This is a genomic window from Arthrobacter castelli DSM 16402 (assembly GCF_000430705.1).
In the GTDB taxonomy this organism is placed as follows: domain Bacteria; phylum Actinomycetota; class Actinomycetes; order Actinomycetales; family Micrococcaceae; genus Arthrobacter_C; species Arthrobacter_C castelli.
The window spans coordinates 1-55,120 of sequence record NZ_AUMN01000008.1 but is presented as its reverse complement, the minus strand read 5'-3'; the positions used below and the strand labels follow the sequence as shown (position 1 = coordinate 55,120).

Annotated in this window: 60 protein-coding genes (1 of these 60 cut by a window edge); 19 read left to right on the top strand and 41 right to left on the bottom strand. The window is 64.5% G+C overall.

Annotation, left to right across the window (positions count from 1 at the left end):
* From H535_RS0110315 to H535_RS0110290, 6 genes are all read right to left on the bottom strand, one after another.
* Positions 1–239: the 5' portion of a bifunctional copper resistance protein CopD/cytochrome c oxidase assembly protein gene (locus H535_RS0110315; protein WP_051298995.1), read on the bottom strand. It extends 1,948 nt beyond the left edge of the window; 239 of the gene's 2,187 nt are visible here — the first part of the coding sequence; the start codon lies at positions 237–239; its stop codon lies beyond the left edge, outside the window.
* 121 nt (positions 240–360) lie between these two features.
* A complete protein-coding gene (locus H535_RS0110310; protein WP_026819487.1) occupies positions 361–639 on the bottom strand; it encodes an HU family DNA-binding protein in 279 nt (92 codons plus the stop codon).
* 285 nt (positions 640–924) lie between these two features.
* Positions 925–1,230, bottom strand: coding sequence for a 30S ribosomal protein S14 (gene rpsN, locus H535_RS0110305; RefSeq protein ID WP_026819486.1), 306 nt, complete (start codon positions 1,228–1,230; stop codon positions 925–927).
* 2 nt (positions 1,231–1,232) lie between these two features.
* Entirely contained in the window at positions 1,233–1,400 is a 168-nt protein-coding gene (rpmG, locus tag H535_RS0110300; RefSeq protein WP_026819485.1) for a 50S ribosomal protein L33, read from the bottom strand.
* Entirely contained in the window at positions 1,400–1,636 is a 237-nt protein-coding gene (gene rpmB / locus H535_RS0110295) for a 50S ribosomal protein L28 (protein ID WP_026819484.1), read from the bottom strand. The genes rpmG and rpmB overlap by 1 nt, the downstream gene beginning before the upstream one ends.
* A gap of 427 nt (positions 1,637–2,063) precedes the next feature.
* Complete coding sequence (locus H535_RS0110290; RefSeq protein WP_026819483.1) at positions 2,064–2,540, bottom strand: MarR family winged helix-turn-helix transcriptional regulator; 477 nt, start codon at positions 2,538–2,540, stop codon at positions 2,064–2,066.
* 133 nt (positions 2,541–2,673) lie between these two features.
* Here H535_RS0110290 and H535_RS0110285 point away from each other — a divergent pair, with 133 nt between their 5' ends.
* The gene (locus H535_RS0110285; protein WP_026819482.1) at positions 2,674–3,309 is read left to right on the top strand and encodes an NADPH-dependent F420 reductase; all 636 of its coding nucleotides are present in this window, start codon (positions 2,674–2,676) and stop codon (positions 3,307–3,309) included.
* Between the two features lie 72 nt (positions 3,310–3,381).
* On the opposite strand, the gene H535_RS0110280 is transcribed toward H535_RS0110285, so the two are convergent.
* From H535_RS0110280 to H535_RS0110250, 7 genes are all read right to left on the bottom strand, one after another.
* Positions 3,382–5,514, bottom strand: a complete 2,133-nt coding sequence (locus H535_RS0110280) for a S9 family peptidase (protein WP_245580261.1) — start codon at positions 5,512–5,514, stop codon at positions 3,382–3,384.
* A gap of 10 nt (positions 5,515–5,524) precedes the next feature.
* Positions 5,525–6,295, bottom strand: coding sequence for an SGNH/GDSL hydrolase family protein (locus H535_RS0110275; protein ID WP_026819480.1), 771 nt, complete (start codon positions 6,293–6,295; stop codon positions 5,525–5,527).
* A 173-nt stretch (positions 6,296–6,468) separates the two neighbouring features.
* The gene (locus H535_RS0110270; protein WP_026819479.1) at positions 6,469–7,557 is read right to left on the bottom strand and encodes a siderophore-interacting protein; all 1,089 of its coding nucleotides are present in this window, start codon (positions 7,555–7,557) and stop codon (positions 6,469–6,471) included.
* A complete protein-coding gene (locus tag H535_RS24710) occupies positions 7,554–8,528 on the bottom strand; it encodes an ABC transporter ATP-binding protein (RefSeq protein ID WP_081416585.1) in 975 nt (324 codons plus the stop codon). Before H535_RS24710 ends, H535_RS0110270 begins: the two co-directional genes overlap by 4 nt.
* 12 nt (positions 8,529–8,540) lie before the next feature.
* Entirely contained in the window at positions 8,541–9,470 is a 930-nt protein-coding gene (locus H535_RS24705; RefSeq protein ID WP_245580263.1) for a FecCD family ABC transporter permease, read from the bottom strand.
* Between the two features lie 126 nt (positions 9,471–9,596).
* Entirely contained in the window at positions 9,597–10,667 is a 1,071-nt protein-coding gene (locus tag H535_RS24700) for a FecCD family ABC transporter permease (RefSeq protein WP_081416604.1), read from the bottom strand.
* 233 nt (positions 10,668–10,900) lie between these two features.
* Positions 10,901–11,962: a glutathione S-transferase family protein gene (locus tag H535_RS0110250; RefSeq protein ID WP_026819478.1), complete on the bottom strand. Its 1,062-nt coding sequence runs from the start codon at positions 11,960–11,962 to the stop codon at positions 10,901–10,903.
* 83 nt (positions 11,963–12,045) lie between these two features.
* Between H535_RS0110250 and H535_RS28385 the strand changes: the two genes are divergently transcribed.
* On the top strand, positions 12,046–12,435 hold the full coding sequence (locus H535_RS28385; RefSeq protein ID WP_081416583.1) for a lipopolysaccharide assembly protein LapA domain-containing protein: 390 nt from the start codon (positions 12,046–12,048) through the stop codon (positions 12,433–12,435).
* 58 nt (positions 12,436–12,493) lie between these two features.
* Here the strand turns inward: H535_RS28385 and H535_RS0110240 are convergent, their stop codons facing one another.
* On the bottom strand, positions 12,494–12,754 hold the full coding sequence (locus tag H535_RS0110240) for a GlsB/YeaQ/YmgE family stress response membrane protein (RefSeq protein ID WP_026819477.1): 261 nt from the start codon (positions 12,752–12,754) through the stop codon (positions 12,494–12,496).
* A 143-nt stretch (positions 12,755–12,897) separates the two neighbouring features.
* On the bottom strand, positions 12,898–13,392 hold the full coding sequence (locus tag H535_RS24690) for a DUF2306 domain-containing protein (RefSeq protein ID WP_035769124.1): 495 nt from the start codon (positions 13,390–13,392) through the stop codon (positions 12,898–12,900).
* Between the two features lie 125 nt (positions 13,393–13,517).
* Between H535_RS24690 and H535_RS24685 the strand changes: the two genes are divergently transcribed.
* Positions 13,518–14,153, top strand: a complete 636-nt coding sequence (locus H535_RS24685) for a MerR family transcriptional regulator (RefSeq protein ID WP_051298993.1) — start codon at positions 13,518–13,520, stop codon at positions 14,151–14,153.
* Here the strand turns inward: H535_RS24685 and H535_RS0110225 are convergent.
* Entirely contained in the window at positions 14,150–14,653 is a 504-nt protein-coding gene (locus H535_RS0110225) for a mycothiol transferase (RefSeq protein WP_026819476.1), read from the bottom strand. The genes H535_RS24685 and H535_RS0110225 overlap by 4 nt on opposite strands.
* 48 nt (positions 14,654–14,701) lie before the next feature.
* The gene (locus H535_RS0110220) at positions 14,702–15,142 is read right to left on the bottom strand and encodes an HhH-GDP family DNA glycosylase (protein ID WP_026819475.1); all 441 of its coding nucleotides are present in this window, start codon (positions 15,140–15,142) and stop codon (positions 14,702–14,704) included.
* Between the two features lie 90 nt (positions 15,143–15,232).
* On the opposite strand from H535_RS0110220, the gene gluQRS reads away from it, so the two are divergent.
* Positions 15,233–16,141: a tRNA glutamyl-Q(34) synthetase GluQRS gene (gene gluQRS, locus H535_RS0110215; protein WP_026819474.1), complete on the top strand. Its 909-nt coding sequence runs from the start codon at positions 15,233–15,235 to the stop codon at positions 16,139–16,141.
* A gap of 13 nt (positions 16,142–16,154) precedes the next feature.
* On the opposite strand, the gene H535_RS0110210 is transcribed toward gluQRS, so the two are convergent.
* Positions 16,155–17,249 carry an iron-siderophore ABC transporter substrate-binding protein gene (locus H535_RS0110210; RefSeq protein WP_026819473.1) on the bottom strand — a complete coding sequence of 365 codons (1,095 nt, stop codon included), beginning with the start codon at positions 17,247–17,249 and terminating at the stop codon, positions 16,155–16,157.
* Between the two features lie 231 nt (positions 17,250–17,480).
* On the opposite strand from H535_RS0110210, the gene H535_RS0110205 reads away from it, so the two are divergent.
* Positions 17,481–17,951, top strand: coding sequence for a peroxiredoxin (locus tag H535_RS0110205; protein WP_211236572.1), 471 nt, complete (start codon positions 17,481–17,483; stop codon positions 17,949–17,951).
* Positions 17,952–18,350: 399 nt separating this feature from the next.
* Here H535_RS0110205 and allB read toward each other — a convergent pair whose 3' ends face one another.
* The 7 genes from allB to H535_RS0110170 form a co-directional block, all read right to left on the bottom strand.
* The gene (gene allB / locus H535_RS0110200; protein ID WP_051298991.1) at positions 18,351–19,736 is read right to left on the bottom strand and encodes an allantoinase AllB; all 1,386 of its coding nucleotides are present in this window, start codon (positions 19,734–19,736) and stop codon (positions 18,351–18,353) included.
* Positions 19,733–20,977: a glycerate kinase gene (locus H535_RS24680; RefSeq protein ID WP_051298990.1), complete on the bottom strand. Its 1,245-nt coding sequence runs from the start codon at positions 20,975–20,977 to the stop codon at positions 19,733–19,735. Before H535_RS24680 ends, allB begins: the two co-directional genes overlap by 4 nt.
* A gap of 7 nt (positions 20,978–20,984) precedes the next feature.
* On the bottom strand, positions 20,985–22,763 hold the full coding sequence (gene gcl, locus H535_RS0110190; RefSeq protein WP_026819470.1) for a glyoxylate carboligase: 1,779 nt from the start codon (positions 22,761–22,763) through the stop codon (positions 20,985–20,987).
* Positions 22,764–22,803: 40 nt separating this feature from the next.
* Positions 22,804–23,703: a 2-hydroxy-3-oxopropionate reductase gene (locus H535_RS0110185; RefSeq protein WP_026819469.1), complete on the bottom strand. Its 900-nt coding sequence runs from the start codon at positions 23,701–23,703 to the stop codon at positions 22,804–22,806.
* 109 nt (positions 23,704–23,812) lie between these two features.
* Entirely contained in the window at positions 23,813–24,610 is a 798-nt protein-coding gene (locus H535_RS0110180; protein ID WP_026819468.1) for a hydroxypyruvate isomerase family protein, read from the bottom strand.
* A gap of 489 nt (positions 24,611–25,099) precedes the next feature.
* Positions 25,100–26,047 (bottom strand): hypothetical protein, encoded by a 948-nt coding sequence (locus tag H535_RS0110175; protein ID WP_026819467.1) that lies wholly within the window; start codon positions 26,045–26,047, stop codon positions 25,100–25,102.
* Positions 26,048–26,368: 321 nt separating this feature from the next.
* The gene (locus H535_RS0110170; RefSeq protein WP_026819466.1) at positions 26,369–26,644 is read right to left on the bottom strand and encodes a hypothetical protein; all 276 of its coding nucleotides are present in this window, start codon (positions 26,642–26,644) and stop codon (positions 26,369–26,371) included.
* Between the two features lie 161 nt (positions 26,645–26,805).
* Here H535_RS0110170 and H535_RS0110165 point away from each other — a divergent pair, with 161 nt between their 5' ends.
* Together H535_RS0110165 and H535_RS0110160 are read left to right on the top strand one after the other, a co-directional pair.
* Positions 26,806–27,783 carry a GlxA family transcriptional regulator gene (locus tag H535_RS0110165; RefSeq protein ID WP_026819465.1) on the top strand — a complete coding sequence of 326 codons (978 nt, stop codon included), beginning with the start codon at positions 26,806–26,808 and terminating at the stop codon, positions 27,781–27,783.
* 196 nt (positions 27,784–27,979) lie between these two features.
* Positions 27,980–28,633, top strand: a complete 654-nt coding sequence (locus H535_RS0110160) for an SDR family oxidoreductase (RefSeq protein ID WP_026819464.1) — start codon at positions 27,980–27,982, stop codon at positions 28,631–28,633.
* A gap of 230 nt (positions 28,634–28,863) precedes the next feature.
* Here H535_RS0110160 and H535_RS0110155 read toward each other — a convergent pair whose 3' ends face one another.
* The 4 genes from H535_RS0110155 to H535_RS0110140 form a co-directional block, all read right to left on the bottom strand.
* Positions 28,864–29,685 carry a bifunctional allantoicase/(S)-ureidoglycine aminohydrolase gene (locus H535_RS0110155; protein WP_026819463.1) on the bottom strand — a complete coding sequence of 274 codons (822 nt, stop codon included), beginning with the start codon at positions 29,683–29,685 and terminating at the stop codon, positions 28,864–28,866.
* Positions 29,686–29,778: 93 nt separating this feature from the next.
* A complete protein-coding gene (locus H535_RS0110150) occupies positions 29,779–31,080 on the bottom strand; it encodes a DUF6986 family protein (protein ID WP_026819462.1) in 1,302 nt (433 codons plus the stop codon).
* Between the two features lie 2 nt (positions 31,081–31,082).
* On the bottom strand, positions 31,083–32,681 hold the full coding sequence (gene aceB, locus H535_RS0110145; protein ID WP_026819461.1) for a malate synthase A: 1,599 nt from the start codon (positions 32,679–32,681) through the stop codon (positions 31,083–31,085).
* A 5-nt stretch (positions 32,682–32,686) separates the two neighbouring features.
* On the bottom strand, positions 32,687–34,078 hold the full coding sequence (locus H535_RS0110140) for an NAD-dependent malic enzyme (RefSeq protein WP_026819460.1): 1,392 nt from the start codon (positions 34,076–34,078) through the stop codon (positions 32,687–32,689).
* Positions 34,079–34,279: 201 nt separating this feature from the next.
* On the opposite strand from H535_RS0110140, the gene H535_RS0110135 reads away from it, so the two are divergent.
* The 6 genes from H535_RS0110135 (at position 34,280) to H535_RS0110110 (ending at position 39,501) form a co-directional block, all read left to right on the top strand.
* Positions 34,280–35,047: an IclR family transcriptional regulator gene (locus tag H535_RS0110135; protein WP_026819459.1), complete on the top strand. Its 768-nt coding sequence runs from the start codon at positions 34,280–34,282 to the stop codon at positions 35,045–35,047.
* A 147-nt stretch (positions 35,048–35,194) separates the two neighbouring features.
* Positions 35,195–35,773 (top strand): TetR/AcrR family transcriptional regulator, encoded by a 579-nt coding sequence (locus tag H535_RS24675; protein ID WP_051298987.1) that lies wholly within the window; start codon positions 35,195–35,197, stop codon positions 35,771–35,773.
* Between the two features lie 9 nt (positions 35,774–35,782).
* Entirely contained in the window at positions 35,783–36,142 is a 360-nt protein-coding gene (locus H535_RS0110125; RefSeq protein ID WP_026819458.1) for a DoxX family protein, read from the top strand.
* Between the two features lie 72 nt (positions 36,143–36,214).
* On the top strand, positions 36,215–36,913 hold the full coding sequence (locus H535_RS0110120) for a TetR/AcrR family transcriptional regulator (RefSeq protein ID WP_245580260.1): 699 nt from the start codon (positions 36,215–36,217) through the stop codon (positions 36,911–36,913).
* A 21-nt stretch (positions 36,914–36,934) separates the two neighbouring features.
* Entirely contained in the window at positions 36,935–37,849 is a 915-nt protein-coding gene (locus tag H535_RS0110115; RefSeq protein WP_026819456.1) for an ABC transporter ATP-binding protein, read from the top strand.
* Positions 37,846–39,501 carry an ABC transporter permease gene (locus tag H535_RS0110110; protein WP_051298985.1) on the top strand — a complete coding sequence of 552 codons (1,656 nt, stop codon included), beginning with the start codon at positions 37,846–37,848 and terminating at the stop codon, positions 39,499–39,501. Before H535_RS0110115 ends, H535_RS0110110 begins: the two co-directional genes overlap by 4 nt.
* Positions 39,502–39,559: 58 nt before the next feature.
* Here the strand turns inward: H535_RS0110110 and H535_RS0110105 are convergent, their stop codons facing one another.
* The 3 genes from H535_RS0110105 to H535_RS0110095 are packed head-to-tail and all read right to left on the bottom strand — an operon-like array spanning position 39,560 to position 41,663.
* Positions 39,560–40,342 carry an ABC transporter permease gene (locus H535_RS0110105; RefSeq protein WP_026819454.1) on the bottom strand — a complete coding sequence of 261 codons (783 nt, stop codon included), beginning with the start codon at positions 40,340–40,342 and terminating at the stop codon, positions 39,560–39,562.
* Positions 40,339–41,073, bottom strand: coding sequence for an ABC transporter ATP-binding protein (locus H535_RS0110100; RefSeq protein ID WP_026819453.1), 735 nt, complete (start codon positions 41,071–41,073; stop codon positions 40,339–40,341). Before H535_RS0110100 ends, H535_RS0110105 begins: the two co-directional genes overlap by 4 nt.
* Positions 41,070–41,663, bottom strand: coding sequence for a TetR family transcriptional regulator (locus H535_RS0110095; RefSeq protein WP_026819452.1), 594 nt, complete (start codon positions 41,661–41,663; stop codon positions 41,070–41,072). The genes H535_RS0110100 and H535_RS0110095 overlap by 4 nt, the downstream gene beginning before the upstream one ends.
* 105 nt (positions 41,664–41,768) lie before the next feature.
* Here H535_RS0110095 and H535_RS0110090 point away from each other — a divergent pair, with 105 nt between their 5' ends.
* Positions 41,769–44,795, top strand: a complete 3,027-nt coding sequence (locus H535_RS0110090; RefSeq protein ID WP_026819451.1) for an alpha-mannosidase — start codon at positions 41,769–41,771, stop codon at positions 44,793–44,795.
* A 243-nt stretch (positions 44,796–45,038) separates the two neighbouring features.
* Here H535_RS0110090 and H535_RS24670 read toward each other — a convergent pair whose 3' ends face one another.
* The 4 genes from H535_RS24670 to uraD form a co-directional block, all read right to left on the bottom strand.
* Positions 45,039–46,607, bottom strand: coding sequence for a nucleobase:cation symporter-2 family protein (locus tag H535_RS24670; protein ID WP_081416582.1), 1,569 nt, complete (start codon positions 46,605–46,607; stop codon positions 45,039–45,041).
* 95 nt (positions 46,608–46,702) lie between these two features.
* Complete coding sequence (gene pucL / locus H535_RS0110080) at positions 46,703–47,629, bottom strand: factor-independent urate hydroxylase (RefSeq protein WP_026819450.1); 927 nt, start codon at positions 47,627–47,629, stop codon at positions 46,703–46,705.
* Positions 47,630–47,639: 10 nt separating this feature from the next.
* Positions 47,640–47,978: a hydroxyisourate hydrolase gene (gene uraH, locus H535_RS0110075; RefSeq protein WP_026819449.1), complete on the bottom strand. Its 339-nt coding sequence runs from the start codon at positions 47,976–47,978 to the stop codon at positions 47,640–47,642.
* A complete protein-coding gene (gene uraD, locus H535_RS0110070) occupies positions 47,975–48,469 on the bottom strand; it encodes a 2-oxo-4-hydroxy-4-carboxy-5-ureidoimidazoline decarboxylase (protein ID WP_026819448.1) in 495 nt (164 codons plus the stop codon). Before uraD ends, uraH begins: the two co-directional genes overlap by 4 nt.
* A gap of 285 nt (positions 48,470–48,754) precedes the next feature.
* Between uraD and H535_RS28985 the strand changes: the two genes are divergently transcribed.
* Complete coding sequence (locus H535_RS28985) at positions 48,755–48,925, top strand: hypothetical protein (RefSeq protein WP_155838647.1); 171 nt, start codon at positions 48,755–48,757, stop codon at positions 48,923–48,925.
* A gap of 93 nt (positions 48,926–49,018) precedes the next feature.
* On the opposite strand, the gene H535_RS0110060 is transcribed toward H535_RS28985, so the two are convergent.
* Both H535_RS0110060 and H535_RS0110055 read right to left on the bottom strand, forming a co-directional pair.
* Positions 49,019–49,270: a DUF4242 domain-containing protein gene (locus H535_RS0110060; protein ID WP_026819447.1), complete on the bottom strand. Its 252-nt coding sequence runs from the start codon at positions 49,268–49,270 to the stop codon at positions 49,019–49,021.
* Between the two features lie 83 nt (positions 49,271–49,353).
* Positions 49,354–51,072, bottom strand: a complete 1,719-nt coding sequence (locus tag H535_RS0110055; protein WP_026819446.1) for an AfsR/SARP family transcriptional regulator — start codon at positions 51,070–51,072, stop codon at positions 49,354–49,356.
* Positions 51,073–51,190: 118 nt separating this feature from the next.
* Here H535_RS0110055 and H535_RS24665 point away from each other — a divergent pair, with 118 nt between their 5' ends.
* From H535_RS24665 to H535_RS29610, 4 genes are read left to right on the top strand one after another with little or no spacing between them, the layout of a single operon-like run.
* On the top strand, positions 51,191–51,739 hold the full coding sequence (locus H535_RS24665; RefSeq protein ID WP_245580258.1) for a DUF805 domain-containing protein: 549 nt from the start codon (positions 51,191–51,193) through the stop codon (positions 51,737–51,739).
* Between the two features lie 39 nt (positions 51,740–51,778).
* Complete coding sequence (locus H535_RS0110045; RefSeq protein WP_026819445.1) at positions 51,779–52,804, top strand: PHP domain-containing protein; 1,026 nt, start codon at positions 51,779–51,781, stop codon at positions 52,802–52,804.
* Positions 52,801–52,947 carry a hypothetical protein gene (locus tag H535_RS29615; protein ID WP_211236571.1) on the top strand — a complete coding sequence of 49 codons (147 nt, stop codon included), beginning with the start codon at positions 52,801–52,803 and terminating at the stop codon, positions 52,945–52,947. Before H535_RS0110045 ends, H535_RS29615 begins: the two co-directional genes overlap by 4 nt.
* Positions 52,937–53,119, top strand: a complete 183-nt coding sequence (locus H535_RS29610; RefSeq protein ID WP_051298982.1) for a hypothetical protein — start codon at positions 52,937–52,939, stop codon at positions 53,117–53,119. Before H535_RS29615 ends, H535_RS29610 begins: the two co-directional genes overlap by 11 nt.
* Here H535_RS29610 and H535_RS24655 read toward each other — a convergent pair.
* From H535_RS24655 to H535_RS0110030, 3 genes are all read right to left on the bottom strand, one after another.
* Positions 53,102–53,299, bottom strand: a complete 198-nt coding sequence (locus H535_RS24655; RefSeq protein ID WP_155838646.1) for a hypothetical protein — start codon at positions 53,297–53,299, stop codon at positions 53,102–53,104. The two genes, H535_RS29610 and H535_RS24655, sit on opposite strands and share 18 nt — an antisense overlap.
* A gap of 115 nt (positions 53,300–53,414) precedes the next feature.
* Positions 53,415–53,540, bottom strand: coding sequence for a hypothetical protein (locus H535_RS30205; RefSeq protein ID WP_281171239.1), 126 nt, complete (start codon positions 53,538–53,540; stop codon positions 53,415–53,417).
* Positions 53,541–53,675: 135 nt separating this feature from the next.
* Positions 53,676–55,120: transketolase-like TK C-terminal-containing protein (locus H535_RS0110030; protein WP_026819444.1), on the bottom strand; the 1,445-nt coding region annotated here is incomplete at its 5' end.

Sequence of the window (55,120 nt, the reverse complement as noted above, 5' to 3'; positions counted from 1 at the left end):
GCCATATTGTGCACGGCATCCGCCAGCGGCAGGCCCCAGCGGACAACTGCGCCGGGATCAGCGGCGATCCGTGCCGCCGCGGCTCCGGAGAAGATCAGGGCAATCGTAGTCGCGAGAATCGCCACGCCCAGGCCGGCCAGCAACCAGGGCGCGCGGACTCCGGCAGGCGCCGCTGCCGCCGTCGTACGCTGTCCATTGTCCGGGCCGGTCTTGCTGGATACTGCTGACACGTTAACTATTCTCTACTTACAGCTCGAAGATCGGCTAATTCTGTGCCGCCTCTCACCGTGACATCCGCTCCTTAAATGCGAAAGGGGCGGCGGCCCTTGGCCACCGCCCCTTTCGAAGAGTCTGTTGCGACTACTTGGCAGCTGCCTTCAGCTTGCTTCCGGCAGTCAGCTTGACGCTGTGGCCGGCGGCAATCTGGATGGTCTCACCGGTCTGCGGGTTGCGGCCCTGGCGTGCGGCACGGTCCGTACGCTCAACAGCGAGCCAGCCCGGGATGGTGATCTTCTCGCCCTTGGAAACCGAGGTGGAGAAAACCTCGAACAGGGCGTCAAGCACGGAATTCACAGCAGTCTGGCTGGTCTCAGCCTTTGCAGCAACTTCGGAAACCAGTTCACTACGGTTCTTAGCCAATTTTTGTCCTCCTGGACTCTAACTATTCAGCTGGCGAGCACAGCACGGATGTGAGTGCCTCTGTTGGAAAAACCTACCAGCTTCAGGGGAAAAGACGCGCAAATTCAGGCATTTTTAGCGATTTTTCAGTCAAATGACGTGGTTTTGGCCGGTTTTTCGGCCGTCGGCAGCTCTCCGGCGGCACTCCGGCGGCACTCCGGCGGCACAACGCGGTGCCACATCGGGTATGAAAAAGGCGGCGACCTGATGGTCGCCGCCTTTTCTGAAGCGGATTTCGCCGCTGGATTACCAGCTGGACTTGGTCACGCCGGGCAGCTGGCCCTTGTGTGCCATATCGCGGAACCGTACGCGCGAGATTCCGAACTTTTGCAAAGTCCCGCGGGGGCGTCCGTCGATTTGGTCGCGGCTGCGCAGCCGGACGGGGGAAGCATCGCGGGGCAGCTTCTGCAGGCCGACGCGGGCCTCTTCACGTGCCTCGTCCGATGCCTTCTCGTCGACCAGCGTCTTCTTCAGCTCGCGGCGCTTCGCGGCGTAGCGGTCAACAACGATCTTGCGCTGCTCATTGCGTGCGATCTTCGACTTCTTCGCCATGCTTAGCGCTCCTCTCTGAATTCGACGTGCTTGCGGATCTTCGGGTCGTACTTCTTCATGACCAGACGGTCAGGGTTGTTACGACGATTCTTCCGGGTCACGTAGGTGAAACCGGTGCCCGCGGTGGACTTGAGCTTGATAATCGGACGAACGTCCTGGACTTTTGCCATTAGAGCTTCACCCCACGGGCCATGATCTCGGCGACCACGGTATCGATGCCACGAGCGTCAATGGTCTTAATCCCCTTGGCGGAGACCTGCAGGGTCACATTGCGGCGCAGGGAGGGAACCCAGTAACGCTTCTTCTGAATATTCGGGTCGAACCGGCGCCTGGTGCGCCGGTGCGAGTGCGAAATGTTGTTTCCAAAGCCCGGCTCGGCTCCGGTCACTTGGCAGTGGGCTGCCATGACTCTCCTCCAGTAGTTGATGTAGCTGATGACACAGTACGCAGTTTCAGCAAAACTTGTTGCGGTTAAGAGCGTCCCGTCACCAGTAATGACACCGCTATTACTACGGACTATCCGTAGGAACCCGGGCAGCAAACTGCCTGCGTTCCACTGGCGCGCCGACGACGGTGAAGATCAGGTGCGTAAGAAGTGGACTCCACCACTACGACAGCCTTCAATTCTAGGTATGTACGGGTTCCTGCGCAACTTCCCGGCTGCCTCGTTGGGTATCAGCAGACGGCGTTGCACAACTTAACGCCTGTCTATTCTAATTCTGCGCACCTAATAAGACCAATTGGCTTCACAGGAGCCTTCACCGGAGCTCACACCCGCCGCATCAGCAGGTCTTGGGACGGTCCCGGCCGACCGTCCGCGGGCGCCATCGGGGTCAGCCGCGCAGCAGCCAATGGTCAGGATCGATCCGGCCGACGATCTTCTTGCCGACCCGTTCCAGGTCACGCACATCCTGCTCTCCCAGGCCGTCAAAGATCATCTCCCTGACCGTCCGTACATGCTCTGGTGCCAGCGCCTGGATGGTGGACATCCCCTCGTCCGTCAGATACGCCGTCGTCACCCTGGCATCATCTTCGCTGGTGCTGCGCTCGATCCAGCCCCGTTCCTGGAGCTTCCTCACCACGTGGGACAGCCGGGACAATGAGGAGCTGGTCCGGGCGGCGAGCTCGCTCATCGGCAACACGCGGTCCGGCGCCTCAGAGAGCATCGCCAGGACGTTGTAGCTGAACAGCGACACCTTGCCGTCGCGCAGCAGCTGGCTGTCCATGGCCGCCGGCACCACTGTTGAGGCGAACACCAGGGCCAGCCAGGCCTGGCGTTCCCGGGGCGTGAGCCATTGGGGTTCAGTCATAACCCGATTATCCCACAAGCACTTGACACTTCAACGCAACACACCTAGATTGATTGTAGCTTCAAGTATATGAAGCCGACGCAGTGACGGATATGTGAAACTGCTCGACCACCTCTTCGGAAAGAAGAAAACAATGACCACCATCAGCATTATTGGAACCGGCAACATGGCACGTGGCATCGGTTCACGTGCAATTGCATCGGGCCAGACCGTACAGTTCCTTGCCCGGGACGGCGCCAAAGCATCAGAACTGGCCGCTGAACTCGGACCAGGTGCGTCCGCCGGCTCCATCGCGGACACACCCGCAGCCGGCGTCGTCGTGCTGGCTCTGCCATTCGACGGCGCGAAAGACTATGTTTCGACCAACGCCGGGGTGCTGTCCGGCAAGGTCCTGGTGGACATCTCCAACCCGGTGAACTTCGAAACATTCGACTCCCTGGTTGTTCCGGCCGACAGCTCCGCAGCCCAAGAGATCGCCGCCCTCGTGCCCGACGCCCAGGTCGTCAAGGCCTTCAACACGACTTTTGCGACGACTCTGGCCGAGGGCAAGGCCGGTGACAAGCCGCTGGACGTCTTCATCGCCGGTGCACAGGAGGCCCGCGCCCAAGTGTCCGGCTTCGTCCGCGATGCGGGACTGCGTCCCCTGGAGGTCGGAGGACTACACCACGCACGCGAGCTGGAAGGGTTCCAGCTGCTGGTGATGGCCCTCCAGGCCAACTCGGCCTACGACAGTTTCAACTGGGCCACCGGTCTCAACATCCTGGACTGACCCGCATTCGGGCCCTGGCGGCGCCCCGGCATGGCCGGCGGCGCCGCCGTTGTGTCCGGACTCGGGCCAGGGTCAGGAACGGTCTTCGAAGCACGCGAGGATGAAGGCAAAGTCCCACGCCCGGTCCTTCCAAACCTCGTACCGGCCGCTGGCTCCTCCGTGTCCGCCCTGCATTTCCGTCTTGAGCACCACCGGCCCGCCGTCGGGGGCAACATCGCGCAGCTTCGCCACCCACTTAGCCGGTTCCACGTAGAGCACCCGGGTGTCGTGCAGGCTGGTCACGGCTGCAATCGCGGGGTACTGAACGTCGCGGACGTTCTCGTATGGAGAGTAGGATGCCATGTACTCATACACCTCAGCGCTCTCAATGGGGTTGCCCCATTCCTCCCATTCGAGGGCGGACAGCGGCAGTTCAGGATCCAGGATGCTGGTCAGCGTGTCCACGAAAGGAACCTGCGCGACGACGCCGCAGTACAGTTGAGGGGCGAGGTTCAGCACCGCCCCCATCAACAGTCCGCCGGCACTGCCGCCCATGGCTGCAAGCCGCCCCTCGGCGGCCCAGCCTTCCTCGAGCAGGAACCGCGAACAGTCCACGAAGTCGGTGAATGAGTTCCGTTTGTTGAGCTTCTTGCCGTCGTCATACCAGGGCCGCCCGAGCTCGCCGCCGCCACGGACGTGGGCGATGGCGAACACCACGCCACGGTCCAGCAGCGACAACCGGGCAATGGAGAACTCCGGGTCCATGGAGACTTCGTAGGAACCGTATCCGTAGATCAGCGCATTATGGGTTCCATCCGGCTCCATCCCCGCCCGGCAGATCACCGATACCGGTATCCGGGTGCCGTCGGCGGCGGTCGCCCACAGGCGGCGCTGCTGGTAGTCGGCGGGGTTGTAGCCGCCCAAGACCGGGGTTTCCTTGCGCAACGCCAGTTCCCCTTCGCCCAGCGGCGACTCATCAGTGCCGGCCAGGCCAAGGTCGTAAATCCTCGGCGGGGTGATAAAGGAACGGTAGGCGACCCTGATCACCGGGGCGTCATATGCGCTGGCCCCGGCCGAGCATGAGTACAGTTCCTCATCGAATTCCGGCGACCACCAGGGGCGTTGATCCACTGTCCCCAAACCGGCCAGCGGCAGGATCTTCACCGTCTCCAGGGTGTCTTCCCGCACCCCCAGCAGCAGGTGGCCGGCCAACGCCGAAACGCCGTCGATCCGCCGGGTGGGCGAATGGGCCACCACTGTCCGCCAATCCTGCGGCGGGGCGCCGGGGGTGAGCAGCGAGACCATGGAATTGACGGCGTCATGATTGTGCACTGCGATGAAGCGGTCCGCACCGTCGAGCTCCACATGTTCGACGTCGTAAAGCACCCGTGCGTCCCGGCTCAGTACCAGCTGCGGCTCGGCGTCGGACACTGACACATCGAGGATGTGGACTTCGCTGTATTCGCTGCAGCTCGATGAGATGAACAGGTATTTCCGGCTGGCGGACGGGTCGACCCCGACCCACATCCCCTGATCTGTGTCGGTGTAGACGGCGGTGTCGTCCGCCACCGGCGCACCCAGCACGTGCTTGCGGATCTCACACGGGCGCCAGGAATCGTCGAGCACCGTGTAGTAGACGGCTGTGGCGTCGAGGTTGAAGTCGGCCGAGTAGAAGACGTCGGGGATTTCGTCGGGCAGCAGTTCGCCGGTGCGCAGGTCCTTCACCCGCATGGTGAAGCGTTCGTCGCCCTTCAGGTCCAGCGAGTAGGCGAGGAAATTGCCGCATTCGGACACGGTGAATGCCCCGATCGAGAAAAACGGCTGCCCCTCAGCCTCGGCATTGCCGTCGAGCAGCAGCTGTTCGCCGTCGAACGCCACGCCCGGCTCGATCACCGGCGGAGTCCACCCGCCGTCGGCCGCCACCCGGTAAAACGCCGCGTGCTGGCCGCCTTCCACCGTGCGGGTGTAGTACCACCAGCGACCTTTCCGGGACGGGACGGACAGATCGGTTTCCTTGGTCCGGGACTTGATCTCGTTGAAGATATCGTCGCGCAGCTGTTCCTGGTCCGCGGTGACGGCGTCGGTGTACTCGTTTTCGGCCTTCAGGTGGCTGATCACCTGCTCCGAGTCCTTGTCGCGGAGCCATTCGTAGTTGTCCACGAATTCGTGGCCGTGATGCGTCCGGGTGATGGGGTCTTTGGGGGCAATGGGTGGTGTTACGGGCATACTGCCCAGCCTACCCATCCCCGACTCGTTGCAATTGCGGATACCGCGCTGTGAGTGCATCGCCGGAAGAGACACCCCGCAACCGGCGGCCCACCCACGGGCCGACGAACCGGCGCACCCAGGCCGCGTCTGCCTTCAGCGCTTCCAGCCGCGCGGCCGGCGCCAGTTCCTGAAGCTGCGGCAGTTCAATGGCATGTTCGGCTTCCAGCTTGTCCAGCACCTTCGCCGCCATGTTGATGTGCCCGGCCGTGGACATATGCAGCCGGTCCGTATCCCACATGCGCGGGTCGTTGTATTCGTCGAACCGCCAGTAGTCGACGACCATCGCTTCGTGTTTATCGGCCACTTCGCGCAGCAGCTCATTGTAAATGGCGGTCCTGCCGCGCATCTTGCTGAAGACCGGCGAAGCGACGGCGTCGAAGCCGGTGAACATGACGACGTCGGCGCCGGTGGCTGCCAGCCGTGCGATGCCGTCGTCGTAGGTCTGCATCAGCTGATCGATATCGATCTGCGGGCGCAGAATGTCGTTCCCGCCGGCGTAAATGGTGACCAGGGTGGGCCGCAGCTCGACGGCGGCGTCGATCTGCTCGTGCATGATCCGGGCCAGCTTGCGGCCGCGGATCGCCAGGTTCGCGTAGCCGGCCTCCGGATCCGCCCGGCAGAGCTGTTCGGCCACCCGGTCGGCCCAGCCGCGCACGCCGTTGGGCAGTCCTGGATCCGGATCACCGACGCCTTCGGTGAAGGAATCGCCCAGGGCCACGTATCGTTTCGCGAATGTCACCACCACAGATTACTAGGCGCGCCAGGGGTTGCAGGTGGCACGCGTCGGCCGGCGGTGTTCGTGCCGGGAGTACAGAACGGGAAATATGGACGGTTCGTACCTGGAAGGCCGCGGATTACTCCCGGCCCGAACGACTCAGGCCGTGCAGTCAGGCCCCCAGTCAGACCGGGCAGTCAGGCACCGCCCTCGGAGCGGCCGCGGCGCCAGTACCCCATGAAGGCCACCCGCCGGCGATCGACACCGAGATCCCGCACCAAATAGCGGCGCAGTTCCTTGACGGTTCCGGCCTCGCCGGCAATCCACGCATAGAAGTTCTCCGATTCGCCCGCGGCCGTGTCCTGCTCCGCCTCACCGCCGGGTTCTCCGGCAAGCGCCGGAGTATCCCAGAGGATCGTGCTATCGATGTCCACGTCTTCGGGTTCTTCGCCCCGGTGGTGCATTCCGGCTGCACTGAGCAGTCCACGTCCGCCACGCACTGCTGCGGATAAGGCTTCCCCGTGCTGCCGGTCGTTGCGGGCGATCCAGGTGATCTCGACGTCGGATGCAGTCGCCACATCCATAAAGTCGGCGGCCGTGGGAACTTCCAGATAGGCATTGCCGGTATAGCCGGGCGGGAGCGCCTCGAGGATGGAGCTGATCGCCGGAACGGCGGTTTCGTCACCGGCAAAGAGCACCCTGCGGCTGCGCGGATGGAGCTCGTCCACATACCCGGCGGCCTGGCCGAGCTCCATGGCGGGCGGTGACCATTCGATGCCTCCATAGGTATCCGCGGATTCGTTCGGGCCGATAATGGTCAATCGGTCGCCCACTTCGGCTCCGGCCGCCCAGTTCGACGCCGGCCCTCCGTGGCCGTCGGCGTCCAGGTGGATGACGAAGTCCACGTCGATTTCGGGGCCGTTGTGTTCGGCCTCCGGGCCGTCCACCCTGGTGTTTCGCACCGAGTAGGTGCGCATGTGTCCACGGACTTCCGGATCCATGGCCAGCCATTGCTGGTACCACCCCTTGGCGAGGGTGTCGAAACGGGGCAGCGGGTTCCCGTTGGAGGGGATCATCAGTTTGATCCTCAGGTCCAGGTTGGAACGGTCCCGCTGGTGGGCCCCTCGCTGATGGACCTCCCGCTGGTGGACTTCCGGGCCACGGCTGAACCGGCTGAGGCAGTCGCCGGCAAACGTGATGCGCCGGAAGACAGGGGTCAGCTCTTCGATGCGGGCGACTTCAACCTCAAAGGCAAGCAGCGGCGGGGCGTCGACGGCGGCGGTCATGAATGTGCTCCTATTGGGTTGGTGCCCTGGCGGCGGGCTCCGGTTTCCGGATGGTCCTGCGTGCCGGTGTCGGCGGGGGAGGATGGGCCGGTCTTTCTTTCCATGTCGGAATCTCCACCCGGAACGGCACCTCCACCCGGACCGGTTTCTCCACCCGGGTCGGCGCCGCCCGGCCGGAGGCGGTGCCGGCCAATCGGAACAATCATTGGTGTGCCGGATACCGGATCCGGCACCACCTTCGAATCCATCCCGAAGACATCCCGCATCAAGTCTTCGTCCACCACTTCGTCGGGTTTGCCGGATGCAGCGATACCGCCATCCTTCAAGGCGATCAGGTGATCCGCGTACCGAGCGGCCAGATTCAGGTCATGCAGCACGATCGCGATCGTAGTGCCGGTGCGGTGGTTCAAGTCGGTCAGCAGGTCCAGCACCTCCACCTGGTGGCTGACGTCCAGGAAGGTGGTGGGCTCGTCGAGCAGCAGGATCCCGGTCTCCTGTGCCAGGGCCATGGCAATCCAGACGCGTTGCCGCTGCCCGCCCGAGAGCTCATCCACCGGCCGGCCGGCCAACTCGAGGGTGTCTGTGTCCGCGAGCGCGGCGGCGACGGCGGCGTCGTCGTCCTTGCTCCATTGCCGGAACCAGCCCTGATGGGGGTACCGGCCGCGACCCACCAGGTCGGAGACCGTGATCCCGTCGGGAGCCAGCGGTGTCTGCGGCAGCAGCCCGAGTTGCGTGGCCACCTGGCGGGTGGGTACCGAATGGATGGACTTGCCGTCGAGCAGCACGTTGCCGGATTTCGGCTTCAGCAGCCGCGCCAGCCCGCGCAGCAGCGTGGACTTTCCGCACGCGTTGGCCCCGACAATCATGGTGACCATGCCGGTCGGGATCGTCACCGTCAGGTCGTCGACCACGGTGCGGTCGTCGTAGCCCAAGGTCAGTTGCTCTGCCTGCAGGGTATGGGTTGAGGTCATTGTCTTCCTTCCTCAGCCGGCCGTACCGTTGCGGTTGGTCGAAACCAGCAGCCACAGCAGGAACGGTGCGCCCATGGCCCCGGTGATCACACCGACGGGCAAGGACACGTTTGGGATCATGTTTGCGGCAACGAAGTCGGCGGCCAGCACAATCAGCGCTCCGACCATCGCAGCTGCAGTCAGGGAGGCCTTGCCGCCCAGAGCCCGGCGGGCGATGGGACCGGACAGGAACGCGATAAAGGCAACCGGCCCGGCGGCCGCCGTCGCCACCGCAGCCAGTGCAACACCGACCAGGATCAGCCCCAGCCGCGACCGTTCGACCGGAACACCCAGGCCGGCGGCGGCGTCGTCGCCCATTTCCAGGCCCCGCAGGTTCCTGGACAGTGCGGTGGCGATCGGCAGCAGCAGCACCAGCGACGCGCCCAGGATACTGACCCGGCTCCAGTTGCTGGAGTTGAGCGACCCGGTCACCCACACCAGGGCTTCCTGCGCGGTCGTGACGTCAGTACGGGTCATCAGGTAGTTCACCACTGCCGTCATGATGGCGGCGAACCCGATACCCACCAGGATCAGCCGGTAACCGGCCACTCCCCCGCGCCGGGACAGCGCATAGATGGCCGCCGCCACCACCAGCGCTCCGACCAGTGCCGCGATGGAAACGGTGGCTCCCGCCGCGCCGAAGACCACAATGGCGAAAACGGCCGACGCGCTGGCTCCGTAGCTGATGCCGATGATATCCGGGCTGGCCAGCGGGTTGCGCAGCATGGTCTGGAAGATGGTGCCGGAGACTCCGAATGCCACGCCGATCAGCACCGCAATCACCGCCCGCGGCAGCTTGTGTTCCATCACGATGAAGGTCGCGCCCGGGATCTCCGCGCCGCCCAGCAGGCGGAAGAAGTCCGGAATGGTTACGGTGAACGAGCCAAGCAGCACACTGACCATGAAGAGCCCGACGACGGCGACGGCCAGCGACGGGATCACGATCCGGGTGCGGCGGGAGTTGCGCTTCCGCGCGCTGCGGATCGCGTCGACGCCGGACGGGCGGTGCTCGCACAGAGTGGCTGTCATTTACAGGGACACCAGCTTGCGGCGGCGGACCAGCCAGATAAAGACCGGCGCTCCGACCAGCGCTGTCATGATGCCGGCAGGGATCTCCGACGGCGGCAGGATCACCCGGCCCACGACGTCGGCCCCGATCACCAGCAGCGGGGCGGCGACGGCCGAGAACGGCAGGATCCAGCGGTAGTCGGGCCCGCAGATGGTCCGCACCATGTGCGGGATCACCAGTCCCACGAAGGCGATCGGCCCGGCCATCGCCGTTGCCCCGCCACACAGGATGACGATGCCGACGGCCGTAATGGCCCGGGTCAGCCCCACCTTCTGCCCCAGGCCGCGGGCCACGTCGTCGCCCAGGGACAACCCGTTGAGGATCCGGCCGGTGAACATGGTGATCACCACGCCCGCGGCCAAAAAAGGAATCACCGGCAGGATCAGGTCCCAGTCGCGGCCGGAGATCGATCCCACCTGCCAGAAGCGGAATTCGTCCAAAGTCTTTTTTGAGGAGACGAGGACGGCGTTCATCAGCGATGCCAGCCCGGCACTCAACGCTGCGCCGGCCAGGGCGAGCTTGACCGGCGTCGCCCCTTCACGACCGAGGCTGGCGATGGCGTAGACGATGATGGCGGCGACGGCGGCGCCGAGGAAGGCGAACCAGATGTAGCCGGTCAGATTGGTCACGCCCAAAAAGTAGATGGCGAATACGACGGCCAAGGCGGCGCCGGAGTTCACGCCCAGAATCCCCGGGTCGGCCAGCGGGTTACGTGCCACGCCCTGCATTGCCGCACCTGCCAGTCCCAACGCGATGCCGACGCAGAGCCCGGTTATCGTGCGGGGGATCCGGGCGCGGACCACTGCATGGTCGCCGTTGGACGGGTCGAAATTGGTCAACGCCTCAATCACGACGTCGATGCTGGTCGCCCGCGCCCCGAAGGCCAGGGAGGCGGCACAGAAGATCAACAGCACGACGACGGCGGCCGCCAGTTTCAGCCCGTTATGGCTTCGTCTGGTGCTGCGGCCGGCGGCCTTCGGTGCGGTCGTGACGGCCGGGCCGGCCGGGCCGGCCGGGCTGACTGGAGACACCGCTTCATCCTGTGCCGCCGGTGATGAGGGGATCGTGAGGGTATCCGCGTGCGGATCGCGCTTTGTATGCGGGGCAATGGCCACGCCACGCACCTCCTCAAGCTCCGTACAATCTGAACTTAAGTAAGGCTAGCCTATGGAACCGGCTAATAGGAAACGTCCACGTTCCCTAATTAACATTACGTCTGCGGCGCGGCAGCCATCCCCGCAGCGGCCCGTCGGGCACCGCCCGGCTACGCCGGATACATCGGATTGTGGCCGGCGGCGACCTTTTCATCCTCGCGGACCGGGCCCGGGGCGGTGCCGTTGCCGAAGGGGCGCCCGCCGAGTTGTTCGCGCCCGTGCTCGCTGAGCCATTCCGACAGGTCCGGGCCCTTCGGCACAATCTGCGTCGGGTTAATGTCCTCGTGAACGATGTAGTAGTGCTGCTTGATCTGCACAAAGTCGATGGTGTCCCCGAATCCGGGCGTCTGGAAAAGATCCCTGGCATAGCCCCACAGCGCCGGCATTTCGGAGAGCTTGGTCCGGTTGCATTTGAAATGCCCGTGGTAGACGGGATCGAACCTGGCCAGAGTGGTGAACAACCGCACGTCAGCCTCGGTGATCGTGTCACCGACCAGATAGCGTTGCTGGCTCAACCGGTCTTCCAGCCAATCCAGGGCCGTGAACAGCCGGTCGTAAGCCTCGTTGTACGCCTGCTGGGACCCGGCGAATCCGCACCGGTAGACACCATTATTGACCTCGGTGAAGACTCGCTTATTGACCTGGTCGATTTCCTCGCGCTTGTCCTCCGGGTAGAGGTCCGGCGCACCATCGCGCTGAAACCCGGTCCATTCACTGGAGAAATCGAGGGTGATCTGCGGAAAATTGTTGGTCACCACCGCGCCGGAGGCAATGTCGACGACGGCGGGCACCGTGATCCCGCGCGGGTAGTCGGGGTCTCGCTTGAAAAATGCCTCCTGCAATCGTTCAATGCCGAGTACAGGATCCTTGCCGCCCGGATCCAGATCGAATGTCCAACTGCGCTTGTCATGGGTCGGGCCGGGCAGCCCGATGGAAATCGCATCCTCCAACCCGAGCAAGCGCCTGACGATAATGGTCCGGTTGGCCCAAGGGCATGCCCGGGCTGCCACCAGCCTGTACCGGCCGGCTTCAACCGGGTAGCCGTCGCGCCCGTCCTTGGTGATCCGGGTTTCGATGTAGTTGGTGTCCCGCTTGAATTCCTGGCCGCCAGTGACATAGGACCCCTTGGTGCTGTTGGGGTCTGTATCGGCTTGCTGCTTCGTCTCGCTCATGTCGGCTCCCGCTTCGAAGATAATAAGGACACTGCCTGTTAGCCTATCGTCCAGAAGCAATTGAGCTGAAGGGAATCAGAGTGATGAGCGAGGAACCAGGAACGCCCGAGGATCCGATCCCAGGACAGAAGCCTGGTCCGACTCCCAGTGGCGGCAAAGAACAGCCCCGCAAGCCAGAGTCCGGCGACCAGGAACGCGCCCGTCACGAGCCGGCCGCAAAGGGATCGCGGACCGGTGCCCTGTGGGCAGCCACAACCGTTTCCATTGTGCTGCTGATTCTGCTGATCATCTTCATTCTGCAAAACCAGGGGCCGGCCAGGATCGTGTTTTTCGGACTCGAAGGTTCCATCCCGCTGGGCATGGCTCTGCTGATCGCAGCCGTCGCCGGCGCCGTCGTCGTTGCCATTGCCGGGGTGGCACGACTGACCCAGGTCCGCATCAAGGAGCGCCGGGCCCGCCGGCAACGCAAGTAGCCTTGCATCATCCCCGGCTCGACGGCTGGTCGCTGGAACCGGCCGCTGCGGTCTCCTCTTAACTGCGGATTTGTTTGCGCCCCGCGATGCTTTCGGCCACCCCGACCAAAGCAACGGCGGCGATAACCGCCACGATGAAGCCGAGCACGTTCAGTTCAAAGATGCTGCCGGTACCCAGCAGGCTGGCAATGCCCCCGCCGATCACCGAACCGGCCAATCCCAGCAGCAGGGTGGCTATCCAGCCGAGGTTCTGCTTGCCTGGCTTAAACAACCGCGCCAGGACGCCAATAATCAGCCCGGCAATTATGAAGCCAATCATGCCGATCGACCCTCCTTCAGTAGCAGTGCAGCCGCCCGCGCCGCGACGGGGCGGGCGCCTGCAACCCAGCATATACTAAGCAGTCTTAGATTAGCCTGGGGCCACGCCTGAGCCTGTCGCAGTGGCCAGGCGGCGAAACAGGGCTATGCCCCATGCACCCGGGGACGCGGCGCCGCCCGGGCGGCCGGCACGGTACGGCGCAGGGTGAAGACGAACGCCATAGCTGTGACCAGGATCAACGCTGCGATGAACACCACCGTTGCGGGTTCGGTTGAGATCAGCTCCGGAATCCGCCGCCCGGGAATCGCAGCGGCGAACCCGAACGCAATCAACGTTCCCGTGTAACTGCCGATCATATTGCCGCGGTGGGCCGGAATGTTGCCCCTGACGGCGCTGAATACCCCCAGTGACACAGTGGTCAACGTAAACAGGGACAGCCCGTGCAGCCAGGTGAAGTGACCCTCATCCCTGATCCAAAAACTCAGCACACAGGTAGTGACAATGGCCGTCACCCAAGTGAAGCCAATGATCTTGTGGATGCGGTCCCGCCTTCGCCGGAAGATGTTGACCGGGCCAAGGACCAGCACGTAGCTGGCGGCTATGACATGTACGGCAATGAGTGGCGTCCAAGGGTCCATAACCAATAGGATAGAATCACTATCCAACGGAGTAAAGCAAGATAGTGGATCCCCGGCCCGCTATCCGACGGGTGGATTCACGACAACCGCGGCAACACAAGCCCAGTGGACGTATCGGAGACTCAGTGCAACTGAAAGAGCTCAGCAGGCAAGCAGGCATCAGCGCAGCCAGCATCAAGTACTACCTGCGGGAAGGACTCCTGCAACCGGGCCGCTCCCGGCATGCGACGCTCGCCGAATACGGCGACGAGCATCTGCTCCGGCTGCGCTTGATCCACTCGCTGCGCGACGTGGTGGGGCTGAGCATCGGCAAGGTCCGTACGCTGATACAGCTGATCCACGATCCCCAACTGGACTTCGCTGAACTGCTGGGCAAGACCCAGTCGCTGGTGCTCGGATACGACTTCGCGGAGACCAAAGAGCATCCGTTGACCGCCGCCGTCGTCCAATCCCGGAGCTGGCCCGATGTCCACACGGACGCCCGGCAGGGACTCAATGCCCAGCTGAGCCAGATGGAATCGCTCGGCCTCGAAATCCGTCCGGATCTGCTCGAAAGTTATGCCGAGGCCGTCGACGCCGTCGCCCGGCAGGATATATCCACCATCACTGACACCGGCAACCGCGACCAGGCCGTCCTCACTGTGGCGGTCGGCGTGCATCAATACAGCACGCTGCTGGTGCGGATGCTGGCCTTGGCCCAGACCTCGGCAAGTATCCAGGCCTACGGCACCGCGGGCAGGTCCGAAGCAGGCCGAAGCTAGCTCAGCAATCCGCGGACGTATGCGGCCTGCGCGGCGTGCTGCACGCAGTCCTGCATCACCGATACCAGCCGGACTCCGAGCGTCGTCGGCGGATCCCACGAGGCGTCGATCACCTCGTCGAGATTTTCGGCGCTCAATTGCTGCACGTAATTGACAGTTGTCCGGTGCACCGCGTTGTAGTACTCCAGCAGCACTTCCGGTGAGTCGACGGTCACCGACGATACTTGGCTGCTGCTGTGCCCGTGCCCGGTATCGCCCGGCTCCAGCGGCAGGTCGAAACGGCCCATCCAACCCTCCGCGGTCCACAGCTGTTCCGTGCCGGCGGCATCGGCAATGTGGTCGTCCTGGACCCGGGTCAAATGCCAGATCAGCCAGGCGATCGAATTGCCCGAACCGTCCGGGCGGACGTGAAGGTCCGCCCGCTCCAGCCCCTTGGCCGCACCATGGACCAGCCCGGGGATCCGCCCGTATGCCTCCAGCAAGACGTCAATGGCGTCCATTACAAATCTCCTTATCCACGGCACTTCATTCCGGCATCGTCTCTCCTGTCAGAGGGTTCCGATGCATCGTTCCGGCAACGCGTCCACATAAATGCCAGCGGTCTTCTCACCGACACCCTTGAGTGCCATCAGCCGTTTCCGCAACTCATCCGAGGAGTCCGCGCCCTTAACCATCTGGTCCACGGAGCTGTAGTCGTCAACCACGCGGGCCATAACCTCGTGCAATTGATCGGCCGCCGCATAGTCATACCGGGCGTACCTGGCCTCGTCAAGCAACTTCCGCAGCGGCTCACGCTCAATATCATCAAACTTTTCCGGTGAGTTGAACCCTTCATCGATCAGGTGCCGATAGGCTTCCGCCGCGATCTCCTGCTGGATCGGGCGGCCGAAGAGGAGACATACCAGAAACCACCGATAAAGCTGCTGCGGCTCTCCCTCTGACAAATCGATCTCCAAGTCCTTCGGACCGATCCGCTTCCTATCCGCCACAATTCCTCCTCCACAACTGCGGTCTTCCCAGTCTTCGCCGAAGCGGGTGACTGGCGCAAGGGTGCGGCGCTCTGCACTACCCTGAGTCAGGTGCCTCCATTATCAGCCGCGGGACGTTTCGCCCCCAGCCCGTCGGGAGACTTGCATGTGGGCAATCTGCGCACAGCCATCCTGGCCTGGTTGTTCGCCCGCAGTACCGGCCGGACGTTCCTGGTCCGCGTGGAAGATCTCGACCGCTCCCGGACAGGATTCGCCGAGCGGCAGCTGGCCGATCTGGCCGCCGTCGGGCTGGAATGGGATGGTAATCCAGTGCTGCAAACAGCGCGGCGGGGTCTCTATCAGGATGCCATTGTCCGGCTCGCCGACGCGGGCCTGGTCTATGAGTGCTTCTGCACGCGCGCCGAAATCGCCGAGGCGCCCAGCGCACCGCATGCTCCCGCCGGGGCCTATCCGGGCACCTGCAGGAATCTCACCGCCAGTGAACGGGAACGACGACGGCGGGACCGGCCGGCCGCGTTGCGGCTGCGTGCCGGGGTTGCCGAGTTCAGCATTACGGATCAGCTGCACGGAGCGGTGACTGGCGCCGTCGACGATTTTGTGCTGCGCCGCAATGACGGCGTACCGGCCTACAACCTCGCCGTGGTGGTCGACGACGCGGCACAGGCCGTCGATCAGGTGGTCCGCGGCGACGACCTGCTCACCTCGGCCCCGCGGCAGGCGTATCTGGCATCGCTGCTGGGCCTGCCCTCGGTCGATTATGCGCACGTGCCACTGGTGTTGAACACCCATCACCGCCGGCTGGCGAAGCGGGATGGTGCCGTGACCCTTGATTCGTTGCGGCTCGCCGGGTGGGACACCGCCAACGTGCGGGACGCGATGCTGCGATCGACCGGCCTGCCGGCGGGGCCGCTGGACCGTGCGCTGGGGGCCTTCAGCCCGGAAGCCCTGTCGACCGAACCGTGGATATTCGATCCGCCGGAGACGACGCCGGGCGGTTGAGCAGGTGCTGGGCCTACTTGGCTTTCTCGGCCGCCTTGGCCGCTTCGCCCAACTGCGGCAGGAACTCGTCGAGCGCCCACGGCAGGCTCAACGGCGAAGCCGCAGAGATAGCGAGAGTCAGCGTATTGTCCGAGTCTGCCACCAAGGCGTCATTCTTGATCGCCGGTATCTGGCCCAGCAGCGGGTCCGCCTTGATCGCCTGCTTGGTCTTCTCACCCGGAACCCAGGTGACAAAGATATCCGACTTCAGTTCATCGGCGCGCTCGGCGGACCATTGCAGGTAGAAGCCGCTCTTCTCCTCGGCCTTCCGGACCACCGGAGCCATCTCCATACCCAGGCTGGTGAGGAACCGAGACCGGTTGTCCTTGGAGGTGTAGATATTCATCCCGGTGCCGCTATTCGGCTCCAGGTTTCCGTAGATGAATGTCTTGCCTTCGATGGCCGGGTACTTCGCGGCCTCTGTCTGGACCAGCTTTTCGGTGTCCTCAACCAGCTGTTCCGCCTGCTCGGGCTTGCCGAGGGCCTTGCCGATCATCGTCGTCGTCTTTTGCCACGGCGTACCGAAGGCAACCTTGGGATAGGCGACCACCGGGGCGATCTTGGACAGCTTCTCGTAGTCTTCCTTGGTCAAGCCGGAGTAGGCGGCCAGAATGACGTCCGGAGTGGTCTTGGCAACGCCTTCGAAATTGATTCCGTCAGCCTCCGAATACATGGCAATCCCGGCGGCTTTCGGACCACTACCCTCACCTTGAGCCGTCTCGGTGACGCCCATTTCGGCCAGCCTGGCGTCGAACCATGGGGTCGACTTGTTCTCGTTACCGCCCCATTCCTGCAGCGGCATCCCAACGGGAACGACGCCGAGCGCAAGGGAGACATCGGCGTTCACCCACGAGACCGTGGCCACACGTTCGGGCTGCTCCTTAATGGTGGTCTTCCCGAACTTGTGCTCGATGGTCACCGGGAAGGCGTCAGGATTGGCCGATGTGCTCTGGGTATCTTCAGCGCCACCTTCGGTGGTTCCGCCGGCCGGGCCTGTGGAACAAGCGGACAGGGACAACAGTGCTACGGCAGCGGTGGCAACGACACCCTGCAAACGGAAACGCGGCAACGGGAGCTCCTCGGTTCGAATACGGGACAAACTTTAGTAAGGGTAGCCTATGTTTACTCCAATTAGGAAACGTTGACGTTCCCTATTTCGCTGGGTATGCCGTGGATGATGCTGCCCGGTGGCGCTGCGCCTTGTAATGTCGGTTGAGGAGCCCGTCATCACCACGTAAAATTTCCATAACGCAATACTCACTTTTCAAGCTACGAAAATGTCAAAGGAAAGAGGCTGACTATGAGCACGCAATTGTCCCCGGGCGACGTCCCTGAATCCTTCAGCCTGCCGGATGCCCACGGCGTGCCGGTGGACCTGGACGAATACCGTGGCCGCAGCGTCGTCGTCTATTTCTACCCCAAGGCCGAGACACCGGGATGCACCACCGAGGCCTGCGACTTCCGCGACAATCTCGCTTCGCTGCAGGGCGCCGGGTACAGCGTTTTGGGCATCTCCCCCGACGACCCGGATTCACTCGAATCCTTCAGCAGCAACCATGGACTGGCATTCCCCCTGCTCTCGGATGAGGATTTTGCCGTCTCCAAGGCGTGGGGCGCCTACGGCGATAAGGAATTCAACGGCCAAACGTTCACCGGAACCATCAGGTCCACGGTGGTGCTGAATTCAGACGGCAAGGTTGAGTTCGCCCAGTACAACGTCAATGCCGAAGGCCACGTCGCGGAACTTAAGTCCGCCCTCGGCGTGAAGTAGGCCCGGCCGGGGCGCCGGCCCCGGACATCCAGGATCCGCCGCCGGAACGGGCGGACCCCCCTCCCGGAACAGGCGGACCCACCTCCCGAAACAGGCGGACCCACCTCCCGAAACAGGCGGACCCACCTCGACAAAATGCTCCGCCTTGGGACAAATTGCCACCGGCGCCGGTGGCCTTAAGTCCCAAGGCGGAGCATTCTTCAGTTCCCCAGGGGCCCGAACTCATTTAGCTGCGTTTCGGGATTCTGCTTCCAGCGCGCCCTGGATGTGAAGTCCTCGATGGAAGCACAATGCCCGTTCGCGCGGATTCAGCGCGGTTCGGAAGGTTCCCGGGGCTCGCAAGTTCCGGAAGGCCCCCGGTGGCCCCCATAGCGGATCCCCAAAGGCAGGGCCCGGCTCCTACGATTCCCGGCGGATCAGTTCTCCCGTCGGCGCCGCGCCATCAACCGCCTGCCCCCGCAGGTATGTGCGCCGCACCAGGCCATTGAGCGACCGTCCCTCGTACGGGCTGATCGCGTTCTTGTGGTGCAGCTTGTTCACATCGACGACGAACGAGTCGTCCGCAGCCACCACCGCGAGGTCCGCGTCCTTGCCCACCGCCAGGCCGCCCTTGCGGGACAGCCGGGCCAGCGCGGCCGGCCGCGCCGACATCCACTCCACCACCTGCTCCAGCGGAATGCCCCGTTCGCGGGCGCCGGACCAGATCAGCGACAACCCCAGCTGCAACGAGGAAACCCCGCCCCAGGCAGTTCCGAAGTCGCCGGTGTCCAGATCCTTCAACTCCACGGTGCAGGGCGAATGGTCCGAGACGATGCAGTCGATGGTTCCGTCCTGCAGCCCCTGCCACAGTTGTTCCCGGTTGTCGCCTTCTCGGATCGGCGGGCAGCACTTGTGCGCAGTGGAACCGACCGGCACCTCTTCGGCGGTCAGCGTCAGGTAATGCGGGCAGGTTTCCACGGTGATTTTGACGCCGTCGCGCTTGGCCTCGGCGATAAGGGGCAACGCGTCCGACGACGACAAATGGAGGATGTGCGCGCGGACACCTGTGCGGCGGGCGCGCTCAATCACTGCGGCGATCGCCAGGTTTTCGGCATCCCGCGGTCGGGAGGCCAGGAACGAGGCGTATTCGTTACTGAAATCCTGCGGCGCGGTTTCGACGGTGTGCGCATCCTCGGCGTGCACGATCATCAGCGAATCGAGGCGAGCCAGTTCGGCCATGTCCGTTTCCATCTCGTCCACCTCCAGCGCCGGGAACTCGTCCACGCCGGAGTGCAGCAGGAAACACTTGAAGCCGAAAACCCCGTCGTCGTGCAGCTCGCGCAGGTCCGCAGTGTTGCCGGGCACAGCCCCGCCCCAGAATCCGATATCGACGAAGGCCTGGTCCCGCGCGGCGTCACGCTTCACCGCGAGCGCTTCGGTGTTCACTGTCGGGGGGATGCTGTTCAACGGCATGTCGATGATGGTGGTCACGCCACCTGCAGCGGCCGCACGGGTTGCGGAGGCGAAGCCCTCCCACTCGGTCCGGCCGGGTTCATTCACGTGGACGTGGGAGTCGACCAGTCCGGGGATCAGCGTTTCGTCGGGAGCGAGCTCAATCACTTCGCCGCCCTGTAAATCCGCGCCAAGGGGTTCCACAGACGTGATGACCCCGTCGCGAATTCCCACTTCAAGGGGGCCCGTCCCCTCGGCGATCATGACCTTCGAGCCACGGATCACCAAGTCGAAATCCTGTGCAGTTCCGGGCGCGTCCGGCGCGCCGGAGGCTGTTGTATTGGTGGTACTCATGCGCTCTGCCCTTCTGTGTTTACTATAAGTCTGCCATCGGAGGAGGCCGGGTGTGACTGTGCGGATGAGACCGCCGACGACAGTTGCCGGTCAGGATACAACGGCGCCAGTTGCCCGGCGGCCAGGGCTGTGCCTACGGTCCTGCCCACCCACTCCAGCAACGGACCCGCCTCAGAGCTGCACCGCTCGATATCCGGTTCAAATTCGGTCAAGGCGTAGGTGCGGCGAAAGCCGGCGGCCTCAAGTTGGTCGCTCTCCAAACCACTCCGGCCACACACTGCGACGACCGGTACCTGCGCGGCGGCCGAGGCCTGTGCCACGCCCAGCGGCGTCTTCCCCATCAGCGACTGCTCATCAAGACTGCCTTCACCGGTGATCGCCAAGGTGGCATCCGCCAGAAGAGAACCGAGTCCGGCCAGCTCGAACACAACGTCGATCCCGGCCCGGCGCTCGGCACCCAGCACTGCCATGGCCGCGTAGCCCACTCCTCCGGCAGCCCCGGCACCCGGAGCATTGAGGTGTCCGACGGCGGCGGGGCCGGCGTTCCGGGCCAGCACCAGAGCGAAACGGGCCAGCGCAGCGTCCAGTTCGGCAACGTCGTCGTCGGTGGCCCCCTTTTGCGGGCCGAAGACCGCCGCCGCGCCCGCTGCGCCAAGCAGCGGGATGTCGACGTCGGAGGCCAGGATGATTTCCACCTCGGCAATCCTGGGATTCAGGCCGGCCAGGTCGATCCGGTGCAGTCCCGCCAGGGCGGCTCCCCCGCCGGGCAGTTCACCGCCGTCGGCGTCGAGCATCCGGGCGCCCAGGCCTGTCAGCAGTCCTGCGCCGCCGTCGGTTCCGGCGCTGCCGCCGACGCCGAGGATGATCCGGCGGCATCCCGCGTCGAGGCAGAAACGGATCAGCTGGCCGGCGCCCAGACTGGTCGCTTCGAGCGGCGCCGGCGCCCCACCGGGCAGTACAGCGAGCCCGGAGGCAGCTGCCATTTCGACGACGGCCTCGGTGCCGCGGATCGCAACCGCGGCCTGGATCGGCTCCCCTGTCGGACCGGCCACCTCCGTGTAGTGGAGGGTGAAACCGGCGCCGACGGCAGCGTCCAAGGTTCCCTCGCCGCCGTCGGCCATTGGTGCCTTCACCACGTCCAGCTCCGGCAGCGCCGTGAGCAGACCCGCCTCCAGGTGGTCTGCCACGTCCGGTGCGGTCAGCGATCCCTTGAACTTGTCCGGTGCAATGACAACCCGCATAGGATTCCTAGACCAGGGCGGAGATTGCCGTCGGAGCGTCGGAGGGCGATTCGGCCAGTTCCTCGAATTCGGTCACCGCATCAATGCCCGCGCCGGACATCGAGACGTTGGTGATCCGCTCCAGGATGACCTCGACGACGACGGGCACCTGGTACTCGGACATCAGGCCGCGGGCCTTCTCGAATGCCGCCTGCAGGTCGCCGGCTTCGCGGACCCGAATCGCCTTGCAGCCCAGTCCTTCGGCGACCTTGACGTGGTCGACGCCGTAGCCCTCCAGCTCCGGGGTGTTGACGTTCTCAAAGTCGAGCGAGACGTGGTAATCCATGTCGAAGCCGCGCTGCGACTGGCGGATCAGTCCCAGGTAGGAGTTGTTGACGACGACGTGGATGTACGGCAGCTGGAACTGCGCCCCGACCGCCAGCTCTTCGATCATGAACTGGAAGTCGTAGTCGCCGGACAGGGCAACCACGGAGGCTTCCGGATCGGCCTGCGCCACGCCCAACGCCGCCGGGGCCGTCCAGCCCAAGGGACCGGCCTGGCCGCAGTTGATCCAGTTGCGCGGGTTGTAGACGTGCAGGAACTGGGCTCCGGCGATCTGCGACAGTCCGATGGTGGACACGTAGCGGGTATCGCGGCCGAAGGCGGTGTTCATTTCCTGATACACGCGCTGCGGCTTGACCGGAACGTTGTCGAAGTTGGTCTTGCGCAGCATGGTGGACTTCCGCTGTGCACACTCGTTGGCCCAGGAGTTCCAGTCCGGCAGCTTGCCGGCCTGCTGGCGCTCGCGTGCCACCTCGACCAGCCCGCGCAGGGCCGCACCGGCGTCGGACACTATGCCGAAGTCCGGCGCGAAGACCCGGCCGATCTGGGTCGGTTCGATGTCGATGTGGATGAACTTGCGGTCCTTGGTGTAAACATCCAGGGCACCGGTGTGGCGGTTCGCCCAGCGGTTGCCGATGCCGATGACGACGTCGGATTCCAGCATGGTGGCGTTGCCGTAGCGGTGCGAGGTCTGCAGCCCGACCATGCCGGCGGCCAGCCGGTGGTCGTCCGGGATAGTGCCCCAGCCCATTAAGGTGGGGACCACCGGGATGTTCAGCAGCTCGGCCAGCTCCACCAGGTCGGCGGACGCGTCGGCGTTGATGATGCCGCCGCCGGCGACAATCAACGGGTGTTTGGCTTCGGTCAGCATGTCCAGGGCCTTGTCCAGCTGCTTGCGCGTGGCCCCGGGCTTGTTGATCTGCAGCGGCTCATAGGAATCCGGATCGAATTCGATCTCGGTCTGCTGCACGTCCAGCGGCAGGTCGATCAGCACCGGCCCGGGGCGGCCGGTCCGCATTTCGTAAAACGCCTTTTGGAATGCGCCGGGGACCTGGGCCGCCTCCAGCACGGTCATCGCCATCTTGGTCACCGGCTTGGCGATTGAGGTAATGTCCACGGCCTGGAAGTCTTCCTTGTGCAGCTTGGCCACCGGTGCCTGGCCGGTGATGCACAGGATCGGAATGGAATCGGCCGACGCCGAGTAGAGGCCGGTGATCATGTCCGTGCCGGCCGGCCCGGAGGTTCCGATGCACACGCCGATATTGCCGGCCGCGGCGCGGGTATATCCCTCGGCCATATGCGAGGCACCCTCAACATGCCGGGCGAGGACGTGACCGATACCTCCGTGGGCACGCATCGCCGAGTAGAAGGGGTTGATGGCGGCGCCGGGCAGCCCGAAGGCCTGGGTGGCACCTTCCTTTTCCAGGATGGCAACAGCTGCGTCAACAGCACGCATTTTTGGCATGGGAATCTCCTATGAAAGTGGTGGCCGGCACGGCGCCGGATTAGTCTTTGTCGGGGCTGTTCTCGTCGCGTCCGGACAGCTGTTCGACCAGCTTGAACAGTCCGGAGTGGTCGAGGCTGCCCTCGCCCTGGTTGACCATGGAACCGACCAGCTGCGCGACGACGGCGCCCAGCGGGATGGTCACTCCGGCTTCGCGGGCGGCGGAGGTGACGATGTTCAGGTCCTTGTGGTGCAGCTGCAGGCGGAATCCGGGATCGAACGAGCGGTCCAGCATCTTCTGGCCCTTCTGGTCCAGCACCTTGGAGCCTGCAAGCCCTCCGCCGAGCACCTTCAATGCCGCTTCGGTGTCGACGCCGTAGGCCTCAAGGAAGACGACAGCTTCGCTGAGAGCCTCGATGTTGGCGGCGACGATCAGCTGGTTGGCGGCCTTGACGGTCTGGCCGGAGCCGGACGGGCCGACGTGCACGACGGTCTTGCCGACGGCGTCGAACACGTCCGATGCGGCCTCGAAGTCGGCCGTCTCGCCGCCGACCATAATGGACAGCGCACCGTCGATGGCGCCTGCTTCGCCGCCGGAGACCGGGGCGTCAAGGGGCTTGAGCCCTGCCTGCGCCGCGTCCTTGGCCAGCTGGCCGGCGACGTCGGGGCGGATGGTGGAAAAGTCGATCCACTGCGCGCCCTGCTTCGCGTTGGCGAAGATGCCGTCGTCGCCGGTGACTACCGCCTCGACATCCGGGCTGTCAGGAACCATGGTGATGACGACGTCGGCCTCCTTCACTGCCTCTGCCACGGTGCTGGCCCCCTTGCCGCCGTCGGCGACGAACTTGTCCACCTTCGCCGGGCTGCGGTTGTAGCCGGTGACCTGGTGGCCTGCCTTGACGAGGTTGACCGCCATTGGCAGTCCCATGATGCCGAGTCCAATAAATGCAACGTTTGCCATGATGTGTCCTTTTCGAAGTGTGGGTGGCTGCCTGAGGCTGCGCTGTGTTTGCGGGGTTGCGCGGTGATCTGGGGTGTAGCTGCGCGGTGGTCGCCGGGAGCGTCCCGCCCTATTTGGCGGCTGCTCCGGTTGCGGCCCAATCGAATGCGGATTCCTGCGGAGCCTTATACTCGAGGCCGACCGGTCCGGTGTAGCCGAGGCTGCGACTGGTTTCGATCCATTCGTGGATCGGCAGGTCACCGCTGCCGGGAGCGCCGCGTCCGGGAGAGTCTGCGATCTGGACGTGGCCGAATTCGGCGGCGTGGTTCTGAATCACCGTTGCGACGTCGTCGCCGTTGACCGCCAGATGGAAGAAGTCTGCCAGCAGGGCGATGTTGGTGATTCCGCGGGCCTTGACCTTCTCGATCACGGCGACGGCTTCGGCGGCCGTCTTCAGCGGGTAGGCGTCGGCGCCGCTGACCGGTTCCACCAGCACGGTGCCGCCGATAGGGGCGACAGCCTCTGCGGCGAGCACCAGGTTGTCGACGGCGAGCGCGTCCTGTTCCTCTGGGCTGGATCCCTCGACCCGGTTCCCGTACAGCGCATTGAACCCCTTGCAACCGAGCCGTTCGCCGATTCCTGCGACGACCTCGAGATTGTCGCGGAATTCCTGGCTGCGGGCGGGCCAGGAGACAAGGCCGCGTTCGCCACCGGGCATATCTCCGGCATTGAAGTTCAACCCCGTCAGCTGCACACCGGCGTCGGTAATCGCCTTCTCGAATTCGGCGATCTCTTCCGCACTGGGCGTTGAAGTGGGGAATGGCCACCAGAACTCGACGGCGTCAAAACCGGCGGCCTTCGCGGCCGCCGGGCGCTCCAGCAACGGCAGCTCGGTGAGGAGGATGGAGCAATTCACGGTGTAGGACATGAGATCTCTTCCTTGTTCGACTTCGCGTTTAGTTCCATATTGTGGAGTTTGTCTTTTGCTTTATGAAAATACTAGGACGAGTGGCGGGATGCGTCAACCCCTCGCGGGGCGACCTGTTCGCCACCTGACCCTCACCAAGGCACGACGCCCGCCCAGCATCGATCCACGCACGGCACCCGCCCAGCACCGGTCCACGCACGGCACCCGCCCAGCATCGGTCCACGCACGGCACCCGGCGTGATCGGCCCGCCATGAGCACAGAATTGGCTGCTCCCTAAAGAATCGCCGCTCCCCTGACCAGAATTTGGCCTCCCCTAAGGAATCGTCCCTAGCAACCGGCGAACCCTTAGGGAACGGCATAGTCCACAGTGGAAGCGCCAACCACCCCGATTCAGCGGGCACCAATCCCACGATTTTTGAGCGGCTTTTGGTGCCCTGCAGCGCGCCGACGTTCCCGAAGGCCCCCGAAGGTCCCCCGCAGCAAAATACTCAGGCGCTCATACCCATGCGATTCTTCAGCAGCGCCCTCATGATCCGCTCCCTCAGTTCAACCTCACGGAACAGGTCGGCCCATTCGATTCGGATAATGGTCCACCCTTCCTCGATCAAAGCCTTCTCACGACGCCGCTCTTGGAACAGCACTTCATTGGTGGGGGCGTAATCGAAGTACTTGCTCCTGCCGTCGAATTCCAGAGCCACCTTGTGCTCGCGCCATGCGAAGTCCAGGCGGTGCGGTCCGTTCCTGGTTTCAACCCGCAGCTGCTGCTCTGGAACAGGAATCCGCATTGCGCGAATCGAATCAAGGGCCAGAGTCTCACCGGGCGATTCGGATAACGAACTGGCGTTCGCCATCACCTGCCGGGCCCTGGCGATTCCCTTGAATCCACGCATCCTACTGAGCACGGAGTCAACGAGTTCGCGATCTGCCCCCATCCAGAACGAGCTCTCTGCAGCAATCAGCGCAGATTGATAGGCGAAGATCCGAGAACAATCCACGACAGTCCGCTCCAGGGAGGTAACGGGCAGACCAGAATTCCAGGTCACCTCAGACGGCGGGACCATTGCCTTATAGCTCCGCACATCCGCGGCATGACTCGTGGGAGACCCAGAGGAAGGCCTGGAAATGTGGATCAGTGGATCCGGCCGCCACAAATACACACCATGCACCCGCGCCGCTGATGTATGACTGTATGCACCGTCCAATACCCCGACCGTTTCCATCGCCCGCAAGTGTGCATGGAGAATTTGAACCGCCCGCGCGTCGTCATCCACCAGCCCCCTCCACCATGGGCCATCCGCGTAGCAGCCCCGCCGCACCCGGATCAGCTGACTGGATGAAACCATCTCCCGGATTCGGAGTTCGGTCAGCCCCCGGTCTTTCAGCTCGAAAGTGAGCCACAGCTTGTTGCGGCCGGGGATCTGCTGATGTGACGACATGCATTCAAGTCTGCCCTGCAGCCCGCCGTCATTGGAATGGACCGCCTCTGTATGTGGATAACCCCAACGGCCTCGACATGAACCCGGCGAAACGGCGCCCCGACGTGTGCACAGAAGTGGTTGCTCCCTGAGGGTTCGCCGCTCCGCTAACCAGAATCAGGCCTCACCTAAGGAATCGTCCGTAGCAACCGGCGAACCCTTAGGGAACGGCATAGTCCATGGGGTCGAGCGTTCGCAGTTCGACGCCGGTTCTCCCTGGCCAGCGCGATTCACGAGTTGACCGGCGAGTTCCGATCACCCAGCGGGGGCATCGTCGCCACGCTAGAAATTATTCAGGCGGGTCTGGAGTGTCCGGCTGGACGCGACCGCCTCCCCGCCTACAGCGCCTGGCCGGCGGGAGACCATGTCCCGGTCAAACGAATCGAGCACCTGATCCACGGGACTCGGGGCAAAGACGACACCCACCCCCTTCCAGAAGGCGCGGGCAATTTCCCGAGGCGAACGGACCATCGGCTTCCGTTTCCCGACAGGGGTGAACATTCTTCCGATGTAGATGAGTGCGGCGACAGCCGCGATGATGACCAGCAGCAGTGACATGGCAATTCCTTGGACGGTTGAAACGATGGGTCGGGATTCCTGGCAGCGGCCGGGCCCGGATGAGCTCCGGCGGCTTCCATGTATCGATCATCGATCCATCGCCCGCGAAGAAACAGTGGCATAAATGACCCTCTACGCTAATTTTCTGCCATACTGGTTGTATGTTGAAATCCGTGGCCGTCGTTGCCCTTCCCGGTCTCTCCCCCTTCGAGTTCGGCATCATCTGCGAGGTGTTCGGCTGGGACCGTTCCGGGCTCGACGTCGGCCTTCCGGAGTTCGATTTCCGCATTTGCACCGCCACCCCGGGCCCGGTGCCCACAGAGATGGGTTTCTCCGTCCAGGTGGACCAGGACATGACCGCGGCAGCGGATGCCGACCTGGTCATCATGGCTCCTCATAACCGCACCCCGCTGCCCGCCGTCGTTATTGACCAGCTGCAGGCCGCGGCAGCACGCGGCGCCCGGTTGGTGTCGGTGTGCACCGGGGCGTTCTCACTGGCGGAAGCGGGCCTGCTCGACGGACGCTGCGCCACCACCCATTGGATGCACTCGCCCGAGTTCGCCGCGACCTACCCCGGGGTCCGGGTCGACGAGAACGTGCTCTACGTCGAGGACGGGAACATCATCACCAGCGCAGGTTCGGCGGCCGGCATCGACGCCTGCCTGCACCTGATCCGTCGGGAGTTCGGTGCCAAGGCTGCCACCGCGATTGCCCGCGGCATGGTGGTTCCTCCGCATCGGGACGGCGGGCAGGCCCAATACATCGACCGCCCAATCCCCGCGCGCGCCGGCGACACCATGGAAGACCTGCTGGTCTGGCTGGCGGTCAACCTGGACCAGGAGTTTTCGGTCAATGAACTTGCGGCCCGCGTGCACATGTCCGACCGCACGTTCGCCAGGCGTTTCCGCGCGGAAACAGGGACGACGCCGGCAGCCTGGGTTAACTCCCAGCGCATCCTCCGGGCCCAGACGCTGTTGGAGGAGACACAGCTGAGCATCGACGAGGTCGCCCGTGAGGCCGGGTTCGGCCAGGCCGTGCTGCTGCGCCACCATTTCAATCGGGCGTTGGGCACCAGCCCCGCAGCTTACCGGCGCACCTTCCGCGGCGCGGCTGCCAACAGCGCAGAGCAGCCGGCATAACGACGACGCCCCTGCCAAGGGCTGCGACCCGGCTAAGTACAGCTAAAGTGCCGGCGACGCCCGCTAAATGTTGGCGACGCCCGCTAAATGCCATGCTCCGCTTTCGCCGCAGTCCCACTCAGCTCTTGGCGGAAGTGTCACGGACGTCGCGCTCCACCTGTCTACGGTGAGAGTGACGACGACGGAAGGAGTCACTATGTCAACGATTGCCATTATCGGAGGGCACGGAAAAGTTGCCATGCATTTGGCCCGGATGCTGTCCGACGGCGGCCACCAGGTCAGTTCGTTGTTCCGCAATCCAGACCATCGCAGCGACGTGGAGTCTACGGGTGCGACGCCGGTTGTCGCCGACGTCGAACACCTCTCGACCGACGAAATCGCCGAGCTCATCGCAGGACACGACGCGGTGGTCTGGTCGGCCGGTGCCGGCGCCAGCGGCGGCACTGCCGCCACGTACGCCGTGGACCGCGATGCCGCAATCCGCTCCATGGACGCAGCGCAGAACGCAGGCGTGCGGCGCTACGTGATGGTGTCCTTCATCGGCTCCAGGAACGACCATGGCATTCCGGAAAGTGAGGCGCTGTTCGATTACGCAGAAGCCAAGGCCGCGGCTGACGACTATTTGCGCGGCACGTACCTGGAATGGACCATTCTCGGCCCCGGCATGCTCACTGAAGACGTCGGCAACGGGCTGATCGAAGCCGCGCCGGAGCCTGCCGACAATAAGATCAGCCGCGAGGATGTTGCCCGCGTTGCAGCCTTCGTGCTGGACAAGCCGGAAACCGCCGGTCGCTTCATCGCGTTCAATAACGGCGATACACCAATCGAGGACGCCATCAGCGTGGCATGACTGCTCCGGACGACGTTTGATGCCTCAGGCGCCCTGAAGGCTGGGGCCCCGGTGACTACGCCGCCCCAAATAACGACGACGGCGGCTGCCGGGCGCTGCCCGCCGGGCAGGATCTGCTGGCAGCGGGGCTCGGCCGCGAAAATGGCGGTGGGCACCACCGTTTTCGCGGCGCGGGACCGTTTTCGCGGCGCGGGACCGTTTTCGCGGCAGCGGGGCTCGGACAAGCCACCTCAGCCCAGCTTCACCTGGCGGTTCACGTCCTTGTACAGCAGGTAGCGGAATTTCGAAGGTCCGCCGGCGTAGCAGGCCTGCGGGCAGAAGGCGCGCAGCCACATGAAGTCGCCTTCCTGCACTTCCACCCAGTCCTGGTTCAGCCGGTACACAGCCTTGCCTTCCAGCACGTAGAGCCCATGCTCCATCACGTGGGTTTCGGCGAACGGGATGGTGCCACCGGGTTCGAAGGTGACGATGTTGACGTGCATGTCGTGCGACAGGTCTGCCGGGTCGGCGAACCGGGTGGTCTTCCAGGCGCCATCGGTGTCCGGCATGGCGACGGGTTCGACATCCTTCTCGTTGGTGACAAACGCGGCGGGCGCATCGATCCCGTCGACGGCTTCATACGCCTTGCGCACCCAGTGGAACCGGGCCGGCTCGTCGCCGTCGTTGGCCACTGTCCACTGCGACGACGGCGGGATGAAGGCATACCCACCCGGCTCCAGCGTGTGCTGCTCACCCCCCAGGGTCAGCGCCAGGGTGCCTTCCATCAGGAACAGCACGCCCTCGGCCTCGGGATTGGATTCGGGACGGGTGCTGCCACCGCCGGGCGAGACCTCCATGATGTACTGCGAGAAGGTTTCGGCGAAGCCGGACAGCGGCCGCGCCAGCACCCACAGCCGCGTCTTATCCCAATGCGGCAAGTTGCTGGTGACAATGTCGCTCATCGTCCCGCGCGGAATCACCGCATAAGACTCGGTGAACATTGCCCGGTCGGTCAACAAATCGGTCTGCGGCGGCAAGCCGCCGTGCGGGGCGTAGTAACGCGTATCAGCCATGGGTTTCCTCTCGAATGATGCGCCCGAAGGCCGGCCCCCTGGCGGACTGGCGCCCGACGGCCAGCCGCCCGAAACTACCGGCTCCGGCGCAGATTAGTGCGCGGCTTTAGGATGGGCCAGCGCGAACAACTCGGCTTCACTGATGCCGACGTCGGAATCCAGCTCGGCGGCCGAGACCGCCCCGCAGAGCAGCCCCCGGTGGGCGAACCTGGCCAGCGCGCGCGCCGTCGCCGGTTCATCCATCACCTCGGAAGCCACCTGGTGCACATAGTTGTGCAGCCGGCGTGCGGCCGCCTCCCACCCCTGCCGGTAGAAGGCATAGGTGGCCAGGAAACGCGTGGGCAGCTGGGCCGGATGCATGTCCCAGCCCTGGTAGTAGCCGCGTTCCAGATGCCGGCGGACCAACCGGGCGTGGAGCTGCCAGGCCTGCTGCTTCTGCTCGTCGGAGCCGGCCGGAATGATGTTGGTGGACCCGTCGGAAAGCCGCACCCCGGTGCCGGCCACGGCGACCTGCATGACCTCCTTGGCGTAGTCCGCGGCCGGATGCTCCATTGACTGGTATTGAGCCGCGATCTGCAGCGCATCGCTGTAGTCATAGGTGCCGTAGTGCAGCGCGGTGATCCGGCCGGCGCCGCGGTGCAACAACTGGGCCACCGGCACCGTGCCGTCCGCGGCCAGGATCAGCTGCGGAGTTTCCATCTGCACCTCGAACCGCAGCCGGCCCTCATCCAGCCCGTGGGCGGATTCGAGCCGGCGGCAGGCAGCGACCATGGCTTCGACCTGCGCCGCGGTGCTGACCTTGGGCAGCGTCAGCACCAGCCCGTCCGGCAAAGAGCCCGCCTCGGCCAGCGTGCTGACGAACAGGTCAAGCGTGCGCAGCCCGCGACGGCGGGTATCCGCCTCGAAACACTTGAACCGGATCCCGACGAAGGGTGGAGCGGTGCCGGCCTGCACCGCCTCGGCGACCAGCCGGCCGGCGCGGACGGCGTCGGCGTCCTCTTCGTCGTCGGGCCGGTGTCCGTAGCCGTCCTCAAAGTCCAGCCGCAGATCCTCAACCGGCTCGGCGCCCAGCTTCGCGGACGCCTTGGACGCGATCCGCGAGGTCAGACGGTCGTCGAACCCGAGGTTACGGCACAGTGCCTCCATGCCCCCGGCCTGTTCGACGGCGGCCAGCGCCTCGGTGCCCCAGGCACCCGGCAGCGACGGTTCGTATTTGTCCGCCGGCACGTACACGGTGTGCACGGGCTGGCGGGAACCGTCGTCGCCGGGGTAGGCACGCGCCAACAGCTCGTCGGTCTCCGCCAGCGCCTCATCGAGCGCGGCATAGTCTTCCGGACGGAATGCCGTGGCAGAAGCAGTGCCGGAGGTGGTGGCGGGATCTGCGGCTGCACTCATGCCTAGTCCACCAGCTTGTAGGCGGGCAGCGTGAGGAAGTCCGTGTAGCCTTCGGACAGGCTGATGTCGCCCACCAGGCGGCTGGCCGGTTCGAAGTACTTCACGTAATTGTCTTCGCCGAACTCGCCGCGCAGCCGCTCGGTCTCCTCGGCCAGGATGGCCCGGACCAGATCCTCGGTGACCCGCTTGCCGCTGTCGGCCAGCTGTACGTTGTTGCGCAGCTGCTGCCACACCTGCGAGCGGGAGATTTCGGCCGTGGCCGCGTCCTCCATCAGGTTGTGGATGGCCACCGCGCCGTTGCCGGAGAGCCAGACCGCGACGTAGTTCACGGCCACGTAGAGGTTGGACCGCAGTCCCGCTTCGGTGACTTCGCCGTCGGTGGCCGCCACATTGAGCAGGTCGGCGGCGGTGACGGTGACGTCGTCGCGCTTGCGGGCCACCTGGTTCGGGGCATCGCCGAGCACCGAGTCGAAGACCTCCTTGCACAGCGGCACCATGTCCGGGTGCGCCACCCAGGAGCCGTCGAACCCGTCGTTGGCCTCGCGGGTCTTGTCGTCGCGGACCTTGGCGAAGGCCCGCTCGGTGGTCTCCGGCTCGCGCCGGTTGGGAATGAACGCGGCCATCCCGCCCATCGCGAAGGCGCCCCGGTCGTGGCAGGTCTTCACCAGCTGCTCGGTGTAGGCACGCATGAACGGCGCGGTCATCGACACACTGGCGCGGTCCGGCAGGATGAACTCGTCCCCGGCGTCGCGGAAGTACTTGATCATGCTGAACAGGTAGTCCCACCGCCCGGCGTTCAGCCCGGAGGCGTGCTCGCGCAGTTCGTAGAGGATTTCGTCCATCTCGAACGCGGCCGGAATCGTCTCGATCAGCACCGTGGCCCGGACCGATCCCTGCGGCACTGACACGTAGTCCTGGGCGAAGACGAACACATCGTTCCATAGCCGCGCCTCAAGGTGGCTTTCCAGTTTCGGCAGGTAGTAGTACGGGCCGCTGCCATGCTCCAGCAGGTACTTCGCGTTGTGGAAGAAGTGCAGCCCGAAGTCCACCAGCGCGCCGATGGCCGGTTCGCCGTCGACCAGGATGTTGTCCTCCGGCAGGTGCCAGCCGCGGGGCCGGGCGACGACGACGGTCAGCGGCACGTCCTCGCGGAGCTTGTACTCCTTGCCTTCCGGCGAGGTGAAGCCCAGGGTGCCCCGGGCGGTGTCATACAGATTGACCTGCGAATCGATGACGTTGTGCCAGTTCGGCGTGCTGGCGTCTTCCAGGTCGGCCAGCCACACCTTGGCTCCGGAGTTGAGGGCGTTGATCGCCATCTTGGCCGGCGACACCGGGCCGGTCATCTCCACCTTGCGGTCCTGCAAATCGGCCGGCGCTTCGGCGACCTTCCAGTCGCCTTCGCGAATGTGGCGGGTCTCGGTCAGGAAGTCCAGCTTGCCGGTCTTGGCCACTTCCTCGCGGCGGGCGGAGCGCGCCGCCAGCCGCTCGTCCCGCGTGCCGCGGAACTTCTGGTGCAACGCTTCGATGAACGCCAGCGCCTCGTCGGTGAGGATTTCTCCGGCCCGCTCGACCGGTGCCTCGGTTTTAAGTTCGATGCTCATCTGGACTACTCCTTGGACTGGCCGGCGGCTTCCGCAACTGCGGAGGCGACGTCGGCCGCTACGTGCGGGTCGAAGACGCTGGGAATGATGTAGCTGGCGTTGAGCTCACCGGGCTCCACCCGCCGGGCGATGGAGTCCGCAGCGGCGGTCAGCATCGGCGTCGTAATGTCGGTGGCGCTGGCATCAAGCAGCCCGCGGAAGAATCCGGGGAAGGCCAGCACATTGTTGATCTGGTTGGGGAAGTCGCTGCGTCCGGTGGCGACGACGGCGGCATGCTGGGCGGCCACCAGCGGATCAACTTCCGGGTCCGGATTGGCCATGGCGAAGACGATGGCGTTGTCGGCCATCGCCTTGATCTGCTCTTCGCCGAGCACATCGGGAGCGCTGACGCCGATGAAGACATCAGCACCGGCCATGGCTTCGTGCAGCGAGCCGCTGAACTCTTGCTGGTTGGTGTGTTCGCCAATCCACTGGCGGTGCGGATCAGAGTGCTGCTGGCCCTTATGGATAGCGCCTTCGCGACCGCAGGCAATGATGTTCGTGGCTCCCTGAGCCTTCAACAGCTGGATGATGGCATGTCCGGCCGCACCGACGCCGGACACGACGATCGCCGTATCCTCGATCTTCTTGTCCACCACGCGCAACGCATTCTCCAGCGCCGCCAGGGTGACGATCGCGGTGCCGTGCTGGTCGTCGTGGAAGACCGGAATATCCAGCTCTTCGCGCAGCCGGTCCTCGATTTCGAAGCAGCGCGGCGCCGCGATGTCTTCAAGGTTCACGCCGCCGTAGACCGGGGCCAGCGCCTTGACGATACTGATGATTTCCTCGGTGTCCTGGGTGTCGAGGCAGACCGGCCAGGCGTCCACGTTGGCGAACTGCTTGAACAGCGCGGCCTTGCCTTCCATCACCGGCAGCGCGGCGGCGGGGCCAATATTGCCAAGTCCCAGCACAGCGGAGCCATCGGTGACGACGGCGATGGTATTGCGCTTGACGGTGAGCCGGCGGGCGTCCTCGGGGTGGTCGGCGATGGCCCGGCAGACGCGCGCGACGCCGGGCGTGTAGGCGCGGGAGAGCTCGTCGCGATTGCGCAGGGCGACCTTGGGCATCACCTCGAGCTTGCCGCCCAGATGCATCAGGAAGGTGCGGTCACTGACCTTGACGACGCTGATCCCATCGAGTGCATCGAGGGCATCGCGCACTTCCTCGCCGTGCTCATCATTGACCGTGTTGCAGGTGACGTCGACGATGATGCTGTCGTGGCGGGATTCGGCCACGTCGAGGGCCGTAATCGCCGCACCGGCCGCACCAACGGCGGCAGCCAGCTCCGTGGTCGCCGTAAAGCTCGACGGCGCCTTCACGCGAAGGGTGATTGAGTGTCCGGGGCTGGGGCTCGCCATAAATCCTCCTCATAAGCGTTCACTGAATGCAGCTACTGCAGTCAGCCGCTGTGCTTCTTTTTCGTATTATGGATATTATTATCTGACTTACGGAAATACAACCCGGAAAGCACTTCTCCATTCCGGATCATGGAACTAGGATAGGGTGTAGATTTCCGCACCACGGATTAAAGTTGTCACAAAGCATAGGGGAAGAGTCACATGGCCGAACGAGTTTCCGGCGGCGTCCAGTCTGTCGAGCGGGTTTTCGAGCTATTGGAACTAATCACGGACGCCGGCGGCGAAGTCACACTCAGTGAGCTGTCCTCCTCCACAGACCTCCCGCTGCCGACTATTCACCGGCTGCTCCGCACGCTCGTCGCCCGGGGATATGCCCGACAGCTTCCGAACCGCCGCTACGCCCTCGGCCCCCGGCTGATCCGACTGGGCGAAGGTGCCAACAAGCAGCTTGGCGCACTGGCGATGCCGCAGCTGCGCGACCTGGTGGATGAACTCGGCGAAACATCCAACATGGCAGTACTCGACGGCGACATGGTCGTCTACATCGCACAGGTTCCCTCACAGCACTCCATGCGGATGTTCACCGAAGTGGGCCGGCGCGCGCACACCCACGACACCGGCGTCGGCAAGGCGATGCTCGCCCAGCTCAGCGACGACGTCGTCCGTGGCATCGTGGGCCGGGTGGGCATGCCGACCCACACCGATAAGAGCATTGGCGACGTCGAAGACCTGATCAGTGAACTGGGGAAGATCCGCGAGCGCGGCTACTCCATCGACGAGCAGGAACAGGAACTGGGCGTGCGCTGCTTCGCCATGGCCGTGCCGGATGCACCCACCCCCACCGCCATCTCCGCCTCCGGTCCGGTCGCCCGCGTCGATGAGTCCTTCGCCGCGCGCGCCGTCCCGGCCCTCACCGATGCCGCCCAGGCGATCTCCAAGGAGCTGAACCGTTCCGTCGCCGGCGAGTGAACGGCCCGATCCGTTCCTGCGGGTCGGACGCATAAAGCTCGACCGGACGTTCGGCTTATTCACTGAATGAAGCCCCTTCAGGCCATTGACCTGCACCGTCCCAGGAACTATGTTGAACATGTTCACTGAACGCGTTCAAGGAGGGTCATGGGCGTACGGGCCGAACAGCGGGACAAACGCCTCCGGGACGTCAGGGAGGCGACGTGGCGCCTTTTCCAAGACCAGGGGTACGAGTCGACAACGGTTCGCCAAATTGCCACGAAGGCGAATGTAGCAACCGGAACGGTGATGAATTTCGGCGGCAAGGAGACGCTGCTCCTGGCACTGTTCGAAACTGCAATCGCCGAGCACATGGAGCCTTCTCCCCGCCAGGACGCCACCGCCGTCGACGCGGTGTGGCACCACTACAAGCCTTACTTCGACTTTTACGCCAGCGTGCCGGAACTGGCGCGCTCCTACGGGCGGATCCTGCTTTCCCCCGCTGCCCGGGGGCACCCGGCGCTCGGCTCCCAGGCGCGGGACTTCAACACCCTGGTTGCCAGGGACATTTCGAACCGGCACCCCCTCGCGCCTGAAAATGACGCCGCACGGATGGCGGAGGCCCTCTTCGGGCTCTACATCCACGCGCTTGTTGCCTGGGTGAGCAGCGCGGCCACTCTTGATGAAGCGACGGCGTCATTCCGCCAGCAGATCGCATGGCAACTCGCCCGCTTCGATAATGCGTAAGGAATAGACATGCCGATCATCCCCGACCCGCTGTGGCCCGTCGTCGTGCTCGCCCTGATCCAAGTCGTCGATGCAGTAATGTGCCTGGGCCCGGTGGCATTCATTCGCGACTGCTTCGACGACGTGAAGTTCCCCCGCAAGTGGTGGTGGATGATGCCGGTCATTAAGTTCGCCGCTGCCGCGGGACTCACGGCGGGTATCTGGATTCCGGGGCTGGGCCTGCTGACCGGATCCGCGCTCATTCTGTACTTCGTCCTGGCGATCGGGATGCACATCCGCGCCCGGGATTTCGGCCGGAACCTGTTCGTCAATGCCAGCGGCATGCTGTTGATCTGCATTGCTGTCACCCTGTTCAGCTTCATTATTTAGGCCCGACGGCGTCAATTCCAGGCTCGGCGCCGCCTATTGCGAAACGCTGAACACGTGTTTAGCATATTAAACATGCGTTCAGGATCAATGAAACCAGGCAGCGATAACCGCGGGGATCTAAGCACCCGTGCCCGGGTGCGGGATACCGCCATCGACCTGTTTGGCCGGCATGGATTCCGCACCAGTGTGCGGGCAATCGCCGAAGCTGCCGGGGTAAGCCCCGGGCTGATCCTGCACCACTTCGATTCCAAGGAAGGGCTTCGGCAGTCCTGTGACGAGCATGTGCTGGGAAAAATCCGCGAGCAAAAGGAGCACGGCGTCACCCGGGGGTCCGTCCACCAGATGCTGTCGGCCATGGCCGCCGTCGAGGAGTCTGCGCCTTTGGTTGGTTACGCCCTGCGCAGCTTGCAGTCCGGGGGCAAGCTGGCCAAGTCATTCATCGACCACTTTGTGACAGACGCGGAGGAATGGATCACCGACGGCGTGGCCGCGGGAACCATCATTCCGTCACGGGACGAGAAAGCCCGCGCGCGTTTCCTGACAATCCAGGGTTTTGGCGCCCTCATGCTCGACGCTGCGCTGAACCCGCCGGACGACCCCTCGGATTTCGCCGCAGTCCTGCACGGCTACATTCAGCGGAACGGGCTGCCGACGGCCGAAGTCTACACAGAGGGGCTGATGAAGGACAGGGCAATGCTGGACGCCTACCTGATGTACGTGACAGATCCGCCGGGAGACGACCAAGCCTCCGGACAACCCGCAAAACCCTGAATCGTGGAAAAGGTGTTTCCCATGTCTGCTGTTATTGACGTGCGCAACCTGAGCAAGTCGTTCGGATCCGTGCGTGCCCTTGATGATCTGGACCTGAGGCTGGAACCAGGCGAGGTCCACGGTTTCCTTGGCCCCAATGGTGCAGGGAAATCGACAACAATTCGTGTGCTGCTGGGACTGCTGCACGCCGACGCCGGCGCCGTCAGGGTGTTCGGCCAGGATCCGTGGACCAAGGCCGTCGGCCTGCACCGCCGTCTGGCTTATGTGCCCGGGGACGTGAATTTGTGGCCCAAGATCACCGGCGGGGAAGCGATCGATTACTTCGCCAGCCTGCGCGGCGGCGTCGACAAGGCCCGCAAGCAGAACCTGCTGGAGCGTTTCGACCTGGACCCGACCAAGAAGACCCGCTCATATTCGAAGGGCAACCGGCAGAAAGTGGCCTTGATCGCGGCCCTGGCCAGCGACGTCGAACTGCTGGTCCTCGATGAGCCGACGTCGGGACTGGATCCGCTGATGGAGCTGGTCTTCCAGGACTGCATCGGCGAGGCCAAGCGGGCGGGGCGTACTGTTCTGCTGTCCAGCCACATCCTGGCCGAGGTCGAAACGCTGTGCGACAAGGTGACAATCATCCGCCAGGGCCACGCGGTCCAAAGCGGCACCCTCGCCGAGTTGCGCCACCTGCGCCGCACGTCCATCACGGTAGTGTGCGACGGCGACGCCACCTCGGTGGAGCGCCTGTCCGGCGTCCACGATGTGCGGCGTGACGACGGCCGGGTGATGTTCACCGTCGACGACGATGCGCTGCCGACCGCTATGGAACACCTGCTGCCACTGGGCATCCGCTCACTAATCAGCACTCCGCCCACGCTCGAGGAGCTCTTTGTCCATCAGTACGGCTCCGCCGACGCAGTGCCCGCTGGAGGTGAACAATCATGAGCGCCACGATGACGGCGCCGCGGAGAGCCCATCGCAGCCACCGGGCCGATGGCGGCGGGTCCCTGACGGGAACCGGCCGACTCGCGCGGTTTGCTCTGCGCCGCGATCGGATACAGATTCCGGTGTGGGCCATCGCGCTGGGCGGCACAATCGGCTACTTCCTGGTGGTGATTCCCATCGCCTATCCGGATCCAGCGGCCCTGCAGACGCGCGCGGCCATCATGAAAGAACCGGCCGGAGCCATGATGGCCGGTCCCGGATACGGGCTGGACAATTACACGTTCGGCGCCATGGTCTCCAACGAACTGCTCGGCTGGCTTGCCGTGGCCTCGGCGCTGATGTCCATTTTCCTGGTCACCCGCCATACGCGGGATGAAGAGGAGACGGGCCGCGCCGAGTTGATCAGGGCAAACGTCGTCGGCCGCCACGCGCCACTGACCGCGGCCCTCATCACGCTGGCCGTGGCCAACATCGCCATGGGGGCGCTGCTGTCGGCGGCGCTGATAGCCAACGATCTGGCAGTGGCCGACTCGCTGGCCATCGGAGCCGGCGTCGGGCTGGCCGGACTGGTGTTCGGCGCCGTCGCCGCGGTGACGGCCCAGCTGAGCGAGCACGCCCGCGCCGCGTCGGGAATGGCCGGGGCTGTGTTGGGGCTGGCCTATGTGCTGCGCGGTGTTGGCGATGCACAGGAGATCGGCGGAAGCTTCCTGTCCTGGCTCTCCCCCATCGGATGGACGCAGCAAACGCGGGCGTTCGTGGACCTGCGCTGGTGGCCGCTGCTGTTGTGCATCGCGCTGACGGCCGTCCTGTTGGTTGCTGCATTCCTGCTCGCCGGCAGGCGCGACGTCGGAGCCGGGCTGATGGCCGCGAAGCGGGGCCGGGCGAATGCGACTCCGGCTCTGGTGCATCCGGCCGGGCTGGCGCTGCGGATGGAACGCGGAAGCATCCTTGGCTGGGCCGTGGGACTGTTCCTCACCGGTCTGCTGACCGGGTCCCTGGGGCAAGGAATAGTGGACAGCTTCGAATCCCAGCCGCAGCTGGCCGAGGTCTTTGGCGGCGGCAGCGGCGGGGACCTGTTGCGCCAGACGATGGCGTCGTTCCTGGGCTTCTTCGCTATGGGCGTTGCCGTCTTCGCGGTCGTGTCCGTGAATCGGATGCGCAAGGAGGAAACCGAAGGGCGAACCGGCGCCGTGCTGGCCACCGACATAACCCGGCCGCACTGGCTGCTGAGCACGTTTGCGGTGACCGCGGTCAGCTCCGCTGTCTTACTGCTGGTTTCCGGCTTTGGACTCGGCCTCGGCGCGGGTGCTTCAATCGGTGAAATGTCACTGGCATGGGACTTCACGGTTGCATCGCTGGCCTACTGGCCGATTGTGCTTTGCTTTGCCGGCCTCGCCGTGCTGGCCTATGGCGTGCTCCGGGCCGGGGTCTGGTGGGTCTGGATCCTCCTCGTCGGGTCCATCCTGATTGGCCTGTACGGGCCGGTCCTCAACCTTCCAGAGGCCGTGCTCGACGCCGAACCGTTCGGGCTGGTCCCGCAGGTTCCCGGGGCTGAGCTTGAGGCGGCGCCGCTGGTGTGGATGTCCGTGGTGGCCATCGCGCTGACCGCCGCCGGAACGCTGGCCTTCCGGAACCGCGATTTGGAGGCATAACGACGCAGTCGAGCACGATGACGGCGGGCGGCTGGCTGTGTGCCGCCTGCCGTCGTCGTCATCTTGACAGATCAAGCCTCTGCCATGAGCGCAAGGTCAACACTGCCGCCAGCGCTGCAAGGGGCAGAACCAGCAGCAACTGCACCGTCATGACGGGGCCGACGCCGGCATCCATCCGTGCCGCCCACAGCCCCGGCGTCGAAAAGGGGAACCAACCACCGGCGCCCGCCATAACAGCCATTTGCGCGGCGAGGACGATGGCAATGATCGTGCCGATTGCGGCGAGATAACCGCGGCCCAGGATTGCCGCCCACGCGCAGGGCAGGGCCAGCAGCCCCGACAGAACGGTGATCACCGCAGCCTTCCCCGCCATCGCCAGCACCACGGCGTTGATCCCTCCCATCCCCAATAGGACTCCCGCGGCGAGCAGCACCGGGACCAGCAGCGCCGCGACGAATACCGGCCAGACCGTCAGGATCACCAGCTTGGCTGCAGCGACCGCGACCCGTGATACCGGGCGGGCCGAGAGGCCGGCGATGGTCCGGTCAGTAAATTCACGGCCAAAGCTCCAACCGGCGACCACTCCGAATCCGAGCAGTCCGCCAACCGAGACGATAGTGTTGGCCGCGGCAAAGAGTCCGGCCCAGCCGCCCGGACCTGCGATTGCCTGCGCCTTTGCGGCCAGCAGAGGGTTGCTCCCGGCAATGGCGCCAAGCGTCAGCACCGACATGCCGGTCACCCCAAGCACCAGGAAGATGCAGCTGACCCACACCGGACGGCTGTTGCGGAACTTCAGCCATTCGACCGCCAAGGCTGCGCGCAGCTGCTCCCACGGGCTCATTGCCGTACCTGATCGGCGTATACGGCATTGAAGAACTGCCTCTCAAGGTCCGTGGCCGACGGGTCCAAGGTGCCAATCAAACGTCCACCATTCATGATGCTGATCCGGTCCGCCAATCTTGCCACTTCATCGAGATGATGGCTCGACACGAAGACGGCCGCCCCCTCTGCGCGCACCCGATGCAGCAGCAGCTTGCGCACAAGCATCACGCCCGCGGGGTCAAGCGCAGTAGTGGGCTCGTCCAGGATGAGAAGCCGGGGCCGGCCGATCAGTGCAGCCGCCAGGCCAAGGCGTTGCCGGTTGCCCGAGGAGAGTCTCCGGGCAGGCGTCGCAGCCCACTGCGTCAGTGCCAGGGCGCCGGCCAGTTCGCGGGAGGCGGCGTTCGCTTCCCGGCGCGGATGCCCTGCCAACCGGGCCGCCAACTGCAGGTTCTGCATGACTGTCAGTTCCGGGTAGGCCAGCGGCGCGTCCACCAGATGACCGGTATTGCTCCAGTGACGAGCCGGCATCGTGCGGGGGTCCCGGCCATCGATGCTGACACTGCCCTGGTCAGCACCGCTCATTCCCAGCAGCAGCCGCATGAGCGTGGTCTTTCCCGCCCCGTTCAGACCCACCAAGGCGTGGATTTTGCCGCCGAGGACGTCCAGGTTGATGTCTTCCAGGACAGGAATAGATCCGAAGTGCTTGCCCACGTTGATGCATTGCACCACTGGATCCGCTGCCGGGTTCATGGCAGCTCCTGCGCGATTCCGCGGGTGACCCGGCCGCTGACGTCGGAATCCGGGATCAGCTGGGACATGGCAAGCTGAATCCGCTCCCCTATCCCGCCTTCGCCGGCCGTTGCCCAATCAATGAGGGCCACCAACAGCGCTCCCATACACGCGCCCGCGGCAACCTCAGCCTCCAGCCGTGCCACGCCGGTGGTCCGCAAGGCTTCGGCGATCACGTGCTGCGTTGCCAGGTTGTTTTCCCACATCCGCGCCCGCAATTGCGGATGCCCGACGGCAATGCTCATCCGCTTGCGCACGTCGCCCAGATCTTCTTCGGCGACGTCGGACCAGGCCGAAAGGATGCCCCGACATGCCCTTTCGAGCGGAACCATCTCCCCTGGTTGTTCTTCCACTGCGGCGCCGATGGCAGGGTCGTAGGGATCGTCGAGCAGGACGCCGTCCTTGGACCGGAAGTAGCGGAAGAAGGTCATGTGGGAGACCCCGGCAGCGACCGAAATGCGTTCCACCGTGGTGGCGTTATACCCCTCTTCCAGAAACAGATCGAGGGCGGCTGACTGTATTGTTGCCCGGGTGCGGCGGGACTTGCTCATGCCAATATGTTAGTCACTAACAACTCTGTTTGGCTATGATTTTCCGACCTCTGCGTATGATGCAGGAAAGTCCAGTCGCCCGGGCGGGGCGATGAAGGGATAACCATGCATGACAATCGGAACCTGGTCGAAGCCCGGATCGACCGTTTCATGGCCGAGCGTCTCGCCCCGAACATCTGGCGGGATCCGCAGCCGCTGACGTTGGCCGCCTGGGACTGCCCGGGCGAACCGGTGCCGTTCGCGGAGGCATCCGGGCAGGATTTCCGGCCCTTCAAGACCGGTGAACCGTGGGGTGCTCCGTGGGGCACGGTGTGGTTCAGAATCACCGGCACCGTGCCGCAGTGGAACGACGCCGGCGGCGGCAGCCGGCCTGAGGTGGTGCTGGACCCGGGATTCACCGCCGGCACACCGGGCTTCCAGGCAGAGGGCATGGTGTACCGGTCCGACGGAACGGTCCTCAAAGCCCTGGAGCCGCGCAATCAGTGGATTCCGCTCGACGCCGGCCCCGGGGAGCCATTCGAACTCTTTTTGGAGGCGGCCTCCAACCCGGACGTGATCAAGGATTTCTCCTTCGCGCCCACGCCACTGGGCGACAAGGCCACGGCGGGGAATGACCCGCTGTACACGTTCCGCAGCGCGGACATCGCCCTGCTTGATGTGCCGGTGTGGGACCTGGTGCAGGACTTCCGGACCCTGAATGGGCTGATGCATGAGCTGCCGGTGGAGCTGCCGCGCCGGCACGAAATCCTGCGCGCACTCGAGCGGGCGGTCAACGCGGTGGATCCCGACGACGTGTCCGGAACCGCTGCGGCCGGGCGTGACTGCCTCTCGGGTGTCCTCGCCTCCCCCGCATACACCAGCGGCCACCGGATGCACGCCGTCGGGCACGCCCATATCGACAGCGCCTGGCTCTGGCCGGTGCGCGAAACGGTCCGCAAGGTGGCGCGCACGTTTTCCAATGTGGTCGACCTGATGGACAGCGATCCGGACTTCGTCTTCGCGGCGTCGTCCGCCCAGCAGTATGCGTGGCTGAAGGAGTGCTATCCCGATATCTTCGCCCGGGTCGCCGAAAAGGTCCGGACCGGTCAGTTCGTCCCCGCCGGCGGCATGTGGGTCGAGTCGGACACGAACCTGCCCGGCGGCGAAGCGCTGGCGCGGCAGTTCGTGCACGGCAAGCGGTTCTTCCTGGAGAATTTCGGTGTCGAGCCGCTGGACGTGTGGCTGCCGGACTCCTTCGGTTATTCGGCCGCGCTGCCGCAGATCGTGGCCGCGGCCGGGTCCCGCTGGTTCCTGACCCAGAAGATTTCCTGGAACGAGACCAACGTGATGCCGCATCACACCTTCCGCTGGGAAGGCATCGACGGCACCCGGGTCTTCACCCATTTCCCGCCGGTGGACACCTACAACGCGCAGCTGTCCGGCGCCGAACTGGCCCTGGCCCAACGGCAGTATCGCGAAAAGGGCTTCGCAAACACGTCGCTGGTGCCCTTCGGCTGGGGCGATGGCGGCGGCGGACCGACCCGGGAAATGCTGGCTGCGGCCGCCCGGACCCGATCGCTGGAAGGCTCCCCCGCCGTCGAACTGTCCAGTCCTCAACGGTTCTTCTCCACCGCCGAGGCCGAATACCCGCAGGCGCCGGTCTGGTCCGGCGAACTCTACCTCGAGTTCCACCGCGGCACGTACACCAGCCAGGCGAGGACCAAGCGGGGCAACCGGCGCAGCGAACACCTGCTGCGGGAGGCGGAATTATGGGCGACGACGGCGGCCGTGCGGTGCGGGGCCGAGTACCCGTATGCGGAACTGGAGCGCACCTGGCAGACCGTGCTACTGCAGCAATTCCACGACATCCTGCCCGGGACATCGATCGCCTGGGTCCATCAGGAGGCGGAGCGGAACTACGCCGACGTCGCAGCCCGGCTTGAGACCATCATCGAACGGTCAGTCCGCGCTGTGCTCGGATCCGGAACCGGAGCCGCCATGCTGAACGCCGGCCCGTACATGCTCGACGGCGTTCCGGCCATGGGCGCCGGCCACCCCGACTTTGCAAACAACACCTTGGCCCGGACCGATGACGGGTGGCAGCTTTCAAGTGCAAAACTCAGCCTGACTATCAATGACGCAGGGCAGTTCACCTCCCTCATCGACCGGGTCACGGGCCGGGAAACCATACCTGCCGGCCAGCCCGGAAACCTGTTCCAATTGTTCCGCGACACCCCCAACCAGTGGGACGCCTGGGACATCGACGCACACTACAAGTTCAACGTCCGGGACCTCAGCGGACAGTGTTCAGTGGTCCAGGAAGGGCAGCGACTGCGTATCGAACGGTCCTTCGGTAGCTCCAGCTTCACCGAATGGATTGGCCTCAGCCCGGACGGATCCGCCGTCGACCTCTCCGTGGACGTGGACTGGCACGAGCGGCAGAAGATGCTGAAACTGGCGTTCCCGCTCGATGTCCATGCGGACCGGGCCACGTCGGAGATCCAGTTCGGGCACATCCACCGGCCCACTCACGCGAACACGTCCTGGGATGAGGCCCGCTTTGAAACGGTCGCGCACCGCTGGGTGCACGTGACTGAACCGGGATTCGGAGTGGCCGTGGCGAATGATTCCACCTATGGTTACGACATCAGCCGGGATGCGCACGACGGCGGCACCTGCACCACCGTGCGTCTGTCCCTGCTGCGTGCCCCGCTCTTTCCGGATCCGGGATCAGACCAGGGCCTGCACCACTTCCGGTTCTCGGTGCGGCCCGCGGCAGGTATTGCGGACGCGATTAGCGACGGCTACAGGCTCAACCTTCCGCTGCGCCAGATATCGAATGTCGGAGCGCCCGAGCTGGACCCGCCCGGGCTGGAACCGCTTATCCACGTGGATAATCTTGCCGTCGTGGTCGAAGCGGTGAAGCTCGCCGAAGACCGCAGCGGCGACGTCGTCGTCCGGTTGTACGAAGCGCACGGCGGCCGCGCCGAAGCGATGGTCTCCCCCAATTTCGACTACGGCTCCGTGTCCGCCACGGACCTGCTGGAACGCACCATCGACGCCGATTGGTTGGAGGCGGAAACCCTGACATTGCGGTTGCGGCCGTTCCAGCTGGTCACCCTCCGGTTCCACCACGCGGGCCCGCGCCCCTGATAGGCGCGGCGCAGAATGGTGACTGCCCTGTCCGCTTCCAACGGGGACTTGTCATCCACGGCGCGCTGGATACAAAGTCCCGAAACGCAGCAGATGGACATCCTCCGGGCCACGAGGGCGGAGAATGCTCCGCTTTGGGACATCCTGCCACCGGCGCCGGCGGCAAATTGTCCCAAAGCGGAGCATTCTCGCTCGGAGGTCCTCGGCCGGGGCGCATCCGAGGCCGGGCTCCATCCGGAGCGTTTACCGGGCCGGTTCCCGGCCCCGTGCACGCCCGGGCTCTTCCTGAACAGTCCCGACCGGTTCCGATTTGGCTTCTTCCGCGCTGACAATCGGGACCTCGACGCCGTCGCAGTCGATCAGCTTTCCATCCTCGAACCGGTCGCCTTCCTTCAGGCACTTCAGTTCCGCATCGAGGACCACCCGCTCCGGACTGGCCACAAACACCGATGAGTCCTTGCTGTTGCCCCTCTTCAGGTGGTTGAACAGCAGATTCAGCAGCACCGCCATCACCGCCGCCGAGCTGATGCCGGAGTGGAAGATGGTGGAGAACCAGGCCGGGAAGGAATCGTAGAAAGCCGGGGCCACGACCGGAATCAGGCCAAAACCCAGCGACGCAGCGACGATGATCAGGTTCATATTGTCCTTGTACTGAACCTTGGACAACGTGCGGATACCGCTGGCAGCCACCGTGCCGAACAGCACCACCCCCGCACCGCCAAGCACCGGCATCGGCACGGCCGCCACGACCCGGCCGAGGACCGGAAGCAGACCCAGCGTCACCAGGATGAGCCCACCGGCGGTGACCACGAAGCGGCTCTTGATTCCGGTGATGGCCACCAGGCCCACGTTCTGGGCAAAGGCGCTCTGGGAGAAGGTGTTGAAGATCGGGGCGATCGCGCTGGAAAGCATGTCGGCGCGGAGGCCGTTGGCAATCCGGCGGGAGTTGACCTTAGTGCCGGCGATCTCGCCCACGGCGAGGATGTCCGCCGTCGTCTCCGTCAGGATCACCAGCATCACAATGGTCATCGAAATGATGCCGGCGACATCGAAGACCGGAAAACCAAAGGCGAAGGGCTGCGGGAATGCGAAGATCGGGCCCTCCGGCACGTCGGAGAAGTCCGCCATACCCAACGCGACGGCGATCAATGTGCCGAGCACCAGTGCGATCAGGATGGACAGTCGCGAAATGGCCGCGTTGCCGACTTTGCTCAGCAGCAGCACAATGGCCAGCGTAATGGCGGCAAGGCCGATGTTGGCCATGCTCCCGTAGCCGTCGGCCTCGGCATCGCCGCCCATCGCCCAGTCGGCCGCCACCGGCATCAGGGTCAAGCCAATCGTGGTGATGACGACGCCGGTCACCACCGGAGGGAAGAAGCGGACGATCTTGGCGAAGAACGGGGCGATCGCCAGGCCGATGACGGCGGCGCCAAGTACCGCTCCGAACACCGCCCGGATACCGCCGTCGCCTTGGACGATGGCCAGCATGGTGGCAACGGTGGCGAAGGATGTCCCCTGCACCAGCGGAAGCTGGCAGCCGAAGAACTTGATCCCCACGGTTTGCAGGACAGTTGCCACGCCCCCGACGAAGAGGCATGAGGCAATCAGCACGCCGAGCTCGGCTGATCCCATTCCCGCCGCGGAACCGATAATCAGCGGCGGAGCGATGATGCCGCCATACATGGTCAGGACATGCTGCAGTCCATAGGCGAACGTTTTGCCTACGGGCAGCCGCTCGTCCTCGGGCCGCTGCTGCTGCCGCTGTGCCCGTTGTGGCTTAGAATTGTTGTTCGTAGCGCTTGCTGCGTTCATTAGCTGACCTCCACGTCGGCTAAGCGCGGCCGGGACGCGTGCCGGCGTCCCGGCCGTCATTCTTTGTTGAACACCGGCCTGTTAGCAGGAGCCTGTTAGCAGAAGCCCGGGGTGTTGTCCCAGATTTTCGCTGCGGTATCGCCGGCTGCCTCCGCCGGGCGTTCGCGCTCCACGGTCGCTTCGATCAGCCCGTATGGCCGGTCGGCCGCGAAGAACACTTCGTTGGGGTTGTCCTGCCCGAACGGTTCCAGGTCGACCAGGAAGTGGTGCTTGTTCGGCAGCGACATCTTGATTTCCTCGATCTCGGGATGCGCCTGGAGCACCTGCTTGCCCATCTGGAACATGGACTGCTGCAGGGCGAGGGAATGCGTATTGGCGAAGGCATCGAGGAGGATGTTGCGGACACTGGCATAGACGCCGTTGAAGTCCACGTCGGCACGGTTGTAACGCCAGCGCGCGGTGACATCGGTGGCGAGGATCCGGTCGGTGGTTTCTTTCAGCGTGGTGTAGCGGTCGCGGGGAAAACCGTGGAATTCCGAGCCGGTCGACTTCAACACCGTCAGGTCCTGCAGCCCGGCGACGATCTGCTTCTCGTCGCCATCGACCAGCAGCACCGCAGTGCGCACTTCCGACGGGTCTTTCGAAAAGGCGTGGTCGTGGTCGTTAATGCGGTTCCAGTTGTACTGTTCCGCTTCCCAGCGGCCGCCGCTGATCCAGTCGAAACTGGTGGTGAAGTGGTCCGCGAGCCGGAGCAGGAACGCTTCCGGCGAGCCGACGCCGTCCCGCGCCAGGCCGTAAACTGTGTTCTTTTGGGTATCAGTGGCGACGACGCGTGAGTTGTCCCCATCTCTGTGGGCTGCCGTGAAGTCACCGTGCAGCTGCGAGGTGACGTTGAGGTCCTCGATTTCGTGGCGGTCGGTGTCGCGGGTGATCTTCACCAGGCGGACTTCGGCCTTGCCGTACTGGTTCTGGCCCAGGACGATGCGGCCGGTTCCGGTCTGCGATGTCTCTTCGGGTGTCATGGTGGTCATTTCAACTTCCTCGGTAGGTGGAATAGGCGAATGGACTGAGCAACAGCGGCACGTGGTAGTGCTGCGACGGATCGTCGAGCGAGAACGTCAACGTCACCGTAGGGAAGAAGGTGTCAGTATTCGTTCGGGCGAAGTATTCACCACTCTCGTATTCGATCCGGTAGGTTCCCGCCTGGAGCTGCTCCGGGCCGAAACTGCTGATCCGGCCGTCGCCGTCGGTGGCGCCGTCGGCAATCTGCTGCCAGCCCTCCGCCGTCGAAACTTCCAGGCTGGCTGAAACTCCGGCAGCCGGTTTGCCGGTGCCTGTGTCGAGCACGTGGGTGGTGATGTGGCTTCTCATTCGGCCAGGACTCCTTCCAGTCTCCGAACCGCAATCTCGCGCAGTTGTCCCGCGATGATCGGCAATTCTTGTTCAGGGGTGTTTTCCAGCCGCTGTTGCAGGGCGGCCAGGATGTCTTCGGCGCTGCGGCCGGCGGCACGAATCAGGAAGACCCGACCGAACTTCTCCTCATACGCGTGGTTTCCAGCGATGAGCTGCTGCGCTGTTTCGTCCGAGGAGGAAACGCCGGCCTGCTCGCGGCGGGAATGCGATGCCTCGGCGCTGGCGCCCTCGGCACGCTCGCCGATCCGCGGATGGTGGGCCAGCGCCCCGTCGATTTCCGTGGCGGTCCAGTCGGGGGCCGCCTGCTCGGCATACTGCAGCAGGGCGGCTTCGCTGTCGAAGGGGCGGACGGCGGTGATCTCGTTGATCCAGCGGGGAATGTCCGCACAAGGGCGCAGCATCTGTCGCGCTTCGTCGTCGGTGGCTTCGTTGAAAGACTTCAGGGTCATGGGTGTCAGCTTTCGGTCGTGCTTCATCCACCTCAGACGCTGAACACCCTTACCCTCGGACGCATCCGACTTGACTCGATGTTTCTGTATGGTGGAATTTTTATTTCGCAATCATTGTAAGCCTGATCACACAGCTGATGTCAACAGTACGGCAGAATTCTTTAACTGCCACCCGGAAACCCTTGACCCCACCCCGCGGCCATCTTATGCTTTTCATATAGCAATATAATTATTCCGTATCCTGAAACCGATAAAAAGTACTGACAATTGAAGGAGGCGGTTGTGGTGACTGCAACAGATTCCAAGGCCAGCCGGTCCACAGCACCGATTTGCTACGGCAGCGGCGTCGCGGACCCGGATTTCCACTTTCCCGCGGCGTCCGATTCCGCACGCACGTCCTACCGGGACAGGATTTCCACCCTGCCAAGCATGTTGCTCCGGCTCATCCGCCGCTGACGGCGGCGGCTCTCCTGCCTTAGGGCAGTCCGCCGCCCAGCGGGGCATTCCTCCTTCCCCAACGTTGCAGGTATGGGCCATCTTGCCTGCCTTTCAGCCTTGTTCGACGGCAAAGATCTCGTCTGCCACCAGACCATGCGCCTCCCGATGGACCGAGTGGGCCGATTCGGCGTCCGGGGCCTCAACCAGGCAGAAGATCCTACCCGCCTCAACGTCGAGCCAGTAGTTGATATAGCGCGTGTTGTACTTCTCCTGCACCCGCAAATCCGCCTCATGTGCGCCCGCCACTGCTGTAGCATCGGCACCTTCGGGAACGCTGTGGTGGACATCCATAAATAACGGCATGACATGCTCCTTGAGCTGTTGGGGGATGACTTTCACCCCTATCTGCCACATTAGGAAGCGGGCGTTCCGCAGCCGTTCCGTCACTATTGAAGCGCCGCGGCTGCTGCGCGGCAGCGTGCCGCATCGCGTGGCCGGTTCGCCGCCAGGAACCCGGCACCGGCCTGCTGCAGACGCTCAGAGACAACAGTTGCCGGGGCACCGTGCGCTTGTTCCAAGGCTGCGGAGGCTTCATCGACCGCCGCATGCCAGGGTCCGCCGTTCCACATTTCGGCGACCCGTGAAGCTTCCGCCAGATACCCGCGGGCCCGGTCCGTCTCCCCGGTGCGGGAGCACACCATAGAGGCGCTGACCCGGAAGCCCATGGAACACGGGTCGCAGACCGTGAGATGTTCGGTTGCAGCTTCCGCCTCGGCAATAATCTGCAGTGCGACGTCGTCGTCCTCATTCGAGATCATGCCGCCATAGATACAGGGCAGCAGATGCTCCGGCACCGAGGTCCTTTCCGCTATCCGCAGTGCCTCCCGGTGCCCATGATCCGCATCGCGCCGGCGTTGCTCGACGGCGTCGAGCTGGGCCAGCCGCTCGACGGCCAGCGCCCAACCTGTCACCGATGCCCCCGCTTCATGGAGCCGGGCGGCCACCAACAGGTCCTGGCGGACATGGTCAACGTCTTTCCCGGCCAATAGCGCTGCCTCTCCCCTGAGCAGATGGCCCAACGCCTGGGCTTGCGTTGACTCCAACCCGGCACCAGCCCGGAGCATCTCGCGTGCCAGCTTGTCGACGTCGGCGGTGCCAGTCCTCTCGCAGAGCGCAAACTCGCTCATGCACATGTTGGCGTCGAAGATAAACGGAGCCAGCGCCGGTGTGTGGGTCACGCTCTCCAGGAAAATGCGGGGGAACATTGCCTGCCACGTTCCCTGGGCGTAGGAAACCAGTCCCATCAACTCGCTGGCTTCACTCAGTTCGCGCGGCAACTGGGCATCGATGGCCAGGGCACGCACTTCGTCGGCGGTACGGGCCGCTTCGTCGAGGTCAGCGCGGCGCCAGTGAACCATTCCCCAGGCGAGAAGGGCCCGCGCCCTGTCCGCCGGCGTCGGCGACTCACGGCCGTCCATACTCAGCACCTGCTCGTACAGAGCCACAGTCTCTGGCTCGGGAGAGACGCCCAACTCCTCCCGGAGTGAGGTCCTCAGCTGCTCAAACTGGCGGATCGCCGCCGCACGGTCACCCGCGGCCAGTTGGGCACGCAGGATTTCGCGGTGCGCCAGCTCATGGGTCGGCTCGTCCCTGACGAGCCGGCCCCACATCTGTCCGCCGGCCAGCACGTCACGAAACAAAGAGCGCAAGTGGTCCCGCTCAGCGGCGCACCACTGGGCATACAGGTCCGATGGCAACAGGTCCCCGCCGTACAAGGCGGCAGCATCGCGGCATCCCTCCGCACTGTCCTCAATCAGTGCCTGGTGTGCCGCCGTCGTAAAAGCATCCACATCGGTGCCGACCGTATGTCCCGGGGCCAGCTTGACCATGCCATCGTCCAGCATGATCCCATCCTGCATGCCCAGTACACGGCGGGCGTGGAAAGCTGTCTTACGGACGTTAATCATGCCCTGGCCCGGTTCGGCGCCCGGCCACATGGCCTCAATGACCATCTCACGGGACAGTTGGTGCCGTGGGGCAAGAGCCAGCATTTTCACCAGCTGGGCAGCACGCCTCAGCCGCCATTGCCCCTCGTCAATGAACCGGTCCCCGACATTGACTGAGAAACCTCCGAGGAGACGGATGTGGAGCTGGTCATCGCTCACCTCTTCATTGTATCGATCCGCTTCCGGGTAGAACTCCCCATCCCCGCAACTGGCGGGAAAACGGGGGCGTCGCATACCTTTGGGAGTAGTCGCATCGTTATTTCTGAAAGGGCCCGCCGTGACCTACCCCAGCATGACTCCCCCGAGCGGTTATGCCGCAGACGTTCCACTGAGCCAGCCGCTGTATGGCGCCTCGTTTGGCGCGGGGATCAAACGCTTCTTCCAGAAGTACGCCACCTTCTCCGGTCGGGCGAGCCGCAGCGAATACTGGTGGTCGTTCCTGTTCAACGGCGTCATTGAGACCATCCTCTACATCGCCGCCGTGGTCATCGCAGTGGCCGGCATCGATCCGGTCACGGGAGAACCTGGAGCCGGCTTCATGCTGCCACTCGCACTGCTCATGCTCTATAGCCTGGCCATCATCATTCCCGGCATTGCCGTGAGTGTGCGCCGCCTGCACGACGCAGGATACAGCGGCCTCTTGTACCTGCTGGTCCTCGTTCCCTTTTTCGGGCAACTCGCCATCTTTGTCTTCATGCTGTTGCCGAGCAGCCCTGATGGAGCACGTTTTGATGAGTACCCGCCGCAGCAATACGGATACGGCCCGTACGGCCAGGGCCCGCAGGGCTACTCGTCGTACGGATACCCGGGACAGCCGGGAGCGTAACGCCGGTACCGGTGTTGACGGGCCGGGGAAGATGTAGACATGGATGCCGTCGCCGCGCTGAATGAAATCGCCTTCTGGCTCGAACGTGAACTGGCGCCGACCTTCAAGATCCAGGCCTTCCGCCGGGCGGCCGTCGCCATCGAGGGATTAAGCCGCGACGCACTGCTCAGCCGCGCCTCAGACGGCAGGCTGAAGAAGATGAAGGGCATCGGCTCCCGCTCCTTCGAGGTCATTACCCAGACACTCGAGGGCGGAGTGCCGGAATACCTCGCGGATCTGCGCGAACGCTCGTCAACTCCTTTGGCCGACAGCGGCAGCGGGTTGCGTGCAGCCTTGCGCGGGGATTTGCACTGCCACAGCAGCTGGTCCGACGGCGGCAGTCCCGTCGAACTCATGGTCGACGCCGCGCGGTCGCTGGGGCACGAGTATCTGGCCATGACGGACCACTCCCCCAACCTCACGGTGGCCAACGGACTCAGTGCCGACCGGTTATCCAGCCAGCTGGAGCTGGTGGAGCGGATCAACGACGACGGCGGCGGCGGCGGCCGCTTCCGCCTGCTGCGCGGCATCGAGGTGGACATCCTCGAAGACGGCACCCTCGACCAGTCCCCGGCGATCCTCGGGCAGCTGGAGATCGTGGTGTCCAGCGTGCACTCCAAACTCCGGGCGGACCGGCGCACCATGACTCAGCGGATGCTCGGCGGTATCCACGATCCACACACCAATATCCTCGGCCACTGCACCGGCCGCCTGGTGCAGGGAGGCCGGGGCCAGCGTCCGCCGTCGGACTTCGACGCCGAACGGGTCTTTGCCGCCTGCGCCGACCAGAACGTCGCCGTCGAAATCAATTCCCGGCCGGAGCGCCAGGACCCGCCGGACGAACTCATCCAGCTGGCCCTGGATGCGGGCTGCCTGTTCAGCATCGACAGCGACGCACACGCGCCGGGCCAGCTGGACTTCCTGCAGTATGGCGCCCAGCGTGCGGACCAAAACGGCGTGCCGGCGGAGCGGATCATCACCACCTGGCCGTTGGATCGGCTGCTGGAATGGGCTTCCGGCAAATGACAGACGTGGAGAATCACAGCAGGTCCGAACTGCTCGATCAGGTGCTGGACGAGAACCTGCCGCGTTATGCCGGTCTGGAGGAGAAAGCGGCCGCCTTGCTCCATTCGCTTGCGCGCAACCATACGCCGGACGATGGCAAATAAGAGGCTCGCGCTCGCCGCCACTATCGCCTTCCTCGACATAAACGGATTCCGCCTGACGCTCTCCAACGACGAAGCCTACGATTTCGTCATAGCCGTCACCGTGGGAGAGATGAACGACGTTGCCACCATCTCTAACGCGCTTCGCGGCCCGCGTCTACGAACTGCGCGCTAACGCCACTGCGTGACCCTGTGGTGGACGAGAGTTGAAGTCGATCTGCCACGTTTGACCGTCGGGCGCCTTCTCCCAGCGGCCGGTGATCGTGTTGCCGTCCTCACTGATCGTCGCGGTGAAGCGCTGCGGGAACGGCTCTCCCTCACGCCAGAGCTTCCACTCGCGCTCGTCGATGCTCATCTGGTAGATGCGGCAGATGCCGCGCTCGTCGGAGTGAAGTCGTATGTAAGTGTCGTTCGCCGCGTCGCAGCCCATCGATTGTGGATCGCTCGACCATGTGGGCGCCCGAGTCGTGTCACTCGATCGTGTCGCGTGCGTTACCCGGCCATGGAGGACCGTCCGGCGGACCAGCTTCCAGGCTCCATTCGCCGACGAGGGGTTCGAGCCTTCTCAGGGCGTCCTCGGCTGTTGGTTGGTCCATGCGTCCTCCATTCCCGATGAACTGTCTGCCACCATCCTCTCGCATTTCGAACGTGGCTTGAGGGAATTCTTCACGCCAACGGATCAGCTGCTGGTATGGGTCTCCAGCAGCTGATCCGCTTTTACCGGGGCGCGGTTATTCGGCTCCGCCGACGGCTCCGGAGGTTCCGGCGTTGACGTCGAGCAGCTGGTACTTGTCCATCGCTGCCGCCGGTGTGCCGGCGTCGACCTCTCCCTGCTTGGCCAGCATCTCCAGGGCGCGGACGACCATGGAATGGCTATCGATTTTGAAGTAGCGGCGGGCGGCGGCGCGGGTGTCGGCAAAGCCGAATCCGTCGGCGCCGAGGGTGGCGAATTCATTGGGCAGGAACTGGCGGATCTGGTCCGGGACGGCCTTCATGAAATCGGTAGCGGCCACGATGGGACCGTCCGCGCCGGCCATCTGCCGGGTGACGAACGGCGTACGGGACCGGGCCTGGGGGTCGAGGAAGGCTTCTTCCTCGGCGGCCAGTCCGTCGCGGCGCAGTTCGGTCCATGAAGTCACCGACCAGACATCGGCTGAAACTCCCCAGTGGTCGGCGAGCAGCTGCTGTGCCTCCAATGCCCAGGGCACGGCGACGCCGGAGGCCAGCAGCTGCGCCTTGGGGCCCTGGACCTCGTCCGGGGCCGGCGCCAGCTTGTAGATGCCGCCCAGCACGCCCTGCTCGTCCAGGTTCTCCGGAAGCTTGGGCTGGACGATCGGTTCGTTATAAACCGTCAGGTAGTACATCAGGTTCCGGTCTTCCGAGTCCGGACCATACATCCGCTCAAGCCCGTCCTTCATAATCAGCCCCAGTTCATACCCGTAGGCGGGGTCGTGGCTGACGACGGCGGGGTTGGTGGACGCCAGGACCGGCGAGTGCCCGTCGGCATGCTGCAAACCCTCACCGGTCAGCGTGGTTCGCCCCGCCGTGGCACCAATGATGAAGCCTCGAGTGAGCTGGTCGGCCGCCGCCCAGAAGGAGTCGCCGGTGCGCTGGAATCCGAACATCGAGTAGAAGACATAGATCGGAATCAGCGGTTCACCATGAGTGGCGTAGGACGTACCGGCGGCGGTAAAGGCGGCCACGGAACCCGCCTCATTGATCCCGGCATGGAGAATCTGGCCCTGCACGGATTCCTTGTAGGCCAGCACCAGCTCCCGGTCCACCGACAGATAGTCCTGCCCCTTCGGGTTGTAAATCTTCGCCGTCGGGAAAAAGGCGTCCATGCCAAACGTCCTCGACTCATCGGGGACGATAGGCACCACGCGTTTGCCGAATTCCTTGTCCCGCATCAGGTCCTTGAGCAGCCGCACGAACGCCATGGTCGTCGCGGCCTGCTGCTTGCCCGATCCACGCCAGGCGGCTTCATACGACTTCGCCTCGGGCAAATGAATGATCGAGCCTGCGTCTTTACCCGAACCCTTGCCCTCGTCCCCGGCGGCGCTCCCGTCGCGCGATGCTGCTTCGCGGCGTTCGGGGACGTAGCCGCCGAGTTTGTGGCGGCGTTCGGTGAGGTATTTGATTTCGGGCGCGTCGGCCCCGGGGTGGTAGTAGGGCG

Bases quoted from the DNA above. Each gene is read 5' to 3' on its own strand.
- H535_RS0110045 (WP_026819445.1), top strand. From the start codon at position 51,779: ATGGATGCCGTCGCCGCGCTGAATGAAATCGCCTTCTGGCTCGAACGT.
- H535_RS0110225 (WP_026819476.1), bottom strand. From the start codon at position 14,653: ATGGACGCCATTGACGTCTTGCTGGAGGCATACGGGCGGATCCCCGGG.
- H535_RS29610 (WP_051298982.1), top strand. From the start codon at position 52,937: ATGGCAAATAAGAGGCTCGCGCTCGCCGCCACTATCGCCTTCCTCGAC.
- H535_RS0110115 (WP_026819456.1), top strand. From the start codon at position 36,935: ATGTCTGCTGTTATTGACGTGCGCAACCTGAGCAAGTCGTTCGGATCC.
- H535_RS30205 (WP_281171239.1), bottom strand. From the start codon at position 53,540: ATGGACCAACCAACAGCCGAGGACGCCCTGAGAAGGCTCGAACCCCTC.
- H535_RS0110095 (WP_026819452.1), bottom strand. From the start codon at position 41,663: ATGAGCAAGTCCCGCCGCACCCGGGCAACAATACAGTCAGCCGCCCTC.
- H535_RS28385 (WP_081416583.1), top strand. From the start codon at position 12,046: ATGAGCGAGGAACCAGGAACGCCCGAGGATCCGATCCCAGGACAGAAG.
- H535_RS24675 (WP_051298987.1), top strand. From the start codon at position 35,195: ATGGGCGTACGGGCCGAACAGCGGGACAAACGCCTCCGGGACGTCAGG.
- aceB (WP_026819461.1), bottom strand. From the start codon at position 32,681: ATGAGCATCGAACTTAAAACCGAGGCACCGGTCGAGCGGGCCGGAGAA.
- H535_RS0110170 (WP_026819466.1), bottom strand. From the start codon at position 26,644: ATGTCACTGCTGCTGGTCATCATCGCGGCTGTCGCCGCACTCATCTAC.
- H535_RS0110135 (WP_026819459.1), top strand. From the start codon at position 34,280: ATGGCCGAACGAGTTTCCGGCGGCGTCCAGTCTGTCGAGCGGGTTTTC.
- H535_RS0110100 (WP_026819453.1), bottom strand. From the start codon at position 41,073: ATGAACCCGGCAGCGGATCCAGTGGTGCAATGCATCAACGTGGGCAAG.
- H535_RS24710 (WP_081416585.1), bottom strand. From the start codon at position 8,528: ATGACCTCAACCCATACCCTGCAGGCAGAGCAACTGACCTTGGGCTAC.
- H535_RS0110270 (WP_026819479.1), bottom strand. From the start codon at position 7,557: ATGACCGCCGCCGTCGACGCCCCGCCGCTGCTTGCCTTTGAGGTTGAA.
- H535_RS0110120 (WP_245580260.1), top strand. From the start codon at position 36,215: ATGCGTTCAGGATCAATGAAACCAGGCAGCGATAACCGCGGGGATCTA.
- H535_RS0110280 (WP_245580261.1), bottom strand. From the start codon at position 5,514: ATGCCCGTAACACCACCCATTGCCCCCAAAGACCCCATCACCCGGACG.
- H535_RS0110060 (WP_026819447.1), bottom strand. From the start codon at position 49,270: ATGCCGTTATTTATGGATGTCCACCACAGCGTTCCCGAAGGTGCCGAT.
- uraD (WP_026819448.1), bottom strand. From the start codon at position 48,469: ATGACCCTGAAGTCTTTCAACGAAGCCACCGACGACGAAGCGCGACAG.
- uraH (WP_026819449.1), bottom strand. From the start codon at position 47,978: ATGAGAAGCCACATCACCACCCACGTGCTCGACACAGGCACCGGCAAA.
- H535_RS29615 (WP_211236571.1), top strand. From the start codon at position 52,801: ATGACAGACGTGGAGAATCACAGCAGGTCCGAACTGCTCGATCAGGTG.
- H535_RS0110125 (WP_026819458.1), top strand. From the start codon at position 35,783: ATGCCGATCATCCCCGACCCGCTGTGGCCCGTCGTCGTGCTCGCCCTG.
- H535_RS0110175 (WP_026819467.1), bottom strand. From the start codon at position 26,047: ATGTCGTCACATCAGCAGATCCCCGGCCGCAACAAGCTGTGGCTCACT.
- H535_RS0110140 (WP_026819460.1), bottom strand. From the start codon at position 34,078: ATGGCGAGCCCCAGCCCCGGACACTCAATCACCCTTCGCGTGAAGGCG.
- H535_RS0110155 (WP_026819463.1), bottom strand. From the start codon at position 29,685: ATGGCTGATACGCGTTACTACGCCCCGCACGGCGGCTTGCCGCCGCAG.
- H535_RS0110150 (WP_026819462.1), bottom strand. From the start codon at position 31,080: ATGAGTGCAGCCGCAGATCCCGCCACCACCTCCGGCACTGCTTCTGCC.
- H535_RS0110110 (WP_051298985.1), top strand. From the start codon at position 37,846: ATGAGCGCCACGATGACGGCGCCGCGGAGAGCCCATCGCAGCCACCGG.
- H535_RS0110180 (WP_026819468.1), bottom strand. From the start codon at position 24,610: ATGTCCTACACCGTGAATTGCTCCATCCTCCTCACCGAGCTGCCGTTG.
- H535_RS0110250 (WP_026819478.1), bottom strand. From the start codon at position 11,962: ATGAGCGAGACGAAGCAGCAAGCCGATACAGACCCCAACAGCACCAAG.
- allB (WP_051298991.1), bottom strand. From the start codon at position 19,736: ATGAGTACCACCAATACAACAGCCTCCGGCGCGCCGGACGCGCCCGGA.
- H535_RS0110185 (WP_026819469.1), bottom strand. From the start codon at position 23,703: ATGGCAAACGTTGCATTTATTGGACTCGGCATCATGGGACTGCCAATG.
- H535_RS0110205 (WP_211236572.1), top strand. From the start codon at position 17,481: ATGAGCACGCAATTGTCCCCGGGCGACGTCCCTGAATCCTTCAGCCTG.
- H535_RS24705 (WP_245580263.1), bottom strand. From the start codon at position 9,470: ATGGTCAGTGTGCTGCTTGGCTCGTTCACCGTAACCATTCCGGACTTC.
- H535_RS0110090 (WP_026819451.1), top strand. From the start codon at position 41,769: ATGCATGACAATCGGAACCTGGTCGAAGCCCGGATCGACCGTTTCATG.
- H535_RS0110240 (WP_026819477.1), bottom strand. From the start codon at position 12,754: ATGATTGGCTTCATAATTGCCGGGCTGATTATTGGCGTCCTGGCGCGG.
- H535_RS24680 (WP_051298990.1), bottom strand. From the start codon at position 20,977: ATGCGGGTTGTCATTGCACCGGACAAGTTCAAGGGATCGCTGACCGCA.
- H535_RS0110290 (WP_026819483.1), bottom strand. From the start codon at position 2,540: ATGACTGAACCCCAATGGCTCACGCCCCGGGAACGCCAGGCCTGGCTG.
- H535_RS0110285 (WP_026819482.1), top strand. From the start codon at position 2,674: ATGACCACCATCAGCATTATTGGAACCGGCAACATGGCACGTGGCATC.
- rpmG (WP_026819485.1), bottom strand. From the start codon at position 1,400: ATGGCAAAAGTCCAGGACGTTCGTCCGATTATCAAGCTCAAGTCCACC.
- pucL (WP_026819450.1), bottom strand. From the start codon at position 47,629: ATGACACCCGAAGAGACATCGCAGACCGGAACCGGCCGCATCGTCCTG.
- H535_RS0110165 (WP_026819465.1), top strand. From the start codon at position 26,806: ATGTTGAAATCCGTGGCCGTCGTTGCCCTTCCCGGTCTCTCCCCCTTC.
- H535_RS0110105 (WP_026819454.1), bottom strand. From the start codon at position 40,342: ATGAGCCCGTGGGAGCAGCTGCGCGCAGCCTTGGCGGTCGAATGGCTG.
- gcl (WP_026819470.1), bottom strand. From the start codon at position 22,763: ATGCCAAAAATGCGTGCTGTTGACGCAGCTGTTGCCATCCTGGAAAAG.
- H535_RS24655 (WP_155838646.1), bottom strand. From the start codon at position 53,299: ATGAGCATCGACGAGCGCGAGTGGAAGCTCTGGCGTGAGGGAGAGCCG.
- rpmB (WP_026819484.1), bottom strand. From the start codon at position 1,636: ATGGCAGCCCACTGCCAAGTGACCGGAGCCGAGCCGGGCTTTGGAAAC.
- rpsN (WP_026819486.1), bottom strand. From the start codon at position 1,230: ATGGCGAAGAAGTCGAAGATCGCACGCAATGAGCAGCGCAAGATCGTT.
- H535_RS24690 (WP_035769124.1), bottom strand. From the start codon at position 13,392: ATGGACCCTTGGACGCCACTCATTGCCGTACATGTCATAGCCGCCAGC.
- H535_RS24670 (WP_081416582.1), bottom strand. From the start codon at position 46,607: ATGAACGCAGCAAGCGCTACGAACAACAATTCTAAGCCACAACGGGCA.
- H535_RS0110160 (WP_026819464.1), top strand. From the start codon at position 27,980: ATGTCAACGATTGCCATTATCGGAGGGCACGGAAAAGTTGCCATGCAT.